The following is a 57,671-nucleotide window of genomic DNA, read 5'->3' as shown; positions in this document are numbered from 1 at the left end:
GGGACTGCCTTCGGCGATCTCCTGGAAGCGGTCGAGAGCGTGGCGCTGCCGAAGGCGGAGCTGCGCACTTCCTGGCTTTACCAGATGACGCAGACGATCAACACCATGCCCTCGCTCTACCTCGAAGCCGGCGCGATCCACGGCTGCGTACTGTGCAAGGAGGGCGCCCCGCTTTGCTACACCGAGGATGTCGGCCGTCACAACGCCGTCGACAAGATCGCGGGCTGGATGTACCGCCACGGCGTCGATGCATCCGACAAGATCCTTTATACGACGGGACGGCTCACCTCCGAGATGGTGATCAAGACCGTGCGCATGGGAATTCCGATCCTCGTGTCGCGCTCCGGCTTCACCGCCTGGGGCGTCGATCTCGCGCGGCAAGTCGGGCTGACATTGATCGGCCGTACCCGCGGAAAACGCTTCATTGCATTGTCGGGCGAAGAGCGCATCGTCTACGACCAGAACCTCGCTTACGTCGAGGAGGAGTCGGCCAAGCACAAGCGCAAGGGTGAAGGCGGTGACGACTAGGATTCCACCCACGCAGGGCGTGCTGCTTGCCGGTGGCCTGGCGCGGCGCATGGGCGGCGGCGACAAGCCGTTGCGCACGATCGGCGGCCGCACCATATTGGAGCGCGTGATCGCGCGCCTTTCACCACAATGCGATGGGCTGATCCTCAACGCCAATGGCGATCCGGCACGCTTCGTCGGGTTCGGTTTGCAGGTCGTCGCCGACGACGTGCCCGGCTTTCCCGGCCCGCTCGCCGGCATCCTCGCCGCGCTCGACTGGACCGCTGAAAACCGGCCGGGGATCGAATGGGTGCTGAGCGCCGCCGGCGATTGCCCGTTCCTGCCGCGTGACCTCGTCGCGCGCCTGCATGAGGGACGCGAACGGGACAACGCGCAGCTCGCGGTCGCCGCGTCAGGCGGGCAGTCGCATCCGGTGATCGGGCTGTGGCGCGTGGACTTGCGCGAGGAGCTGCGGCATGCGCTCGTCGTCGAAGACCTCCGCAAGATCGACCGCTGGACCACGCGCTATCCGCTCGCAACCGTGACATGGCCGACAGACCCGCTCGATCCGTTCTTCAACGCCAACACGGTCGAGCACATCGCGGAGGCCGAACGGCTGGCGGCGCTGGACGAGCGCTCGGCTCAGTAGAGCAGTCATCCCACGATCAGGCCGCCAGCGGCACGGTCCAGGCGTCGTAGCCGTAGACCCAACTCGTATCAGTCCGCTCCCTCAGCCAGATATTGGCGCGCGAGGTCTCCTGCACGCGTGTCGTCCGCTCCTTGCGCGTCGCCTCGAAGCGGCGGAACGCATCCGCGACGCCGTCGCGGTCGACGCCGTTGAGGCAGCGCGACAGCACGGCGGCATCCTCGATCGCCATCGCCGCACCTTGCGCCATGTAGGGCGTCATCGGATGGCAGGCATCGCCGAGCAGGGTCACCTTGCCGTCCGCCCAGCGATCCAGTGCGTCGCGATCCATGATCGCCCATTTGTGTACGTCGGGGCACGCATCGAGCACCCGCCCGACCTGCGGATGAAAACCCTCGAACGAAGCGCGCAGGTCGCGCACGTTGCCCTTCGCCGACCAGGATTCGATGCGGAAATCCGGCTCGGGCTGGCTGGTGACGAGATAGACCTCGCCGCGGTCCGGCTTGACGTAGTAGATGACGATGTGACGGTCCTCGCCCCACCATTTGGTGCAGTCGTCAATCCTCTCGCCGCCGAGCAGCGCGGCTGGATAGGTGGTGCGATAGGCAATCCGGCCGGTGAACCGCACCGGCGCAGTGTCGAACAGGATGTCGCGCACCACCGAATGCACGCCGTCCGAACCGACCACGGCATCGGCAACGGTGGTGGTACCGTCAGCGAAGGTCAGCCGGACACCCTCGCCGGTCTCGTCGAGTCCAACGAGCTTGTGGTTGAGCCTCACGCATTCATCCGGCACCGCGCTTGCCAGAGCCGCATGCAGATCGCCGCGATGGGCAAGCAGATAGGGCGCGCCGAATCTCTGCTCCGCGCTCTCGCCGAAGATCATATCGAACTTGATGTCGCCGCTGCGCCAGTCGCGATTGTTCCAGGAGCGCGGGTAGAAGGATTGGCTGCGCATCCGCTGCTCGAGGCCCAACTCGCGCAAGACCTTCATCGCGTTGCAGCCAACCTGAATGCCGGCGCCGATGCGAGCGAATTGAGGAGCCTGCTCGTAAACCCTGACATCGATGCCGACACGCAGAAGCGCTGCGGCCGTCGCAAGACCGCCCATGCCCGCACCGATGATCGCAACCGAAAGCGGCCTCGCCATCGCGTCCCCCCTGTCTGTCGCGCAGCTTGAACCGCCGCGTCGTCCGTTCAAGCCGGCCGGAAGCCAGCCCGCTCCAGCGCGGCGCGGGCCTCAATCGAGCCGAGCGCATCGAGAAAGGCCTGCACCGCCGGGCGCTGTTTGCGCGCTGTGACCAGCGCGAAATCATAATGCTCTTCCGCGAGCGGAATGAAACCGAGGCCGGCAGCATGGGCGACCGGCGCAATGGTCATGCCCCAGTCCGCGCGGTGCTGCGCGACGGCGGCGGCAACGGCATTGTGCGAGCGCGGCTGGTTCCAATAGCCTTCCGGACGTACACCGCCGAGCAGGCGGTCGATCAGGATCCGCGTGCCGGCACCCTGGTTGCGATTGACCATGATGCAGGCGGGATCATTCAGCGCTTTGGCGACGGCGTCCGTTACGCCGAGGCCCTCGAAGCGCGCATCGCCCTTGCGGAACACGATGCCCTGCATCCGCCGCCAGCCCGGCACGAGCTCGAGACCATCGACGAGATAGGGCGCGTTGTAGGTCTCGCTCTTATCGTCGAACAGATGGATCGGCGCGAGATCGCATTCGCCGCGTCGCGCCGCCGCGAGCCCGCCGAGGCTGCCGACCGCGATCGAACGCACCGCCAGCCCAGCGCGCGCCAGCGGCGCGGTGACGAGATCAAGGCCGGTGCAATGGCTGCCGATGATGACGAGATCGGGCACGCGGACATGCGGTGTGAACAACGTCACCTCGGCCTCGGTCCCGGCCGGCATCTGGTCGGCGAGCGCATCGATCCGCAGGAATCCGTCGGCCTGCGCGAACGAGGTGATCGCGCCGGAGCCCTTGCCCGAAGGATAAGCGATGAGCCCGTCCTTCCCCTCAACCAGGGAGACCATGACGAACTCGGTGCGGCCCAGTTCAGAGGCAATGCGCACCGGAACGGTCGCGCTCACCCTGGCGTCGGAGCGCGGCGGCAGACCGGCCATTCTGCGCAGCACCGGCACGATCATGTCGTGGAAGGTGAACATCGCCGAGGTCGGGAAGCCAGGCAGGATCACCACCGGCTTGCCGTCGCATACCGCAAGGCATAGCGGCTTGCCCGGTTTCAGCGCCACGCCGTGCGCGATGATCCCGGGCTTGCCGAGCCGGCCAATGATGCGGTGGGACAAGTCGCCCGCGCCTTTCGACGTGCCGCCTGACAGCACGAGCATGTCGGCATCAGCCAGCGCCTGACGCATTGCGGCTTCGAGTTTCGCCTCGTCATCGGGAACGGCGCCGAGGAAGGCCGCTTCGCCGCCATTCTCGTCGATCGCGGCTGCGACTATGGCGCCATTGGTGTCGTAGATCGCGGCCGGCGCGAGCGGCTGACCCGGCTGCACCAACTCGTCGCCGGTGGAGATGACGGCGACGCGCGGCTTGCGCGCGACGGTCACCTCGGCGATGCCGCAGGCCGCCAGCATGCCGGTCTCGCGCGAGCCGATGATGGTGCCGGCACGCAAGAGCGCCTCGCCGCGTGCAATGTCGGAACCGGCATAGGACACGAACTGCCCCGGCGAGGCGGCGCGGCGAACAAAGATACCGCCCGATCCGGCCGGCTCCGTATGCTCGACCATGACGACGGCATCGGCGCCGCGCGGCAGCGGGCCGCCGGTGGCGATCGGCGTGGCGGTTCCCGCCGTCACTTGCAATGTCGGCGCCGTGCCGCAGGCGATCGTCTCGCCGTTCAGCACGAGCCGCACGGCTGCGCCCTCGCTCGCCGCCTCAAGATCCGCCGAGCGCACGGCAAAGCCGTCGACATTGGAACGGTCGAAAGGCGGCACGTCGATCGGCGCCACGACGTCCTCGGCCAGGGCCGCACCGAGCGCGTCGGCAAGCTTGCGCGTCTGGCGCGGGATCGCGCGCGGGAACAGCGCGGCATCAAAACGCGCCAGCGCATCCTCGCGCGAGAGAATCTTGAGGAACTGCTCCTGCTCGAGCGCACTGCGATCTTGCGGCTGCGAAATTCCGGTCATGTCGGAACCCATATCATTCACGCATCAGATAGGCATCGACCGGAGTGCCCGCCGCGAATCCCTCGCTGCTGCCGGGAATGAGCAGCCATGCATCCGCGTCGGCGATTGCGCGCAGCGACCATTCACCGATCGCGAGCGGCATCCATGCGCCCTGCTCTTCCGCCAGCAGCGCAAGCTCGGCGACGCCGACACCGGATGCGATCTTGCGGGCGAGCGGCAGGGTCACCGACCGGCGCGGGCCCCGCGCCGACAATCGGTCGATGACCGGAAGCACCAGCGCGAGCCAGGCCGCCAGCGCCTGATCGGGCGCACCGGGCAAGGCGATGACCGGAACTTTTCCAAGCCGTCCGATCGCAACAGTGTGTCCGGGCTGGAGCGCAACACCGTGGGCGATCACGTCACCGCGCCGGGCCAGCGCCGTAACGGCCGCGTCAACGCGACCGACGCCGCTGCCGCCGATCGTCACGATGAGATCGCTGGCTGTGGCCTCGAGCGCATCGGCGATCGATACAGCATCACGCGCCCGGGCCTCGTGGCTGCTGACCTGCAGTCCCGCCGCACGCGCGATGTCGACAATCATGAGCATCGTCGCCGTCGCACCGGGCACATTGACGATGTGCAGCCGCGGCCGCCGCACACCCAGCCTGTCGACGCCTGCGACGCGCGCGAGCAAAAGATCGGCCGCATCGATCGGAGCGCCCTCAGCGGCGGCAAACGTGCGATCGGCGATATCGCGTCCGGCGCGCCTTACGCCTTGGCCCGGCAGCCCCTCCGCCAACACCTGGACGAGCGGCCCCGATACGTCGACGGCGTCGGCATCCAGCACGCAGTCGCATCCCGCCGGCATCGTATCGCCGGCCTCCACCCATTGTGGTGCTGTCGTCAGAGGCAGCGGCGAATAGGAGGACGCGCCGACGAGGTCGTTCGCGGACAGCGCCCAGCCGTCGGCGGCGGCAACGTCACGAGGCGGATAGGCCGTCAGCAACGGCATCCCCGCCGCGATGCAGCCGGCCGCCTCGGCAAGCGGCAATTCGACCGGCGCGAGCGGCGCGAGCCGATCCAGCAGCGCGGCGAGCGCAGCGTCGAGCGACGTGAGCGATGGCGGCAGGCGCTGGATCATGTGCCATGGTGGACCATGCATCGAGCGGTTTGGCAACCGCTCCCGTCGCCGAGGTCAGCCATTCTTGGTCGCGTTGGGAAAGAACAATTGCTGTCCGTCGATCTTGTAGCCGGCGATTGCGGCCTGGCCCTCCGGCGAGATCAGCCAGTCGACGAAAGTCTGCCCCAGTTCCTTCTTCACGCCCGGATGCTTCTCCGGATTCACCAACATCACGCCGTACTGGTTGAACAGACGCTTGTCGCCCTCGACGACGATGTCGAGGTCACCGCGGTTCTTGAACGAAATCCAGGTGCCGCGGTCGGACAGCACATAGGCGTTCATCGCGCTCGCGGTATTGAGCGCCGCGCCCATGCCCTGGCCGATCTCGCGATACCAGGGGCCCTTGGCGCTCGGGATGTCGATACCGGCGACAATCCAGAGCGCGAGCTCCGCCGCATGGGTGCCGGAGCGGTCGCCGCGCGAGACGAACGGGGCGCCCTTGGCCTCGATTGCCTTCAGCGCAGCGACGATGTCCTTGCCCTTCACGCCCGCGGGATCGCTCTTCGGCCCGATCAGCACGAAATCATTGTACATTACGTCGAACCGCTTCACGCCAAATCCGTCGGCGACGAACCGTTCCTCCTGCGGCTTGGCATGCACGAACACGACATCGGCATCGCCACGGCGCGCGGTGTCGAGCGCCTGTCCGGTGCCCTGCGCGATCACCTTCACGTCGATGCCGGTCTTGGCCTTGAAGATCGGCAGGAGATAGCCGAACAGGCCGGAATCCTGCGTCGACGTCGTCGAGGCCACGACGATGGAGCGGTCCTCGGCGGACGCCGCCGCAATGCCTGCGGCAAGGCTGCCGAGAAGTGCGAGTGCAATGGACAGGCGGCGAAAGGCCATGAGTGTGCTCCGAGTTCAAACCATGAGATCGCCGCGCAGGAAGGCGCGTGCCTCCGGCGTCGACGGATGATCGAGGAAGTCGTTGGTCGCGGCCCGTTCGCACAGCGTCCCGCGCGCGAGGAAGATCACCTCGCCCGAAAGCCGCCGCACCTGGCCGAGATCGTGCGACGCCATCACGATCTTGATGCCCGATTGCGCCGCGCTCATGACGATCTCTTCTACCGCACGCGTCGCTGCGGGGTCGAGATTGGCGGTCGGCTCGTCCAGTAGCAGGATTTCGGGATCGCGCGCGAGCGCCCGTGCCAGCGCCAGCCGCTGCTGCTCCCCGCCGGAGAGAAGCCGTGCCGGGCGGTGCGCGAGATCGGCAAGTCCGACGCGTTGCAGCAAATCCTGTGCACGCGAGGCGCGCTGCGACCGCGGCGTGCCGGCCTGCGCGAGCGCGTAGGTCACGTTGCCCGAAGCCGCGCGGCGCAACATCACAGGCCGCTGAAACACGAAAGCGCGGCGCGTCGGTGCCCGATCGGTGCGGCCGCCCCAGGTGATGCGGCCGCTCGTCGGCGCGCTCAGTCCCATGCAGAGCCGAAGCAGACTGGACTTGCCGGACCCGTTGGGACCGACGATCAGGCACGGCGCGCCCGGCGCGATGGTGAGGCTGATGTCGTAGACACGTGTGGTCGCACCGGCCTGCAGCGAGACGCCGTCGAGAACCAGGGGAAGATCGCTGACCGACGCGCGCATGTTCATCCCATCAACCGTTGCGACCAGACCCGCGTGCCCCAGGCGGCAGCGTTGATGGCAAGCACCAGCACGATCAGAACCGCGCCCAATCCCATCGCGAGCGGCAGGTTGCCCTTGGATGTTTCAAGCGCCACCGCGGTCGTCATCGTGCGGGTGAAGCCATCGATATTGCCGCCCACGATCATCACCGCGCCGACCTCCGCCGCGGCACGGCCGAAACCGGCGAGCAGCGCGGTGATCAGGCTGAAGCGCGCGTCCCACAGCAGCGTCGTCATGCGGCCGAGCGGTCCGACATTCATGGCGTTGAGCTCGTCGCGATATTCGGCCCAGAGATCCTCGACCGTCTGCCGCGCCAGCGCGGCGATGATGGGCAGGATCAGCACCGTCTGCGCCACCACCATCGCCGTCGGGGTGAACAGGATGCCGAAGGCGCCGAGTGGTCCCGAGCGCGACAGCAAAAGGTACAGCGCGAGCCCGACCACGACCGGCGGCAGGCCCATCATTGCATTGAGCAGCACCACCAGGACCTGTCGCCCCGAAAACCGCGTGAGCGCCAGCAAGGCGCCCAGGGGCAGACCGATGGCGGCCGCCAGCGCCACCGCCGCAAGGCTCACGCCGAGTGAGAGCCGTACGATCGCGAACAGGGCCGGATCCCCGGCCAGGATGAGTTGCAAAGCACTGAGATGATCGGGCATGGTTCCACCGGACCCTATTGATCTGCAGAATTTACAGCTTGCGTCAAATGCCAAAAAAGAATCAAGAATTTGCCTAGGAATGCAGAATGGACTTCCTGACCACCAGCGAAGCCGCAGACTACCTCCGGCTTGGGGAGCGCAAGCTCTACGAACTCGTCACCACCGGTGCGATCCCCTGCAGCAAGGTGACCGGAAAGTGGTTGTTTCCCCGGCATGAACTCGACCTCTGGGTCCTCTCGGGGCTAGCGCGCCCGACCGGCATGCTGGCCGCCGAACCGCCAGCGATCATGGGCGGCAGCCAGGACGATCTGTTGGAATGGGCGCTGCGCGAATCCGGCTCCGGGCTCGCCTCCCTGAACGAAGGGACCGCCCGCGGGCTCGAACGTTTGCAACGCAACGAGGTGATCGCCGCGGCGGTGCATTTCCACAGCCTCGATGGCTCCGACAATCTCGCGGCCGATGCCAATGTCGCGGCGCTGCGGACGGCGGCGGATTTGCATGATGCGGTGCTGGTCGGGCTCGTGCGCCGTGAGCAGGGCCTCGTGCTGCCGGCGGGCAACCCCAAACGGCTGCACAACCTGTCGGAGGTGCTGGCGCTCGGCGCCAGGATGGCCGTGCGGCAAGAGGGCGCAGGCGCGCAGATGCTGCTCGATGTGCTGCTGAAGCGCGCCGGCGCCTCGCCCAAGGAGCTGCGCCGGCTGGAGACGCCCTGCCTCACCGGACCGGACCTTGCCGCCGCGATCCGCGCCGGCCATGCCGATTGCGGCGTGGCGACGCGCGCCGCGGCGCGCTCCGCCGGCCTCGATTTCGTGCCGCTGGCCTGGGAAAGTTTCGATCTCGCGATGCGGCAACGCAGCTATTTCCGCCCCGCGATGCAGGCCTTGATCCGCTTTCTCGGTGAAAGCCGGCTGCGGCAGCGCGCCGAAGAGCTGACCGGCTACGACCCCTCTCCCGCGGGACAGATCCGCTTCGCGGCCTGACGTTGACGCCCGCCCCCGAATAGTTGCAAAAGAAACCAATTCAGCCGGGCATACCCGGCGCAAAGGCAACAGCGGCCAACGAGCCGGATGAGGGAGGACAAGCGTGAATCCAACCAGATTTGGACTGCCGGTCGCGGTCGCCTTCGCGGCGGCGCTGATACCGGGCGCGGCATCGGCGCAGGTATCGGACGACGTCGTCAAGATCGGCGTGCTCACCGACATGAACGGCCCGGCCTCGGCGCCGACCGGCCAGGGCTCGGTGACGGCGGCGCAGATGGCGATCGACGATTTCGGCGGCAAGGTGCTCGGGAAGCCGATCAGCGTCGTCGTCGGCGATCACCAGCTCAAGGCCGACATCGGCGCCGCGCTCGCACGGCGCTGGTACGACGTCGACCAGGTCGACCTGATCGTCGACGTGCCGGTCTCGGCGGTCGGGCTCGCGGTGCAGAACATCGCCAACGAGAAGAAGCGGCTGTTCATCACCCACTCCACCGGCACCGCCGACTTCCACGGCAAGTTCTGCTCGCCTTACGCGATCCAGTGGGTGTTCGATACCCGCGCGCTCGCCGTCGGCACGGCGGATGCGGTGGTCAAGCGCGGCGGCGATAGCTGGTTCTTCATCACCGACGACTACGCCTTCGGCCATTCGCTGGAGCGCGACGCCTCCAACGTCGTGACCGCCAATGGTGGCAAGGTGCTCGGCTCGGTGCGGCCGCCGCTGGCAACCCCCGACCTTTCCTCCTTCGTGCTGCAGGCGCAGGCCTCCAAGGCCAAGATCATCGGCATCGCGGCCGGCCCGCCCAACAACATGAACGAGATCAAGACCGGCGCCGAGTTCGGCGTCTTCAAGGGCGGCCAGCAGATGGCGGCGCTGCTCGCGCTGATCACCGACATCCACGGCATCGGCCTGCAGGCGGCGCAAGGTCTGCTGCTGACCACGTCCTTCTACTGGGACATGGACGACAAGACGCGGGAATGGTCGAAGCGCTACTTCGCCAAGATGAAGCAGATGCCGACGATGTGGCAGGCCGGCGTCTATTCTAGCGTGATGCACTACCTCAACGCCATCAAGGAGACCGGCACCGACGATCCGCTGAAGGTCGCGGCCAAGATGCGCGAGAAGCCGATCGAGGATTTCTTCGCGCGCAACGGCAAGCTGCGCGAGGACAATCTGATGGTGCACGATCTCTGGCTGGTGCAGGTGAAGTCGCCGCAGGAGAGCAAATATCCGTGGGACTATTACAAGATCCTCACGACCATTTCGGGCGACAAGGCGTTCGGCCCACCGGACCCGGCGTGCGCGCTGGTGAAGAAGTGAGGGCGTAGCGAGTGGCGAATAGGGAGTGGCGAATGGGGGACAACCTCCATTCGCCATTCGTTACTCGCAATTCGCTACTTCGCCACCCCGATCTCGCGAAAGTACTTCATCACACCCGGATGAATCAGCTCCGGCCGCGGCGCCGCGGCGAGCGTGTTTGCTGCCGTGGTCTCGCAGGCCTGCGCGAGCGTCTTGCAGAACGTCGCCTCCGCGCCATGCAGCGTCTTCGCCAGACGATAGGCGACATCGTCGGGTAGATCCGCGCGCGTCAGCACGAAACTCCAGGAGCCGAGCGAGGCGATCGGTTCTGTCTGCTTCGCATAGCTGCCGGCCGGCACGGTCAGCGGCTTGAGGAAGGAATGTTTGGCGCGGATGCGCGCGATCTCTTCAGCGTTCGGGGCGATGAAGCGCGCGCCGGACGCGCTCGATGCGACCGCCGCAAATCCGGGCCAGCCGATGCCGGCGCCCCAGAGCGCGGCGGCCCGGCCGTCCTCGACCATCGCGGGGCCATCGCCGGCGCGATCGAGATAGATCGCCTTGAAATCTTCATCCTGCTTCAGGCCGAGCCCGTCGAGAACGTAGCGCGCCAGGATCGGCAGGCCAGAGCCCTTGGCGCCGAACGCGACCGGCTGACCGACGAGGTCGCGGATGGTCCTGTAGGGACTGTCCGCGCGCACCACGAACATGCCGGGGTTGGAATAGATCGCGGTGAGGATTTTCAGCCTGACCTTCGCCCGGCCGATGCCGGCGAAGGCCTCATAGGCCGGCTCGCCCGCGACCAGCGCGAGATCGAGCTCGCCCTTCTCCAAAAGCGGAATGTTCTCGTTGCTGCCCTTGGTGTTGCGCGGGGCGATGGACACTTGCGGATCGGCCGCGTTCATCACTTCCGCAAAGGCGTTGCCGTAGAGCGGGAAGCCGCCGCCCGGCGTCGCGGTGCCGAGACTGATCGTCGTGGTCGGAATGGCCTTGTCTCCGGATTGGGCTGCAACGGGGCTGGCGAGCAGCACCGCGCCGAGAAGGATGGATGAACCGAATTTCATGGTCGTTCCGGCTCCGCCCGCGTCAACATGAACTTGAGACGATGTAGGCAGGGAGCGGATTTTATGAAAGCATGCACGCAACGACAATAAAGCAATGGGAGGCGTCATGCTGCGAATCTTGCGTAACGGTGTTTTCGGTCTCGTATTCCTTTCAAGCCTTCTCAGCACAGCCCCTCCCGCCACCGCCGCCGACTATCCCAACCGCCCCGTGCACTGGCTGATCGGATTCGCCGCCGGCGGCCCGGTCGACATCGTGGCGCGGATCATGGCGCAATGGCTGTCGGACCATCTCGGCCAGCAATTCATCGTCGAAAACCGCACCGGCTCCGGCGGCAACATTGCGGCCGCCGCCGCGATCAACGCGCCGGCGGACGGCTACACACTGCTGTTCGTCGCGCCCAACAACGCGATTTCGACCTCGCTCTACAAGAAGCTGCCGTTCGATTTCGTGCGCGATACCGTGCCGGTCGCGAGCATCATGCAGCTCACCAACATGCTGGTCGTCTCCAACGCGTTTCCCGCCAAGACGGTTCAGGAGTTCGTCGACTACTGCAAGGCCAATCCCGGCAAGATCTCCTTTGCCTCCTCGGGCAACGGCACCTCGGTGCACATGTCGGCGGAGCTGTTCAAGGTGATGACCAAGTGCGACATGGTGCACGTGCCCTATCGCGGCTCGGCGATCGCCTTCCCCGACATCATCTCCAACAAGGTGCAGCTCATCTTCGACAATTTGCCGTCCGCGCTGGAGCAGGCGCGCGGCGGCAACGTCCGCGCGTTAGGGGTGACCTCGCCGCAGCGCTGGCCGAGCGTGCCCGACGTGCCCGCGATCGCGGAAACCGTGCCGGGCTTCGAATCGGTCGGCTTCTACGGCATCTCCGCGCCGAAGGGCACGCCGCCCGAGGTCGTCGAGATCCTCAACAGGGCCGTCGGCGAGGCCCTGAAGGACCCGAAGCTGGTAGCGCGCCTCGCCGAGACCGGCGGCATCCCCAAGCAGATGACGCCGGCCGAGTTCGGCAAGCTGGTCTCGGACGAGACCGAGAAGTGGCGCAAGGTGGTGGAGTTCGCCGGTGTCTCGGTGGACTAGAGCTGGCCAGCCGCGGAGCTTTGGCTCGCGGGCAAGACGGAGGGGAGACCGGCCGGTCTCCCTCCAAACAAAAAACTCGAAAACAACCCCATGCAAAGTAGAAATGGCGGCTTGCCGCAAGGATGCGAGCGGCGTTGGGACATTTGACACGTCGGGCAAAACACCGGCACAATTGCAGCATCGCCCACTTCGGCCAATCGGCAGGACGGTCACCCGCTTTAGGGCCTAGGGCCGACGCTTCGGCCGACCAAGGCTCGGCATTGCACCCCCGGCTCAGGCCCTGTAAACGGACGGCGCACCGTTGCCGGCCACCTCTGTTGCGGCCGTCTCGCGGCGGGGCCTGTAGCTCAATGGTTAGAGCCGGCCGCTCATAACGGTCTGGTTGCAGGTTCGAGTCCTGCCGGGCCCACCAGTGATTCAATCACACTCTGCGGCGGCTGAGGGCGTGGACTCATGAACGCGCAGAAGTCGACTGTTGGTGTCTGAGCAAAAATCCTCTGCTCAGTCCGATCCTGCCCTCCGGGGCGGACATCGCGGAACTGTCATCCAGCCGCCCCAGGTCACGGCTATGGCGTCCCGATTTCTCCAGAAAGTACGGGGCCGAACAGTTCACCGTGTTCACCGTTGAACCTTGACATCTGCATCTGCTCGACTGGGAAATAATCCTTTGGGCTTGTATTTATCTTGATGCCCGGCAACAACAGCCCAAGTTCAAGATCCTTCAGATTCGCGGCCTGTCTCATGACGTTCTCGCGAGTGAGCTCGTCGCCGCATTGCTTGAGCACCTGAACAATGGTTTGCGCGGTGACGTAGCCATAGACACTAAACGAGCTTGTCTTGTCTCCCTCGGGGAAATACCTGTCCATGAAAGACGCCCACTCCTTGATAGAGGGATCGTCCTTCCAAGTCGGATCCGTAGGATCCTTCAGGTAGTTGCTCGAAAGAATACCTTTGGAGTTCTCAAGTCCGGCAGGTCTGAGCACGGAGCCCACCGAGTTCGAAATGCTCGCGAGAAGCTGGACCGGCCTCCACCCTATCTCAGCCGCCTTTCTAATCGCTTGTGCTGCGAATTTCGGTGAGCTCTCGTTGAAAAAGATATCTGCCCCCGCTGTCTTGAGAGTGACGATTTGAGAATCGACAGTTGGCTGCGACGGATCGTAGGGAGCTTCTGCCACGATCATGCGCTTTGCGGCTTCGGCACCAAGGCCATCCTTGAGCCCCTTGACGTAATCGCGACCTGAATCGTCGTTCTGATAGAGAATGCCGATTTTGCCTTGCGGGAAATTCTGCAGGATATAGTGCGCATAGATTCGCCCCTCGGTCTGGAAGGTCGGCTGCCAGCCCATCGTCCACGGAAAGCCCTTCCAATCGCCGAAGTAGGCCGCGCCGGTAGCGACGAAAAGCTGCGGCACCTTCTTGAGATTCATATATTGCCGAATGGCATTGTTGGTCGGTGCACCGAGGCTCTGAAAGATGAGCAGCACTTCATCGCTCTCAACCAGTTGGCGTGCTCGCTCCACGGTCTTGGGCGGGCTGAAGGCATCATCATAGCTAATGAAGCTGATCTTTCTTCCGTTGATGCCGCCCTCGGCGTTGATCTTGTTGAAAAAAGCAGCCTCCGTCCGGCCGATCAGCGCGTAGGCGGATAACGGCCCGCTGTAAGGCATAATGTTGCCGATTTTTATTTCGGTGTCGCTGGCGCCGGGATCGTATTTCTTCTCCGCCGCTACAGCGTATGTGCCAACGCAAAAGACGAGCAGAAATGCCATTAGAATGCCCCGCGTATCCGACATGTCGGCCTCCTGGGACGTCGGCTGCTTGCCGATCATGGACAGTCTAAGGTTGCGGAACGGAAGTTGTCTAGCTGCAGCTACCGCTACGTATCTCTGCCTCCGCCTTGTCAAACCAGTACGTCATGCCCATGTCGCGGTACATCATAGTCGCCGTTGCAACGTGCTTCTGCGCCTGCTCTTGCTTGCCGGTGCGCCGATAGAGCTTGCTAAGGCCGAGGTGGCAGTGGGCCACGAGCGGCCGCATGCGGCGCGGTTGCGCGAATGCAAGCGCCCTGCGGTAGTGAGCCTCGCCACTCTCCGCGTCGAACTGGTTGGGATGAGTGGCGACCTCGCCAAGCAGGTGGATCGCGTGAGCCGCGAACCCGGGTTGGCGCGCAGAGGACTTCAACGCGCAGTCGGCCAGGCGCCGCGCGTCATCGTGCCGGCCAAGCGCCAGCGCGGCTCGACCAAGCAGCAGATAGCTCCATCCGCGATCGCCGATATATCCACCCGCGGCCTGGCGTTCGAGAAATTGCTCGCCTTCTCGCAACCGGCTCAGCGCCTCGCTCGCCTCGCCGAGCTGTGCGAGGCCCCATGAGGAGAAGTAGGCGGATGCGGAAAACAGAGTGGCGACATTCCCCGCGCGAATCACCTCCGTCGCATGCTCGAAGAGTGGGCGCGCCTGGGCCCAGTCGCCCCTCACAAGGCGGACCCAGCTTGCGGCGAGGTGAGCCCAGCCGATACTGAATGCATTCCGCGTCAGCGTCGCGAGCCGAACTGCCTCGGCTTCAGGTTCGGCCGCTTCGTCGAATCGACCCAGCTCGGCCAGGCTCAGGATCAGATAGCAACGATCGGTGATCCACGGCGGGATGACGAGTCCGAAATCTTCCGGGACCTCCGGGGAAAGCCCCACGAGATTGTCAGTCGTCAGGGCCACCACCCGTTCGTGCTCACCTCGGAAGTAATGTGCCTGCGCGAGATACGTCATGGCCGGAACACGTAGTCGTTGGTCTCTGAGGCGGTCGGCGAACTCCAGCGCACGGGTTCCGGACGCAAGCGCCTCGTCCATATCTCCGAGCCTTGATTGGATGTGTGTCATGAAGACGCAGACTTGGCCGCGACGGTGGTCGTCGTTCAAGCGCTCCGCGAGCTGCTCGGCCTCGCGCACGCGCTCCAGCACCGCCCGGGCCTCACCCATGCGGTTCAGGACCGTCCGCAGCTCCATCTGGATCTCGAAGCCTTGCTCCAGCGTGGCCCGGCTCTCCGGCAGCGCCGCGAGGAAATGCAGCGCCTGCTCAAAAGAGTTGAGGGCTTCGCGGTGAGCCCATCGCGCGGACGCAAGCCGACCCGCCCTAGCCCAATAGCCAATCGCCTCGCTGGCAAGCCCGGCCTCCGTTAAATGGTGGGCGACCACCTCGGGTTGGCTTTCGGCCACCGCCGGGAACCGCTCGACCAGCGCTTTGCCGATGCTCGCGTGCAATTGCCGACGTCGACTCTTGAGCATCGTGGCGTAGGCGGCATCCTGCACCAGCGCGTGCTTGAACGCGTAGGTCGCGTCTGACGACATTCCGCGTCTGGAGACGAGGCCGGAGGCTGTCAGCCGCTCCAGTGCCGCGTCGAGGTCCATGGCGGCCAGATCCGACACCGCGGCAATTAACTCGCGGGGGAACTCCCGTCCGATTGCCGCGCCGATCATCGCCACATCCTTGGCCGCGCCAATCCGGTCGAGACGCGCCACCAGCGAGCCCTGTAGCGTCGTCGGTATGGCAAGCTGCGGCAGTGGTCCGTCGAGCAGGTAACCGCCGGCAGTCTCGTGGAGGACACCGCTTTCAATCAGCGCGCTGGTCAGTTCCTCGATGAACAGGGGCACGCCATCTGTGTGGGCTAGGATCTGCTCGACGACTGTCTCGGGCAGCTCCTTGTTCCTGGTGACACCCCCGATGATGCCGACGCTATCGCGTCGGCCAAGGCGGCTCAACGGCAGCATCGTCACATGCGGCTGCCCGACCCAGGCTGGCTGGAGCTCTGGCCGCATTGTGACAACCAACAGCATTGGCAGGTAGGCCGCGCGAGAAACCAATCGATCGAGCAGGTCGAGCGATGTCGGATCAATCCAGTGGATGTCCTCGAACACGATCAGGGCAGGGTTACTCGCCGCTAAACCGTCGAGCTGATCGAGAAGCGCCGTGAGAATCAGCTCTCGCTTCTGCTCCGGGCTGATCGCCAATGCCGGGTAGCGGTCCTCGACTGGCACTGCCAACAGCTCAGCGACGAGCGTCACGTCGCGTAGTACATTTTTCGACGTCTGCTTGAGCAAAGCCTCGAGTCTGTCGAGCTTTGCCCTGGCGTCGCTGCCGGGCTCGAAGCCGACAGCCCCCTCGAGCTGGGTAATGAACGGGTACAGCGGGCTGTTCGTATGGTGGGGAGAGCAGAAATAGCGAAGGCGCGCATGCGGCTCACCCTCGCGCGCGTCCAGCAGGCTTTCGGCGATGCGCGACTTGCCGATGCCTGGCTCCCCAGAGAGCAGCACCACACGGCCCTCGCCGAGCTTGGCCTGCTTCCAGCGGCGCAGCAGCAGCTCGATCTCCTCCTGGCGACCAACAAGCGGCGGCAGCGCACCGATGCGTCGCGCCTCGAATCGATTGACGCCGGCAGTCTCGCCGCGCACCCGCCACGCCTCCACCGGCTGCGGCAATCGCGTCACCTCATCGGCACCGAGCGGACGACAGTCGAACAATCGCCCCGTCAGCCGCCGTGTGCTGGCCGCGATGACGACCTCGCCGGGCGAAGCCACGGCCTGCATCTGAGCCGCGAGGTCTGGCGTCTCACCGATCGCGACGAATTGCAGGACATCGGTGCCCGCCATCTGCTCGCCGACGACAACCACGCCGGTGGCAATGCCAGCGCGCGCCTGAAGGGGAACGCCGGAAGAGACCTTCAGCGAGCCAACAGCAGCGACGATCGCAAGACCGGCGCGCACGGCCTGCTCAGCATCGTACTCGTGAGCTTCTGGGTAACCGAAATAGACGAGCGCGCCATCGCTCTGGTACTGGGCGACAAATCCGTCAAATCGCGCCACCGCGTCGGCGACCACCTTGTGGAATGCGGCGATCACATCACGCATGTCCTCGGGGTCGAGGCGTGCCGAAAGCGGCGTTGAGCCGACCTTTTTGCAAACCAGGATCGTCAACTGTCGCCGCTCGAGGCCACCCGAGAGAACCGCAGACGATGGCGCAGCGCTCGGCGCGCCGGGCCTCTCGGCGTTCACCTCCGGGTCGGGGCCTCCGCTCGCACTGGTCGAAGGCGGCACTGCAGCCGACGGCCGGTCGCGATGTAACGGCGCGGGCTTGGCCACCTCGCTGACGGCGGGCGATCCGCTCGGCGGCCGCAGGCCGCGCAGCTTGGCGGCGAGCGATCTGGTCGCTGCGTCGGGCTCCGTATTCAGCTCCCGCTTGAGCAGGGCAACGAGGTCCTGGTAGTGGGCGAGCGCTTCGGCCTTGCGTCCGGTGGCCGCCAGCGCCCGTACGACCAGCCGATGGGCGTCCTCCCGCATGTTGTTGAGGGCGATGGCGCGGTGGCCGGCCTTCAGGGCGTGCTCGGCGCGGCCTGCGGCCAGCTCCTGCTCGCCGAGCCCTACCATGGCGCCAAGGGCGAGCTCGAGTAACCTGTCGCGTTCACCGGTGAGCCATTCGTTCCAGCCCTCTTCACCGATAGTAACGTCATCGATCAACCGGCCCCGGTAGAGATCGGTTGCCGCACTCAGGGCATCTCGGCTGCCCTCACGGACCAGGGCCTCGAAGCGGCTGACATCGCATAGAACGCTCGCCGCGTTAAGCGATACGACTTCGCCGTCGCTCTCCAGAGCGTGACCGAGCACTTTGCGCAGGCGGAAGAGAGCCTGGCGTAGGTTCTGCTTGGCCTGCGCTTCGAAATGCGAGCCCCACAGAAGGGTCGACAGCTTCGCACGCGACTGCGGCCGGGGGGCGTTGCAGGCCAGATAAGCCAGCAAACCCGCAAGTTTCTTGCTAGGCAGCTCGACAACGCCATCCGGTCCGGTCAGCTCGAAGCCTCCCAACAACGAGAGACTGAACTCCGGGGACCGCGATCCGTCCATTGGCGCGCGCAGGATTCGCACGGTGATGCCCCCTGACAGGCTCACTCTACACGTTTTCAGGGCCCTTCGAGCGGAAATAACGCCGCTGTAACGCGCCACTGACGCCGGCGACGATAGTGGCGGGCTTCAATTGGTCTCGCTCGACGATTTGCTGGGACATCCCCGGCCGCAAAATCGGAGGACCATCATGCGCTCCCATCCCGTTATCGCAATTGCGACTGTCATCCTGGTCGGATTCGGCGTGAAGCTGGCTTTCTTCTCCGCTCCGAAAGCCGCAGCGGTGCTGGGCTCCACCGGGAGCGTGAGCGTGGATGTCTCCGAGGCGCCTACCAAAAACCTTCCGGTGCAGAGGATCCACGACATGACATTCGTCTTTTCCGACGGTGATTGATCCGACGGTCTCACCCGACCACGAACGGCATCTCCATTTCCATGTTCCTCCTACATCACATCCCTATTGTAACGCCCAGGCCAGGCTACGCACCATGTTCTTGAGACAAGGAGTATCGATAATGAGATACGCGCCATCAATTGCGACGAAGATCTCTCTTCGTGAGTCATCGCCAAGTCTACTACGAACAACAAAAACCATTCTTGTGACGATTGTCGATGCTCTGCATCATTCGCGCCGACTCCAGGCGGAACGTGTGCTCCTTAGGTACCGTGATCTCATTGATCAGGCCAAACACAGCATTGTTAGCGAGCTGAATGCATCTTCCGGAGCGCACCAGCATGTTGACGGAAAATGAGCCGGACCGATCTACTAGGCTATGCGGCGTCAGCGACGGTCCTGGCAACGTTCTGCACGACCAGCATGCTTCGTCTGCGCCTCCTGGCCATGGGAAGCAACATCCTGTTCATCTTGTTTGGAGCAATGGCGCACATCTATCCGGTGTTATTGCTTCACCTCGTCCTTCTCCCTATCAACCTTGCCCGTCTGATGCAGATCAGACGGCGGATTGGCGCGTACCGCGTGCCGCGCCGCAGGCGTTCAGGACCACCGTTATGCCTTGGCCTTCGCGGTGCCGGCCTGTCTTCCAACGGCGCGGTCCTCCCGCACCCAGACCTCGAATGGTGCGGCGCGGGCCGCCTCGACGCCGGCGATCGAGCTGCCGCCGCCCGATCCATGAGCTACGTGCCGTCAAAATCCTGAGGTCACAATGGCTGTCATCGCAAGAGCTTTTTCCCGGGCGTTTCCCTCAAAATCGGTTCAGGCCGAGTGTCTCAAGGCGCTTGTCATTCTAGGCACGGCCGGCCTGTTCGTGTCGCTCCTCTTGGCAAGCTACGGAGTTGATTTGAGTCCCGGTTTTTGACCGGCGTTCCGGCAAGAAGACGAATTCAGCTCAAATCGGCAACCGCACAGGTTGGGCCAAATTCGACGAGCCGGGTGTGGGCGGAATTTTAGTCGGCAGAGTTCAGCCATGATCGTCGCGTCCGATCCGGAAGCGGACGTCTCAAACACAGAGCCCTCGGGTAATCAGCCGCAGGCGCACCGCACCAATTTCGCACCAGAAACGGCGTGAACGAAACGCGACGAACGCGATCGACCCCGAACAAAAACGCAAGAAAAATCAACGAACGCGCTCTTTATCTTCCCGCTCATAACGGTCTGGTTGCAGGCTCTAGTCGCGCCCACAGCCTTCGCTCGCTTCGCGAGCTTCGGCTCGGCAAGCGAGCTCAGACGGCTGTAGCGCGAGGCGTACGAATCCTGCCAAGCCGAAGTGCGAAGGCGGGCTGTGCGGTCCGCGAGCCAGGCCGCCATTGCGACGCCCCCCTTGAAAGTCTGCGACTTCGGCTCGATACTTGATCGAGATCCTTGGCGACCAGCAATCCGAGGAGGACGATCATGGCAATCCAGATCGTGATGGACCGCAGCGGCGACAGCCGACATCATTTCAATGCGGACGACGCGCAAGAACTGGCAAGAGCGGAGCAGCGGTTTCAGGAACTCACCGATGCCGGCTTCACCGCGGCGGTCCGGGTGGGTCCAGGTCAGGTCTCGCAAATCCGATCGTTCGATCCGACTGCAAAGGAGACCGTATTCTTTCCCAGATTGGTTGGCGGCTAGCCGGGACGGTCATGTTCGGCTTTCGACCCTCGCCGGGCGGCCGCTCCCGAATGAAAGCGGCGAGAGCGCTCTTTATCCTGCATGGCGCCGAGGGCACGCCAGAGGGCCGGTCGCTGCGGCTCTTGCAGCAATGGCTGTCGCCGGCCCAGCGTGAACAGTTCGCCAGGAAAGGCTACTTCGAGGTGATCGGGAGGGACAGCGGCATTCGATACAGGATCCACGCCGGAGCCTCGGTCAACATATGCGAAATCGACGAGCGAGGTCGCCTACGGGTCGGGTTGTGTTTCATGCCGATCGGCGCTCTGCCGATCGGAGACGTCATGCTCGCCCAGAAGATCGCGCTGGAAACATGCGAGGATGAGGTGCGCACTGTAGCCCGGAGGTTCGCTCCCAATCGTTTCCATTTCAGGCAAGCACGGCCTCTCGGATAGCTAACCTCGCTCCGATTGAGGCGGAACCGCTCTGGGCTATTTTCCGCTGCGGCTTGGCCGCTCGCTTCTTGCCGCCGCTTGGCCACGACCTGAGTCGCCATGCGGCTCCAGCGCGGTGGACCCATTCTGGTCCGGCCCTGCGAGCAACGGGAACATCGCCAGGTCAATGCGCATTGAGGGACCATCAGAAATCCATCGATGGAGGCCGCGCATGATCAGAGCATCGCTGAAGGGAACACGGCTGAGCAACCTCGCCGCCGCATGCGCCGCCCTGGCGCTCGCCGTTGCCGCGGCTCCGGCAACGGCGCAGGAAGCCGGGCGAGCCAGGGTCGGCACGCTCACGTGCAACATAGCGCCCGGAGTCGGCATGATCGTCGGAGGACAGCGGCAGTTGAGCTGCATCTATGCATCGGCGCGAGGCAGGGCGCGCGAGGCATACGAAGGCACGGTCAGCACGCTTGGCCTCGACATAGGGGCCACGTCCGGCGGTCAGCTCACTTGGGCCGTTTTCGCACCAACCACGCTACGCCGAGCGGCGTTGACCGGGACCTATGCGGGCGCGACCGCCGGCGGCACGGTCGGCGCCGGAGTTGGTGCCAACCTCCTGGTCGGAGGTTCGGATCGCACGGTCGCTTTGCAGCCAGTATCCGTCCAGGCGCAGACAGGCGTGAACATTGCAGCCGGCGTATCCAGAATGGAATTACGGCCGGCCGCTGCGCCTGTGCGTAGAGCGCGGTGACGACGCCATCGTCGACGAAGTGAAGCAGCACACTGGCAGCATCCGCCGCGCGTGCTGCTTCCGTTCAACTTGTGGCTCCTGGTGCGCGTCTGACAAGAGCTCTGTGTGGCCCGTTCTGAGCCGCCAAGTGGCGGGACTTGGCACGTCCAGCACTGAGGATTGCGATCTCGTGCGTGCTCGAATGGCTGCCATGTAACTGGAGGCGCGACTGGCGTAGCTACAACACCAGCAACAGTCCCGAAACCAGCAGGATGCCGAGAATAATTCGCCGGAACAGCGCGTCATTGACGCAGCGAAAAGCAAGAATCCCGAGCGCCATTCCTGCGAGGAGTGCCGGGATGCTGAAGGAGAATCGCGCCGCACGCCGGCTCCGCGACTACGTCGCAACGGCTCCGGATCTCAATCACCTCGCCCAGGCCCACGGACTGCTCGCGCGTACTGCGCTTGCCTTGGGCGATTCGGCGGAGGCTCAGTTGCACCTGTCCCGCGCGCTGGAGATCGTCGACAGGGCGGCGACTTATCGCTTGCGATTTGTCGAGACCGTCCGAAGGCTCGCGCAAAATTTCGAACCCGAGGATCGGCTGCACAAGAGCTTGCTCGCTGGACTGGCAACGCGAACAGCGCAACTGGAAGCGATGACCTCGCTGCCTTCGCGGCCCGCTTAGCCGACGGGATTTGCCGAACGCGTTTGAGAATGATGTCCTCGACACCGGGCAGCGGGCTAGGCAAAACCGGTGGCCGCACCGGCAAGGACACTTCAATCTTCGACCCGGTACGGGCGCCATCGCTCCGGCACGCCTTTGAGCTGGTGGACGCCGTGATCCCTGAAGCGGATTTGGGACTGCGACATCAGGTCCTTGACCGCGCTCGAGACCAGGACTTCGCCGGCACGCGCTTTCGCGGCGACGCGCGCGCCGATGTGAAACGCGAGACCGACAACCTCGGCCCCGCTCACCTTGTACTCGCCCGCATGCAGCCCCACCCTGATCTCGAGCCCCAGCGTGCGCACGGCCTTTTGGATCGCGGTCGCGCAACCGATACCGGCAGCCGGCGCCTTGAACGTCGCCAGCAGTCCGTCTCCCGTCGTCACGACTTCCTTTCCGCGCGAAGTCTTCAGCTCTTTGCGGACGGCGGCGTAATAGTGACTCATCACCTTTGTCCAACGCGCATCGCCCAGCTTCGCGGCTTTTTCGGTGGAGCGGACGATATCGACGATCAGGATCGTGGCGAGCGCTGGTTTGAGCTCAGTGCCACGCTCGGCGGACCGGCGCCGGATCGCGATCGGTCCCGTCAGCGGCTCATAGCGATGGTTGCGTCGCCGCGCGATCGCGGCTTTTGCATAGTCCATGGCACGCTGCGCCGTGCCGCAACGGATTGTTTTTTCCCGCGGTGGAATCGTCCAGTAGACCTTTCGTCCGTCTCCGGCACCATGGACCTCCACGGCGCCCCACTTCAGGAAAACCGCCGAGCCAACCCGGCGAACACACCAGGCCTTCGACGTGTATCCGGAAACGTTCGACTGATGGACCCCGATGCGAAGGAATTTCGGCATGAACGTGCGGCCAATCGAAAGACCGTTTGGGCGTACCTAGGGTAGAGCGTAGTCGTGCAATCCTGAGTTGGCAACAATACTCCCAATCGAAGGTTTGCCGGTGGCTCTCGCGTCAGCTCGCGTTCGGGCCCGCCGTTACAAAGGCTTTGGTCGCACCCGAACGGATATAGCCGCAGCTACGGCTGCCATCCGAACCACTATATCCGAACTGACGACTGGGCTTTCGACCTTCCCAGGATGACATTCTGTCCGGAATGCAGGACCCGTCCGATTGCGCTGGAGCGATTGTGATGAGGGAGGCTACGATGGACTTTTCGCGGATGTCGGATGGAATCCGGCTGCATCACGCCTCCCATCGCCACGACGGCTACGATGGCGACGATGAACCGGGTCCGGCTCCGAAAGCCCCGTTCCTGACGGAGCCGGCCGGCGCTGGCGGCCTGGTCCATGGTCCGGGCCCGTTTGCAGGCCTTGGAGCGCATTCCGCGAGCGCAAATTCCTCGCCTCATGATTCCGGTCCGGGTCAATCCGAACAGCCCATCGCATCGGGGGTCAGCACGGGCGGTCACGTCGGCAACCACACGACAGCGGGCCTGGATTCTCCGGCCACCAAGCTTGACTCTAGCGCATCCCATCCCGGGACAGGCGTTGCTGCGGCCGAGAGCGGGGCGAACACGGCCGGGAACGGCGGCGACGGCTACTTCTACGGAGGCATCGTTCACGCGTCCCTGCTGATCTATGAGCCCATCAACATCTCGGTGAGTCTTGGATACGGTTCGGTCGCGCTGGCCAGCCAGTCCAACAATTTGAATGTCGATCAATCCGCCTTTCAGATGGCCGGCATCGGCGGACATGGCGGCAATGACAACATTGCCTCAGGCGGCAGCGTCAGTACTTCCCTGGGCTCCAGCATGATCGCGAGCGGCGACAACGGTGCCGGAAACGGCGGCAGCGGCTATTTCTCGGGTGCGTTGGTGGACGCACCGGTGGTGATCTATCATCCCATCAATATTGCGGTGGCGGGATCGGGCGGCACTGCGCATGCAAGTCAATCGAACACGGTCGACATCGATCAATCGGCCACGCAGATCGCGGGCGTCGGCGGAAGTGGCGGAAATGCCAATGTCGCCGCCGGCGGCAGCATCATGACACTTGACCCGAGCTGGGGATCAAGCAACGGCGCCAGCGCCTTCGACGTTCAAACGGGCGGGAGCCAGGCCGGCAATGGCGGCGACGGCGCGTTTTACGGGAGCCTCGTTCATACCTCGTTCGTACTGTACGACCCGATCAACATCGCAGTCGCAGGCTATGGCTCCAACGTTCACTCGGTGCAGACGAATGACGCCTATGTGGATCAATCCATAGTTCAGCTCGCCGGCATTGGCGGGCACGGCGGCAACGGCAACGCCGCGGCGGGCGGCCACGCAAGCCTTCTCTCCCATGGCTTGTGGGGCGGCTCCGACACGATCGCGACCGGTTCGAATGGCGCAGGCAATGGCGGCAACGGCTATTTTGCCGGAAGCCTGATCGATGTCAGCGTCGCGGTCTACGCACCCATCAACATCGCAATCGCAGGTCCCCATTCGACGGCAGTGGCCGATCAGGTCAACAACGTGCACATCGACCAGAGTGCGGTCCAAATTGCCGGAATTGGCGGGGATGGCGGCTCCGGCAATCTCGCGCTGGGTGGCGATCTTTCCGCCCATCTTCTGTCGGATCTTCATCTGTTGGCATAGCGAAACATCGCAACCGTCCGCGCTCGCCCTTGGCTAACGGCGGACACCGTCCTGCGCATGCAATCCCGCGCAGAGGCGCCCTCCCCTGACGTTTCGCGCTCCGACGTTGCGCGACGAATGTCGTACTTTCGTACGTAGGTCGACCAGACCGGATGGTATCCAATTTGACATCTATCGGCATCGCGCATGGGCGGATCAGACTTGCCGTGCGCGTCCGCCTGATCGGGAGGGATGGTGCACGACAGCCAACACAAGAACGGAGGCTCAAATGTTGCCCAAGGCAATCAACATCTCGGATTCGATCGAATTCAAATCGATCAACACCGGTGGTCAAAGTGTCGGAAATGGCGGCGACGGTACCTTCAAGGGAGCCATCATCAGCAAACCGACGCTGAACTTCGATCCAACCAACAAGGCAGACGGCGCCGATGTGCATGTGAACACCGGCGATCACGTCAAGCAGACGGCGGATTGGGATGCCGGCGGCGCAAACGCCAAGGCCTCATGGTTTTCCAAGGCCCATGGCGGAGACGCCGAGTCGAACGGAAACCAGAAATCCTACAGCGGCCACGATACCTCCAAGGTATACGCCAACACGGATGCCACTCAGATCAACAAGCTCGTGGTGGACCAGCACCAGGAGGTCGTGGCCGGCATCGGCGGCAATGGCGGCGACGGCAACGCCGCGTTGGGCGGAGAAGTGAGCTTCCATCTCGATACATTCTGACCACCAGCTCGTTCGACAGGCAGGATCGGCGGCCAATGCCGCCGGTCCTGGAGTTCAAGCCAATGCCCGCCGATGCCGCGACCGGATTGCGTTGAACGTCGGCAAGTGCGCCGGACCTCGATTTCAGGCGGTGACGATCATGCTGATGCCGCCCATTCGGTTGCCCATCCTGCCGGAAATCCAGACGCCGCTGCACACGGCGCTCTGGTCCTGTGCCGGACCGCTTGGCCTCGTATTCGCGTATAGTTGCAGCTACAACCTGCTTCTGTTTGCGCCCTCCATCTACCTGCTTCAGATCTACGACAGGGTGTTGTCGAGCCGGAGCGGCGACACGCTGCTGCTGCTCACGCTCATTGTCGCGATCACGGTGGTGGTCGGCGGGGTGTTCGATGCATTGCGGCGCGCGGTCCTGGGACGCCTTGGCGCCTGGCTCGACGATCGGCTTCGTCCTTGCGTGCTTTCGGCCAACCTCGAATCCGCATTTCGCAGCGATCGGACGCCGGCGTCGGACGCATATCGGGATCTCACCGTGCTGCGCCAGTTCATCGATTCCGGCGCATGTCCGATGCTGTTCGACGCGCTCTGGGCGCCCCTGTTCCTCCTGGTCCTCTTTCTGATCCATCCCCTGCTTGGCGTGGTGGGCGCCTGCTGCGTGGCCTTCCTGTTCGCTCTGACGGTTGCCGGAGATCTGGCCACCGAGGACGTTCTGCTCAAATCCGGCGCCGCACTGTCCAGAAGCTACGGCCGCCTTCAGGCCGCCGCCGGCAACATCCACATGATTCGCGCCATGGGAATGTTCGATAGCGCAGCGCGCGCGATCCACCATGACGCGCAGGACGCGCGCAGAGAGCACGATGTGGCACTCCGGCGCGGCGAGATCGTCATGCTGGCCACCAAACCGGTCCGCGCGCTGTCGCAAGTCCTGATCATGGGGGCTGCTGCCTGGCTCGTCCTCGATCACGGGAAAAGTCCGGCGATCATCTTTGCGTCTACGCTGATGTTCAGCCGGGCGCTCGCGCCGGTCGAGAGTGCAATCGCGGGCTGGAAATCACTCGTGACGGCCGCAAGTGCCTGTCAGCGGCTCGGCGCACTTCTCGCAGCGTTCCCCGCCACCGAGCAGCACGATGCAGAGAACTCACCACAACAAGCGCGGAGCGGTCTCGTCGTCGACAACGTTGGCGTGAGACTAGCGGGGACCAACCATTTCCTGCTGAAAGATATCTCGTTCAGGCTCGCGCCCGGAGAGTGCCTTGGCATTATCGGTCCGTCCGGGTCCGGCAAGTCCCTGCTTGGCCAGGTGATCGCCGGGCTGTCGATGCCAACGCATGGCGGTGTCCTCCTCGACAATTCCGACGTCGCGCTGCTTCGCGAGCAGCGAAGCGGCCATCGTCTCGGATATCTCCCCCAGGACATCAACCTGCTCGGCGACACCATAAACGACATCATCGCACGACTTGAAGATGCCGATCGGCGGAAGGTCGTCGACGCAGCCAAGCTCGTCGGCATCCATGAGGCGATCATGCGCCTGCCGCTTGGGTACGACACGGTTGTTCATAGTGAAAAGGCGTTCTCGCGTGGATATCGGCAGCGCCTCGGCTTGGCCCGGGCCTTCTTCGGCACTCCACGTCTCGTCGTTCTCGACGAGCCGAACGCCAGCCTCGATTACGGAGGCGAACGAATGCTGCTGGATGCCATCGAGCGCATGAAGCTCGCAAATGTCATTCTGGTCGTCGTCACTCACCGGATGGGTCTCCTCGCGGCCACGGACAAGATTGCCATCATGGAAGACGGCGCGGTCGTCGCGTTCGGCGACAGCGAGGAAATCTTTGAACAGCACCTGAGCCGCCCGCAGGTTACATCGCAGATTGCACCATGATCTGGAATTTTCCAACGAACTGGAAGCTTGCCGCGGCGTCACGACTTCCCATGATCTGGGACCAGATCACGCGAACACCCGCAAGCCTCCCGCGCGCCGGGCGACTTGGCGGCGTCGTGACCGCAATCGACGATTACGAGCCTCTCGAGTTTCCATGGTGCTCGACCCCCACGCCGATCTCTCCGCGCGCCAGGCTTCGCGGTGTCACCCTCGCGGGCAATCTGCTGGTGCTCGGCTTCATGCTCGGACTTGGCACCTGGGCGTGCCTCGCGCCTCTCGAGAGTGCCGCGATCGCGTCCGGCGTCGTGGAATCGGAATCGAGCCGCAAGACAATTCAGCATCTGGAGGGCGGGATCGTCAGGAGAATCCTGGTTTCGGACGGCAATGTCGTGCGAAGCGGACAAACGCTGATCGTGCTGGACGATACCCGCGCCGATTCGGAGGTGCAAAGCCTTCAGGGGCAGTTATGGGATGCGATTGCGCGTGCCGCGCGGCTTCAGGCCGAGCAGCAGAGATTTGAGACGATCGCAATCCCGAGCACGCTGGAGCAGGACAGCAAGCAGAGCGAGGTGGCGGCCGCTGCGGTGTCGGCGCAGCAGTTCATTTTCCAGGCGCGCCGCCAGGTTCACGAATCGCAGCTTGCGGTCATTGGCGAGCGGAGGCATCAGGTCGAAAAGGAGATCGAAGGCCTCAAGGCTCAGGAGAGCGCCACCGGACGGCGAAGCGACATCGTCCGGGAAGAACTCGATATGGTCACGACCCTCGTCAACAAGGGATTGGAACGGCGGCCGCGGCTTCTGAACCTGCAACGTGAACTGGCCGACGTTGAGGGTCGCCGCGGCGAGATCACTGCACAGATTTCTCGCGCCGGGCAGGTCATCAGCGAGCAGCAGGCCACGCTGTTCAAGCTCGAGAGCGACCGGCAGAACGAGATCGCGCAGTCGCTTCGCGAAGCACAGAACCAGATATTCCAGCTCCGCGAGCGGTTGCTTGCGGCCAGGGATCAACTATCACGAACGGAGGTGAAGGCGCCCGAGGATGGCGTGATAACCGACCTGCGGATTCACACAACCGGCGGCGTCATCGGGGCTGGCGCTCCGCTCATGGACCTCGTGCCCCGGCAAGACCGCCTCATCGTGACCGCCCGCCTCAGGCCCGAGGACATTGACGTGGTTCATCCCGGCCTCAATGCCGAGGTGCATCTCGTACCCTACAATCAGCGTCGCGTGCCGCGCCTGAAAGGGACGGTCGTGCACGTATCCGCAGACCGGCTTCTCGACAAGCGTACCGACCAGCCATACTACGCGACCAAGATCCGGATCGACGATGCGCAGATCGCCGCAAACGACATCCAGATCGTCCCCGGCATGCCGGTTCAGGTGTTCATCACGACAGGGCGCGGCACGGTCGCACTTTACGCGCTGAGGCCCCTGCTCGACAGCTTCCGCGGTGCATTCCGAGAGGATTGATCCTGATCAGGGCGACTGGATCTCCGGCATTGAAGCTGGGCCCGGCTCGTGATCGCGACTCGGTGCGGGCAACCGGCCGCGCCAGCGGAGGACCGCTTCCGTGCGATTGTGAGCGGCACATTTCCTCATGATGTGCTGAATGTGCATTTTGACGGTACTTTCCGACAGATTCAATTTGGCGGCGATCAGCTTGTTGGGCAGGCCAAGCTCCAGCTCTGCGAGAACCTGCTGCTCTCGAGGCGTGAGATCGGTCATGCTCCTCTCGATGGCCACTCTGGTCGCCTCGTTCATCAGATAAGCGGATGCAAGCCCGCGCGCATCCGGCGGCTCGAAGCCCGGCATCCTGTTCAATCCGGCGACCGGCAACGGCCTGTAGACCCCGCCGACCAGAACGAGGCGCAGGCCGGCTATGACGACCTCGATTGGTAGCGAGGTGGGAAGAAAGCCGCGCACGCCCCGCTGCATCGCAGCTTGCGCGGTCGTCTCGTCATCATGGTTTGACAGGATCGCGACGGCAGCGCCGGGACAGCACTCGCCAACGAAGGCGAGATCGTCCTCAACCGAGGCATCGCCGATGCGCTTGTCCGCGATACTCAGCACCACCAGGCGAACATCGCGGGCTGCCGTGCAGTCCAAGCCTTGGACCGTCGCCATGTCGAGGATCTCGAAGTCGGCCAATTCCCGCCTGAGGACGTTCAGAATACATGTCCGAGGCAACAGGAGCGGCTCGATGATCACCAGAACCGGCAAGTGAAGCGATCCATCAAGCCGTTTTGAGGAGTTGGTTAGGTCGTCCATGATTTCCTCGGAAATGAAAAGAATTTCTGCGACAGTCCCATCGATCCGTGTTGCGTGTTCCCCGCGGCGGCATTCATCCTGAATGCACCATCACGCGCAGCGCCAGCCGTCGTATCCACTGTGGATTGGCCTGGCACCTGGGTGGAAATTCTTTCCGCTCAAAACATTTCGCGCGTGCCGCGCCGTGGCGCGGTCGCGCATTCCCTAATTGCAGATATTTCGGTACGCGGTTGACGCCGCCGACCCCGACTTGCCGTCGACGACGTATGCTTCGTCCTCCTTCACGAGATACAGAAATGGCCTCTCTCCAATCGCGCCTGACGCGGTTATTGTTTTCAAACGCCCGCAAATCGTATCCACAGGGCGTCCAAACGTGTTCTTCCGCATCGCGCGCTTCATATCGCTGAATTCAACCGATCCCGGATCCTCCAACTTCGCTGCGATCGCGACCTTTGCCTTGTCCAGAACAGGATCTGATTTTTCCGCGGGGCGTTCGGATGCCGGGACGCTGATCCTCGTGCGCGGGGACGCCGCTTTTGCGAGGTCGGCCGATCTCCGCTTCTTCGGAGATGATGTCTTGCCGGACCTTGCCGGAGCTGCAGAATTCGATTTGACGATCGCCGGATCTGACGCCGATACCTTCGGCGTGGGGTCCGCGGGTCGAGCGACTGCAACGCTGTCGAAACAGGGTCGTGATGCGCACCCCAGGAAATATCCTCGGGAAGGCGCAAACCAGCCAAAGCCGATCAGGACTCCAGCGATCACTCCAACGAAAAGCAGTCCCATCCGATTCCCCTCCCCGGGAGCTCGGCTCGCACTCGTAACTAGGACTTCCGCGCTGGTGATCTCTATCTGTTGCGCAAAAGCGTTAAACGCTCATTAAGCGCGGGTGGCGGCCCGCGCACTTGCCTGGACGAGACGGTACGATCGTGCTCCGGACTCGCGCCGGGATTGCCGCGCGCTTGAGTTCGCAACTCAAGTTGCTCGGAGATTTGTTCATTCCCGCAATTTGGAGATCAAGGCGCAAGTTGGAGCGATGTCCGCTGCTCCGCGAAGCTATGTTTGCTGGACAAGCGAATGTAGCGCCTGAACCGCAACCTCCCGGCTCTCCACAGGGACAAACAGGCTGACCGAATGCGGCGACAACACGTATTTGTCGGGAACGATCCCGTGCTGCCCGAGAACCTGCAACGCCCTGAACGGCAATTCCGACGAAACGCCGCCGAAGCAGGTGAGGCTCACCGAGCTTGACGCCTCGCGCTGCTTGCGCAGGTCCTTGGCGACCTCCAGCGTGCGCAGCAGCGCGTCGAGCCACTCCGTATCGCAGGCCACGGTCATGCTGGTTTTTCCTGTCGCGAAGTGTGATGCAAGGAGCTGCGGCCAGGACAGACTGTTTTGCTTGAGATGCTGCGCGAACTTCTCGAAGCCGTGGTTGAGATCCCTGGAATCAATCTCCACATGCTCAATGCGAGCCATCGAGTTGACGGCCAGAACCTTCCCGCTTTCCATCCCTGCAACCTCCTTCATCACTTGCGTGCCGCGCTCACCGCCACCCCACTGCTTGAGCACCAGAGGCACGTGCTGACTTTGCGCCAGCTCTACGCTGCGAAAATGCAGGATCTTTGCGCCCCAGAAGCACATTTCGGACAGGGATGCGAAATCCACTCGCCGCAGCGGCCTTGCATCCGGCACGACGCGCGGATCGGCCGAGCAAATGCCGTCGACCTCCTTGATGATCTCACAGCGCTCGGCTTTCAGCGCCGCGGCCATGGCGACGGCCGTGGTGTCGCTGCCGCCCCGGCCAAGCGTGGTGATTTCTCTGGTCGCCGGGTTCACGCCTTGAAATCCTGCCAGCACCACGACGCGCCCACGATCAAGTTCCTCACGCACTCTAACGGGCCGTACATCCAAAATGCGTGCCGAGGAATGGGAGCCGTCGGTCATCACGCCGGCCTGGCTGCCGGTGAAGCTGATCGCGGGCACGCCGAGATCGGCAAGCGCCATGCTCATCAGCGACATGCTGATGCGCTCACCGGTCGTCAGCAGCATGTCGAGTTCACGGCGATTGGGAGCAGGGCTTACCTGATAAGCCATCTGGATCAACTGGTCGGTGGTCGTGCCCATGGCGGAGACGACCGCTACGACACGATGACCGCGGACATGCAGATCGGCGAGACTGCGCGCAACCGCACGAATTTTCGCCGGTGTTTCAAGGCAGACCCCGCCATATTTTTGCACGATGATGGGATTGTTGCGCATCTAACCCCGGTGAAAAGTCTCGCTCGCTTCGCCCGTCGAACCGAGACCGCCTATCCATGTGCCGACGACTTCGAAGTTCGGATTGAAGGCGACAAGATCCGCGCGGTATCCGGGCACGATCCGTCCAAGCTCGGACTCTAGGCCCAGAAATGCCGCGGGCGTCCGAGACGCCATGATGAGAGCATCGACAAGGGAGATTCCGATCAGCGCAACAGCGTTGCGCACCGCCTCGATCATGGTGAGGTGAGCGCCCGCGAGTGTGCCGTCCGGGCCGGTCAGGCGATTGTCGTGCAAGGTGATCTGCCTTCCCTGCAGCATGAAGTGCCGCTCACTCGTGCCCGCCAATGGCATGGCATCGGTGACCAGCATCAATCGATCGCGCCCCTTGCAGCGGAAGGCAACGCGCAAGCTGGCAGGGTCGACATGGATGCCATCGCAGATGATCCCTGCGAACAGCCGGTCATCCCCGAGCGCGGCGCCCACCAAGCCCGGCTCGCGGGCGGATAGCTGCGACATGGCATTGAACAGATGGGTCACCCCCGAAACACCGCGATCGACCGCCCGCCCGATTTCGGCTGCGGTGGCATCGCTGTGGCCGGCCGCGATACGCAATCCGGCGCCGATCAATTCGTCGATCATGGACGCGGGCACGCATTCCGGCGCCAAGGTCACGATGGAGCGGCCGCAGTCCCCAAAGCTCTTGATTGCGGCGAGATCGTAGCCGTTGGGCACGCGTATCTCGGCTTCCGGATGAATGCCCTTGCGAGACCTGTTGAGGGCCGGCCCCTCCAGATGAAAGCCGAGTACGCCGGGAATCGTCGGACAAGCGCGGGCGGCTACAGCCAACCGCTCGATGACGTCGCTGCGATCGCTGATGAGGGTCGGGAGGCAGCCCGTGGTTCCGTGCTTGCGGTGCGCCGCAACGATGCGCTGAACACCAACCTCCGTCGGCTGGTCGTTGAGAAGAACGCCCCCGCCTCCGTTCACCTGGATATCGATGAATCCGGGTGCAAGGATCGTATCCCGGGGAAGGCGGATTGAGGCGTGCGCCTCCGGCTCGCCGAATATGATGCTTTCAATCCGCCCCTGCGAGATCCTGACCGAGCCCGGCCCACGCATGTCGACCCCATCAAAGATGTGCTGCGCGGCAATCGAGAGCGAGACGGAAGAGCTGGCGTGGCCCATCAGTATTGATCCGAGAATGGCGGTCACGGACTCGTGAGGCGTGTCCCGTCCAAGACTTCATATCTACAGCAAGGGCTTTGGGGAGGACCCGGAGCGAAACCCTCGCGTTAACTTCCATGGCGATGAAAGATACCACGTATCTCGGCATTGATGGCGGCGGAACCCGCTGCCGCGCCCGGATCGAGGACGGAAACGGCAGGGTACTCGGCGAAGCGAGTTCAGGGCCCGCCACGACGCGTATTGGCATCGAGAAGGCCTGGCGGTCCATCATGGAGGCCACTGAAGCAGCAGCCGCACAGGCCGGACTGATGCGCGAGGACTTCGTGCGGATGCACGTCGGAATTGGCCTTGCCGGTCTCGGTCGCCGAGGCGCGGCAGCGGCGCTCAACGCGATCGCGCATCCCTTTGCGTCCGTCATCTTCATCAGCGACGGCCTGGCGGCCTGTCTCGGCGCCCATAGTGGGGCGGACGGGGCCATCGTGGTCGCCGGCACCGGCTCGGTGGGTGTCGGCCTGATCGACGGCCGCGAAATCCGTCTTGCCGGTTACGGCTTTCCCGTATCGGACGAAGGCAGCGGCGCCGACATCGGCCTGCAGGTCGTCCGACTGGCGCTGCGCGCCGCGGATCGCCGCGGCGAGCTGACCCCATTGCTTTCGGAGGTGCTGGGCGCATTCGATCATGATCCTTATCAGGCCGTGGCCTGGTCTGAAGAAGCCAAGGCCACGGACTACGCCGCGTTCGCGCCGATCGTGATGCGGCACGCCAACCAGGGCGATCCAGTCGGCCGTCGCATTGTCGAACGCGCCGCCGATGCCATTGGCGATCTGCTCGACTTGTTCCTGGCGAGAGGAATTGACCGGCTCTCGCTCGTGGGCGGACTCGCGGATGCCATTACGCCGTGGCTGACGCCCGATCTGCGCGTCCGCTTGAGGCGTCCTGACGCCGATGCGACGGCCGGTGCCTTACTTGTGGCGCGAGGCCGGCTTGAACTGCCCAAGAGAGACACTGAGCGAGAAACCGACCATGAACAGGTTTCAAAGTTCCCCGGTTGAGGGCGCATGGATCAACTATATGGCCACCGAAGAAGTCGATCCCCGCTTTGCCGATCTTGATGCATGGTCGCTCAACTCAGCGATGGAAGCCATGTGGGAGGGCCAGCTTGCGGCAGTCGCCGCGATCGGCCATGCCCTTCCCGCGATCACGGCGGCGACCGAAGCGGCCAAGGCGGCGCTGGGCGACCGCGGACGCATTGTGTATGTCGGCGCCGGCACCTCGGGCCGCGTGGCGGTCCAGGACGGCGCCGAGCTGACGCCGACCTTCGCCTGGCCCAAGGAGCGCGTCCGCTTCATCGTCGCCGGCGGCGACAGCGCGTTCGTCAGCAGCATCGAAGGCGCGGAGGACGATGTCGATGATGCGGTCACGCAGATCAACGCCGCGCGGCTCACACAGCACGACGTGGTGATTGCGGTAGCCGCCAGCGGGACAACGCCATTCACGGTCGCGGCGCTGCAGCGCGCAGGCGCCTTCGGTGCAGTGACGATCGGTGTCGCCAACAATCCCGGCACCGCACTGCTGGCATCGGCAAAGTTTCCGATCCTGATCGAGACCGGTCGCGAGCTGATCGCCGGCTCCACCCGGATGAAGGCGGGCACCGCACAGAAGGTCGTGCTCAACCTGATCTCCTCAGGGATCATGCTGCGCTTTGGCCGGGTGTATCGCGGCATGATGGTGAACATGCAGCCGACCAATGCCAAGCTGAAGCGGCGCGCCGAGGCCATGGTCGCGCAAATCGCGCACTGTGACCCGTCGCATGCCGCGAGCTCGCTTGAGCAGGCCGAGGGAGACATCAAGACGGCAGTCCTTCTGGCGTTGGGTGTCGACGGGGTTGATGCCAAGGCGGTGCTGAAAAGCTGTGACGGCAACCTTCGGCGCGTGTTTGCCGAGCTCGCCAGGACTCGTGACCTGCATCGTGACCGGCATCCAAAGGGAGCGGCGCGCAATCGAGGGGGAGCGGTCGAGCCGTGACGACATCTGCGATGGCGAGCGAAATCGGCGAAAGCGCGGATGTTGTCGCCAACATTGTTCGCAGCCGCCCCGCCACGCGTGACATCGCTCAGCGAATTGGGATTGGCTCCGCTCCCTTGTGCGTCGTGTGCGGCCGGGGAAGCTCCGGGCATGCCGGGGTTTTCTTGAGATACCTTGTCGAGACGCGGCTGCGCCTCCCCGTGTCGGCGAGCGCTCCTTCAGTGATCACGGCGTTTCGCACGCCCCTGATGCTGCGCCATGCGCTGTTCATCGTGATCTCGCAATCCGGGCGCAGCCCGGATCTCGTCGCGGCGACCCGGTCTGCGCGCGCCGCGGGCGCCCGCACCATCGCCATCGTCAACGCAACCTCGTCGCCGGTGGCTGATGAAGCGGAGTTCGTCGTTCCGATCGAAGCCGGCCAAGAGCACTCGGTCGCGGCGACCAAGACCGTGATCGGCTCGATGGCCGCCGGTGCAGGACTTGTTGCCGAGCTGGCGGAAGATCATGCGCTGCGATCGGCCCTCGACAGGCTCCCCGAGCGTCTGCAGCGCGCGCTGGCGCTCGACTGGTCCGAGATTGCCGGTGATCTCGCCAAGGCGTCGGCCGTATTTGTGGCGGCGCGGGGCCTGGGTCTGGGCTCGGCGCGGGAAATCGCACTCAAGCTTTCGGAAATCCTGCGCCTGCCTTCCATTGGCCTGAGCGCTGCCGAGCTACAGCATGGGCCGCGCGCCGCGCTATCGTCGCGCACGCCGGTTGTCATGATGCGCCTCATGGATGAGACGGCGTCTACGGTGGACGCGCTGGCAGAAGAATTGCGCGAGCAAAAGATCGCGCTGCATCTCTGCGGCGGGCCACATGGCTCGCTGCCCTGGCTCACCGAGGATGACCCCTCCACCGACCCGATCACGATGCTCGTTCCTGCCTATCGGATGATCGAGCAGACGGCACGCGCCTGCGGATTTGACCCGGATCGTCCGCCACGCCTGAGCAAGATTACCGAGACGTTTTGACAGCCGACGAAACGCTGGCTGACGGCCGAAAGTGGTACAAAACCGACCTCGCCAGAACGCAGCAAACCGTTAGCGGATCAGCGCCTCGCCCTCGAACCACTCCTCATTTTCGGATCATTCCTCGTGGCGCCCGGGTTCGCCGACCTCGGGCTGCTCGATGCGCCCTGGCCGCTTGCCGCGGCCGGAGAATTTCCGCCGCCTCCAGACCCAGCCCCCCCACCATCGCCCGCGCCTTGCGCCGACGCTGCAGCGATTGATCCGAAAATGAATGCGGCGGCTAAGGCGATTTTTGCAACCTTCATATCGATAACTCCTGGCTGATACGGGTGCCAATCCACCACCACAACGTTCGTTCCTACGCACCACCTTCTTGAATTCGTTGTCCTGCCGCGGCGAATGTGCACTTCCGGACACTATTCGGAAAAATGAATCCGGGAGAAAATGGCAATGGACTGCAATTGCCGATCCGGGCGTCCCACTTTTTTGAATCCCGAGTGGCCTAATCTGATCTCAGTCAGGATTTTGTCGTGACAATCGTTCAGACAAGATCGCGCAATCATGCGCAGAGTGTCATCTTGGGACGGGGTCGCAGGAGGGACTATTTGCGGCCTCGTGCTTGGGGTGGAGGCCCTGCCAACGCCAGCCCCGGTGGGGCCTTCCCTCAACCAATGGAATTGGGACCGATCTGCATTCGGCGTGCTCGAAATCTTGTCACAAGCCTGTGGCATGACCACTGCACAATCGAAACCAACTGGGATTTCAGCGCCCAGTTAGAGAACAGAACGCTGCCGGGACGCGTATTTCGAGCCCGGCAGCGCTTCTTTTTCGAATTCGAAGTCCCGAACGCGAGCGCCTCGAACAGGCAAGGCCCGACCGGCATTCATAAGGCTCACAAGCAACAACAAAAGTTAACTTCGGAATGGAAGAAGCCCGCAACTGAGTTCCGTGTTGATCTTGCGCAATATCGCAATCTAAGATCCCTATGGGCTGCTGGGGATCGATGGGGACAATTGATGCTCGCTGATCTGCTTCAGGACGCCATTGCGTTCAATTTTTCCGATTGGACCAAATTCGTGCTGGCCGGGCTCGGGCTCGTCGCCTTCACCGGGATCTATTATCTCGGCGATTATCTCTATGGCGACAGGGATCCGGACGGAGAAGCAGCGCGGGAGAGCAGCGACGCCATCTAAGCGCGTCGCTGCGACCAAATCCCGGAACCGCTATCGCTCGACGAAAGCCCGATTGAATTGCTCGGTGATGGGCTTGAGCAGATAGCTCATCATCGTGCGGCTGCCGGTCTGCATGAAGACTTCGGCAGGCATGCCCGGGACGAGTTGCAGGCCGCCGAGTCGGCGACGCTCGTCATCGGGCAGCACGACCCGGACCGAGTAATAGGACGCATTGGTCTGAGAGTCGTGGCTGATGTCGGCCGATATCAGCGACACCGTGCCGGCGAGCTGCGGCGTGGTCCGCTGGTTGAAGGCTGAAAAGCGGACGAACGCCTGCTGCCCTGGGCGGACCTGGTCGATGTCATGCGGTTGCAGCTTCGCTTCGACAAGCAGATCGTCCGCGTCGGGGACGAGCTGCATGATGACGTCGCCGGGACGGATCACGCCGCCGATCGTATGGACGGAAAGCTGGTGGATCGTGCCCGACGTCGGCGCGCGCAGCTCGATGCGGTCGAGTTGATCCTGGGCGGAGACGCCGCGCTGGATGAGTTCGGCTTCCTTGCCCTGCGTCTCGCCAAGCTCTTTGACCACGTCGGTGCGGAAGTCCTGATCGAGCCTGGCGATCTGGAGCTGATTCTCATCGACCTTCGACTTTGTCTCAGCGATCGAGGATATCAATTGCCCGCGCTCGCCTTCGATCCGGGCAGTCTCGCGCTGCAACGTCGTCAGGCGCGCCAGCGGCACCAGGCGCTTGTCGTAGAGATCCTGCACGCCCGTGAGCTCGCCGGCGATCAGATCGAGCTGCTTTACCTTGGAAGCGACCTGGGCCTCCAGCCCCGAGGCTTCCTGGCTGAGCTGGGCGATCTTGCTCTGCAAGAGATTCTTCTGGCTCGCGCGCCCCTCCGACCGGGCCTTGAACAAGGAGGTCTCCGAGTTCAGCAGGCCGCGGACATCAGCGTCACCCGCGCGCGCCGTCAATACGGCGGGAAATTCAACCTGAGCGAGGCCATCGCGCTCGGCGATCAGCCGCGCAATCCGCGCGCGGGCCTCGTCGAGCTGCTTGTTGACGATCTGAAGGCTGGCCTGCACCTGGGTGGCGTCAAGCCGCAGCAAGAGATCGCCTGCTGCGACCCGCGCGCCGTCTGCGACCTTGATTTCCGCAACCACGCCGCCGGTCGGATGCTGAATCGATTTGACGTTGGATTGCACGACGAGATTGCCGGGCACCACGACGGCGCCGGCGAGCGGAGCCAGCGCAAGCCAGCCGCCGCCGAGGATGGCGACGATGAGCAGAACCCGAAGGCCGGTCCGCAGCTCGTTCTCATACGACCGGCCGGCACGCACCACCAGGCTGGCATCGGCGGCATCAATCGCGCCGTCATGACGATTGCGGCCGAGCAGGAATGACGCTCCCGCGACTAGGCTCGTGCCACCAACGCGCAGCAGGCGCTCGACGGTCTTCGCCGGAGTGAGCGAAGGTGAAAGCTTCAGTTGCGGAATCCCGATCGCGGGCGCGGGTTTCGTCAGATCCATCGCCAACGCATGATGAGAGACCAGGCTGTGGCCTGCTTGATGCGGCGCAATCGGAATCTCATCCCGCGCGATGCCTTCCTCGGCGGCCGGGGACTTCAATCCGAACTGGACCAGACAGAAGTCGATGACGCGCCCCAACCTGCTCCTTCTCCTGCGTTTCCTCTTGCCCGGCTGGGGATCGGAGGATCGCACTGATGCATCGGACGGCGGCCGCGGTCCGTGCGAACCAGCGCGATGCTGGCGGATCTTGTCGTCAAAGGCACGGCTCAGACGCTGCAGCTCGAGAACCAGGGCGGCGCCCTGCGGTCCGTGTGAATCCGGATTTGGCGCGCGGGTCTCACGCGGGGCGGTTTCTTCGGATTGTCCTGTTGTGACTGTCGGCGGCATGATCAGGCGTTCTCGGTAATCGCGGCGCGACGCATCGCGCGGACGGTCCGTGCTGCAGCCGGATGGATCGCGGCACCTGGCTTGCCCGCTCCCGCCTCGATCCGTGCAAAGATCTCCTCGCACGTCCCGAACGCGATCGTCTTCCCTTCAAACAGCACCATCGCCATGTCCAGCACGGCAAGGGCGCTTGGACGATGCGATATGACGATCACGATGCTGCCGTTGCGACGCAGTGTGTGAATGGCACCACCCAGCGAATTCTCGCCGTCGGTGTCGAGGTTCGCATTGGGCTCATCGAGCACGATCAGGAACGGGTCGCCGTAGACCGCGCGCGCAAGGCCGATCCGCTGGCGCTGGCCTGCGGACAGCGACATGCCGCCCTGACCGATGCGCGTCGCGTATCCCTGCGGCAGGCGCAGGATCATGTCGTGCACGCCGGCAATCCGCGCGGCCTTCAGGATCGCCTCCGACGTCGCCTTCTCGTCGAACCGGCAGATGTTCTCGGCCACCGTGCCATCGAGCAGCGACACGTCCTGCGGCAGGTAGCCGATGTGGCGGCCGAGCTCCGCGCTGCCCCATTGGTCGATCGCCGCTCCGTCGAGCCGCACGACGCCCTGCGCAGCCGGCCAGATTCCGACCAGCGCTTTCGACAGCGAGGTCTTGCCGGACGCACTGGCGCCGAGCAGCGCCAGCCCCATCCCGGCCTTCAGCGAGAACGAGATATTGGAGACGATGGGCTTGTTCATGCCCGGCGCCGCGACGGAGAGATTCTCCACCACGAGCTCGCGACGGGGACGCGGCAGCGCGACCGGCGGAGCCGGCGGCCTTGCCGTCACCTTGCAGATGTCACGCAGCCGGACGATGCTCTGGCGCGCGCCAAGCAGTTGCTTCCAGGTGCCGAGCGCAAGCTCGACCGGCGCCAGCGCGCGTCCCATCATGATCGACGAGGCGATCATGATGCCGCCGGAGGCTTTGTCCATCACCACGAGATAGGCGCCGATCCCCAGCATGCCTGATTGCAGCACGTAGCGCAGGAGCTTCGCGCCCGATCCGAGATTGGCATAGATGTCGGTGGCCCGGATGTTCTCGCGCAGATACCGCTCGTTGGTCTGCGACCAGCGCGCCGTGAATCGATCGGTCATGCCGAGCGCCTGGATGACCTCCGCATTGCGTTGCGTGGCGTCGGCCAGCACCTGCCGGCGAGCGCTCAGGTCCATTGCGATCTTGGTCGCACCGCGCGAGAGCCGTTCCGTCAGAAGGGTCATCGCGATGATCGCGATCATTCCCACCACCGCCGTCAAGCCGATCGCGGGATGGAACAGGAACAGTCCGATCAGGAAGATCGGAATCCAAGGCATGTCCAGAAACGCTGTCGGTCCCATTCCCGACATGAATCCGCGGACCTGATCGAGATCACGCAAAGGCTGCTGCAGCAGCATCGGGCTTGCGCCGCGGAGCGGCAGCGTGGCGAGCGCTGTGTGAATGGACTCCTGCAGGCCGACGTCGAACAGCGTCGCCACCCGGCACAGCATGCGCGAGCGCAAAGCCTCGAAATAACCCTGGACCAGATAAGCGAACAATACCATCAGCGACAGGCCGAGCAGGGTCGCGAGGTTGCGGCTCGGAATCACCCGGTCGTAGACCTGCAGCATGTACAGCGAGCCCGACAGCATCAGGACGTTGACGACGCCGCTGAAGCCGGCGATGCCCACCATTCGTCGCGCGCTCGCGCGGAGGCTCGCGCCGACGGGATCATCCGCAGCCGGCGTCGACAGCGCCTCCTTCAAATTGAAGGACGGCATCATGCCCATCTGAACGAAGCAACTCTCATTGGTTGCAGTCCCCCCGTACGATCATTCCAAGGTTCCCTGATGGTCAATGCGGACCAATTCCTGGCAGCATTGAGGCTTTCACGTGTCTGCGAACAGCGACCGTCTACCCCCAAAGGGGTAGACGGCCGTCGCTCCCCCCTCTGCCTCGATGAGGCAGAGGCTCCATAGAAGTCCGGAACTTCAGCCCTTCGGGCCGTGCCGTCCAAGTGACGGCCCAGGATTGGCCTCACCACGAGTGCGAGAAATGGTGATGCAGGTCCTGAGTCTGATCCGCAATCCAGTCTGTCGCGACTTGTGTCGTCGTCCCGGCAGTACTGTTCGCGGCGGCAGCCTTGTCGAACTTGTGCCACCAATCGCCTTGAGGTGCCGATTGAGTCTCGGTCACGCCACCGGTCTTCGTGCTGCCGTCCGTGGCAGCGTTGCTGGACGTGGTCGGCTGCGCGACGGCCGCCGCCGTGGCCTGTGTCGTCGGCGCGGTGGTCGTCGTACTGGTCGCCATCTTCAGGCTCGTCGACGCAGAACTGGTCGTTGTTCCGAGCGAATGCACGGTCTGACCGGGCAGAACGCCGTCGTAGTCGATCCCGTCGAGATCGAGATGCGCGACATAAGACCCGATGCCGTCATGGCTGGCTTTGGTATGAACGTCCGCGATCTTGCTCGCCCCGCTCACATATTCGATGGCCACGACCGGCTTGCCGGCATCGACCGCCTTCTGGAGATTTTCAAGTGTGTACTGCGTCTCTGCCAGAGGCTGCTTCTTGCCGCTGTCAGTATAGTACACCTCCTCCTTGAACATGCCGTCGATGGCGTTCAGGTAGTTGGTGTGATCGAGCAGCTCTTCGGCGCCGTTGACCCACACCTTGAAGTCCGGATCCTTCGACACCGCGTACTGCTTGAGCGACACGACGAGATCGACCATGTCCTGTTCGGCATGCGGATCGTGTTTCTTTGCCCATGACGAATAGAACTCGTCGACCACATCGAAGTAGATGCCGTCGTAGCCGGCAGAGATCATCTGATCGATGGCCTTCTGCGCGACCGCCTTCCACTCAGGCGTCCAGTAGGCGACATGGAAGTTGCCCGGCCAGTTCCGATCCTCAGGGCCGACGATCGACTTCGACAGCGTGCTGAAGTAGTCCCGGTAGTTCTCGGCCTCGCCAAGATTGAAATAGCCGAGCACCTGGCTGCCGCCGCTCTTCATCAGCGACACCTGGGACGCGGTAAACGGCACACCTGAATCATTCTCCGTTTCGACCACTTGAACATCAAACGGTGCCTTCGCGACCTTCGCGGGATCCACGCCCTGCAGAACGTAATTCGCCGTGATCGGCCCCTGCGAGTGGCCCGAGTTCGAGCCATCGCTCGTGCCTCCGGTGCCTCCAGTCGAACCGCCGGTACCGCCGGTCGCGCCACCCGTCGATCCGCCCGTGCCACCGGTGCTGCCCCCGGTCGAACCGCCGGCGCCACCGGTCGTACCACCCGTCGATCCGCCGATCGGATGAACCGTCTGACCGGGAAGAACGCCGTCGTAATCGATCCCGTTGAGATCGAGATGTCCGATATAGGATCCGAGGCCATCATGCGCGGCCAGCGCATGGACGTCCGCGATCTTGGTCGCTCCGCTCACATACTCGATGACCACGACCGGCTTGCCGGCATCGACCGCCTTCTGAAGATTCTCGACGGTGTGCTTCGCCTCCGAAACAGATTGCTTCTTACCGCTGTCCGTGTAGTACACCTCCTCCTTGAACATGCCGTCGATGGCACTCACGTAGTTGGCGTGATCGAGGAGCTCTTCGGCGCCATTGACCCACACCTTGAAGTTTGGATCCTTCGACACCGCGTATTGCTTGAGCGATACGACGAGGTTGACCATGTCCTGTTCGGCATTCGGATCGTGGCTCTTCGCCCAGGACGAATAGAACTCGTCAACCACGTCGAAATAGATGCCGTTGTAGCCGGCGGAGATCATCTGATCGATGGCCTTCTGCGCAACCGACTTCCACTCCGGCGTCCAGTAGGCGACATTGAAATTGCCCGGCCAGTCCGGGTCCTCGGGACCGACGATCGACTTCGACAGCGCGCTGAAATAGTCGCGGTAATTCTCGGCCTCTCCAAGATTGAAATAGCCGAGCACCTGACTGCCGCCGCTCTTCATCAGCGAGACCTGCGCCTTCGTAAACGGCACACCGGAATCATTCTCGGTTTCGACCACCTGGACATCGAACGGCGCAGCCGCGATCTTCGCCGGATCCACCCCTTGCAGCACATAATCTGCAGTAACTGTCATTTCCAATCCCCCCTCACAATGTTCTTCCCGAGGTCTTGCTTATGAACGCTTGATCCCGACAGACCGTCAAACGACGGCTCTGTCGGGATGCAGCCCTTAGATACTTAGTGGTGATGCCAGAAGTTCGAGAACGACTGATGCCAATCGTGAGTCTGATGGGAGGTATCCGGCGCGCTCGTCGTCGAGTCGTTGGACGCGTAGTGCCAGTGATTGTGATTCCCCGTGTGCCAGCCGTCCGTGCCGCCGGTGGTACCTCCGGTCGTGCCGCTGGTATCACCGGTCGTACCGCCAGTGGTGCCGCCGGTCGTGCCACCCGTGGTGTCTCCGGTCGTGCCGCCAGAGGTACCGCCAGCCGTACCGCCCGTGGTGCCACCGGTCGTGCTGCCAGTGTTGCCGCCGGTCGTGCCACCGGCGTCGCCGGTCGTGCTGCCAGCGGTGCCAGTGGTGCCTCCAGTCGTGCCGCCGGTGTCGCCGGTCGTACCGCCAGTGGTGCTGCCAGTCGTGCCACCGGTGGTGCCGCCGGTCGATCCGTCGATCGGATGCACTGTCTGGCCCGCAAGAACGCCGTCGTAATCAATCCCGTTGAGATCGAGATGTCCGATATAGGATCCGAGACCGTCATGCTCGGCCTGCGCGTGAACATCCGCGATCTTGGTCGCCCCGCTCACATATTCGATGTCCACGACCGGCTTGCCGGCAGCGACGGCCTTTTGCAGGTTTTCGACCGTGTACTGCGTCTCCGAGACAGGCTGCTTCTGGCCGCTGTCGGTGTAGTACACCTCCTCCTTGAACATGCCGTCGATGGCATTCACGTAGTTGCTGTGACTGAGCAGCTCTTCGGCGCCGTTGACCCACACCTTGAAGCCTGGATCCTTCGATTCCGCGTACTGCTTGAGCGAGACGACGAGGTCGACCATGTCCTGTTCGGCATTCGGATCGTGGCTCTTCGCCCACGAGGTATAGAATTCGTCGACCACGTCGAAATAGATGCCGTTGTAGCCGGCAGAGACCATCTGATCGATGGCCTTCTCCGCAACCGCCTTCCATTCCGGCGTCCAGTAGGCGACCTGGTAATCGCCCGGCCAGTCCGGATCCTGAGGACCGATGACCGATTTCGGGAGCGTGCTGAAATAGTCGCGGTAACTCTCGGCCTCTCCAAGACTGAAATAGCCGAGCACCTGGCTGCCGCCGCTCTTCATCTGCGAAACCTGGGACGCCGTGAACGGCTCACCGGAATCATTCGTGGTTTCGACCACCTGAACATCGAACGGTGCTGCTGCGATCTTCGCGGGATCCACCCCTTGCAGCACGTAGTCTGCGGTAACTGTCATTTCCATATCCCCTATACATTGCTCATTCCCGAGCGTCTTGCTCGAAAACAAACGAGGCCGAATGAAGGTCGCTTCGGGAAAAGTTGGGGGCCAGCTTGGAGCGGCTTTGGAGCGCTTTATTGATACTATTTGAGTATCAACCTCAGCGAGCATTACATTCGTGCGGTTGTCTTTGTAGCCGTCAGCAGCACGATACCGTCAACGCCGTTTCGTTGGCGCGCAACAGCGCCGACGGAATAGGATGATCTTCTTATCTTGCTGTCGCTCACGCGCTCTGAAGGACTGTATTCCACTACAGCGTACGAGGCGATCTCGTTGCGGCTTCGCCCTTGCTTAATCGACGCGCTTCGACGTCCGCGCGACAGCGCAGTCGCTTCGATGCTGAAGAACCGAAGCGTTGCGCGCGCTCCCATCCGAAGCACTGACCAAGATATTCTTGTTCGTGTGCGCCGCGTTGATCATGCCGATCGTGAGCCGAGGATCGCGCGGTCGAGCTTGGCAAGACGAGCAAGCTTCGAAGCCGCAGACATTGACCGACGGGACATGCCGCGGAGCAACGTGCGGAGCGGCTTCAAGAGGAGCCTCTCCGCCGCCGCGGACTGAAGTGGGCGGGCGCCCCGGCGCACCGCGATGGTGGGATTTTGCCTTTCCGAATGAGGTTGCGATTTTTAACTTGCGTTAAGTCACGGCGCGGACAATTGTGACGGCCACCTAAAGCATACTGCAAACTCCACCTGTTCTACCTCGCCCCGTAGTTTTGCGGATTTTTGATGCGGACGTTTCTTATAATCCTGGGCATCTGGCTGTTGCTGAATGCCCTGTTCGTCGTGGTCATGATGCCGGCGCGCAAGCCGTCGTCGCGCGGCCCGGGCGGCCTGTTGCCCGTAGCGATCAATCGGCGCGCCGGTCCGCCTGAGGAAGACGATAAGCTCTCCTTCCGTCACGCCATCATTTCGGCCGCGCTGACCATCGTCGAGTCCGTGACTCCGCCTCTGCTCGAAGCCCTCAACGCGGCCAAAGGACTCGTCAGCAAGCGACACTCAAAGCCGCGGAGCTCGAAGGCTCCTGACGGCAACGCGAAGCGGACGAGACCTGAGCTTGAGACCTGATTCTTCGGAAACCAGCAGCATCCCATGACGAGCTGAACGCGCTCGACTAGGCTCCCGTCGTATCCCGCCTTGGCCTTGCGCTTGCGGCATTGCAGGAGAAGCGTGGCCAGACACTTCGAAGCATGGCAGCCGAGATCGGCACGACCGCATCGATCTGCAACGAATCATGAAGCGCGGCCAGCTTCCGGATGCACTCGGCATGACCAAGATCCTGATGCGGCTCACCGAGCCGTTTCCGAAAGCCGACAGTAAGGCACGCAAGAGGGCGCGCTCTGGCGCGTAGCAGTGTTCCTCGTAAGGAACGCCAGGCGTTTGTGCGGAGATCGTGCGCAATCAAAGGTCCTGCCCGCCCTTGCGCACACGCTGTCATTCCCTGCTTGAACGTCTCGCGCGGGCACCGGAGTTCCGCGATAGCGTTCCATCACAAAATACTCCCGGCGAACCTTCCCTGACGGAACAGATGCGCCTCCGGCTCTTTGAGTCGATGGGCACACTCTTCAGGAGGAGTTGAACGCCATGAAAACATTTATCCTGACAGTTACCACGTTGCTGATGCTCGCGGCCGGAACAATGACGGCGGCCAATGCCGTTGAGTTCGGCGTCGGACCGGGCGGTGTCTACGTCGGTCCTGACCGGTATCACTACTACGACCGTGATTACGGATCCGACTGTCGGACCATCATCAGCCATCGTACCAATCGCTTCGGCGAGGACGTCGTGGTCCGCAGGCGGGTCTGCGACTGACCCCTTTACTGAATGAGGGTACGTTTCGAGCCTGCGCGGAGCCCACTCCGCGCAGCGCTACTTCAGCCGTTGTATGCGAATAGCTCGATCGGCTCGCTGAAGCCGCGCACTTCATATTCGCCGACGTGCTCCAGCGCGAAGTCGCGTTCGACGAGGTCGGCGAACGCGCGCGACAGCAGCACCGTCTTTCCCAATTGCTTGGTCAGGGCTTCCAGGCGCGAGGCCATGTTGACGGCCGGACCTATGACGGTGAAGTCGAGCCGTGTGCGCGAGCCGATATTGCCGTACATGACGTCGCCGACGTGGACGCCGATGCCGTAATTCATCGGCGCGCGGCCGATGCCGCGGTTCCTCTCGTTCAGGGCCGCCATGGCTTGCCGCGCCTCGGTCACGGCATGCAGCAGGTTTGCGCAAGCTTGGGGTTCACTGAGCGGAAAAATCGCGAGCATGCCGTCGCCGATGAATTTCAGGATCTCGCCGCCATGCCGCGCAATCGGCTCCGACATCGCGTCGAAATAATCGTTCAGGAGATCAATGACGTCGTCGCGTGGCCAGCTATCCGAGATCCGCGTGAAATCGCGCAAGTCGCAGATCATGATCGCGGCGCGCACCGTCGTCCCGCTGCCGCGCCTGGTGGCGCCGGCCAGGATGAGCTCGCCGGCATGAGGCCCGACATAGGTCTCCAACAGGGTACGCGCCAACCGGTTTTTGACGCGGATTTCGCTGACCAGCGCCAGGACCGGCAACAGCCTCTTCAGGCCGGCAATATGCGCATCGTCAAAGCCGCCGGCACGGTCGGTCGCAAAGGTCACGATGTGGCGCTTGCCGAGCGTATGGTAGAGCGGCCAGGCCACGTAATCAGTCAGGCCTTTTGCCCGCATCTCGTCGTAGAGCGCGTGCTGGCGGCCGAGTGACGGATCCAGTTCGAGGTTCTCGCGCACCTCGACCGCACCATCGAGAATCTCGTTGGCGGAGCTGCCGATGTATTCGGATCGCTCCCGAACGTCGTAATCAACCCTCGCGATCTCCGCCTCGCGCATCCCGTCGGACCACATCATCCGGGCGCCAAGCCATTGCGGATGGTGGATCAGGATGTGAAGCGTTGCCCGCTTGACGGGAATCCCCGAGCGCTGGAGCCGGATACACATCTCGGCAAAGATGTTATCGAGGAAGCGCTCGTCGCGCGTTTCGTTGGTCAGCCACTGCACGACGTCGCTGTCGTAATGCGTGGAGAGGGTTTCGATGTCTGGCGGCGCTTTCATACTCTGCCTCTGGGCGGCGAACTGCATCCGACGAGATATATCGTGTTCCCGCCCGACGGCGTCAACCTAGCCTGCCGGACGATTGCCGCTTAGCCGACGATGTGGATCGACCCGAGCACCGCCACCGCGCCCGACGAGATCTAAAGCGTGATTGCGCGCGGGCCCTTCATTCCCCCTTACCGCCCTTCAGCTTCGGCAGCGTCTCGACGATCTTCTGCTTGCCGTCGACGATCTCGGCCAAAAAACTGGCGCGGTCGATGTCGCCGTTCTGGTCCCAGCTTGCCTCCATCAACATGCCAGGTGCCTTGTCGGGCGTCAGCGTCAGGCCTTTCATCGCCGCGCCAAACGCCTTGCTGTCGAACTTACCGATCTTCTCGGTGACGTATTTGACGAGATAGACGGCGGTGTAACCCTTGATGCCGTTGTGGTCGGGCCAGTATTTGTAGCGTGCGCTGAACTTCTTGGCGAATTCCTGGATCGCCGGCACCGGCGCATCGGCGCTGAGGCCGACATGGCCGCGCACGCCATTGGCGGCGGGGCCGGCGAGCTCGACGACCTTCTGGCTCAGAAGCGTGGTCTCGCCAAACAGCGGCGTCGACAGGCCTTGCCGTTTCGCCTCGATCAGGAAGCGCGCGCTTTCCTCCTCGTTGGTGTAGACGAAAACCGCGTCGGCCTTGGCGTTCTTCAGCTTGATGACATCGGAGCCGAAATCGACCTGGCCCTGCTCGGTGGAGATGTCGGCTGCGATCTCGATGCTGCGCGCCTTCATCTCTTTCACGAAGTTGTCGCGGCCGCCCTTGCCGAAATCATTGTTGACCCAGACCACCGCGACCGATTTCACCTTGAGCTGGTCGTGGAGGTAGTTGGCGATCTTCGGCATGGAGAACTGCTGGCCGAAGGCGGTGCGGAACACCCAGGGGTTGCCCTGCGTGGTGATGTCCGCCGCTTCCGCGCCGACGATCTGCGGGATCTCCGCCGCTTGCGTCAGCGCCATGTTGACCTTGACTGAGCCGGAGTAGATCGGCCCGAGCACGACATAGGGATCCTTGTCCAAAACCTTCTGCACCTGCGCACGCGAGATGCCGGGATTGCTCTGGGTGTCGAGATGTTCGGTCTGGATCTTGCGGCCCAAAATGCCGCCGGCATTGTTGATCTCGTCGACCGCGAGCGCGACGCCGTCGCGCCAATTGGTGCCCGACACCGCGCCGGGGCCGGATAGCTCGACCACGTCGGGAATGTAAACCGTGGTCTGGGCACAGGCCGCGCCCGCCCAGATGGATGCCGCGATCGCGATGCCGACCGGCTTTGCGAGATGCCTCATGAACTCCCTCCGCTTTGTTGTCTCTTATCCTGGTTGATCCGCTGCGCCTTCGACGCCGAGCAGTCTCGCTGGCGTTCGCCACAAGAGGCGGTGCAGGTCGTCGGCATCTGGAAACAGCGTTGTCAGCACAGCGAGCAGCGGCCCATAGTCGAGCCGCTCGGGCGCACGCAGGAACGGATAGTCGGAGCCCCAGACACAGCGGTCGAGCGTGAAGGCCTCGACGAGGGCGGCAACGAACGGCCAGGCGTCCTCATAAGGGTGCGGCTGCTCTGAAAACTTGTAGTAACCGGACAATTTGATGTGCGCGTCGCGCCCGCGGCCGATCGCCAGCAGCGCCTGGAAGGCCCTGCCCGTCAGCCCCTGCGCAATCGAGGGACGCCCGCAATGATCGATGACAAGACGCACGTCCGATTTTTCGATCAGCGGCAGCAGGTCGAGCAACTGGTCCTGCTCGACCTGGATCTGCAGGAACAGGTCGAGCAGGACCAGCTTCTCAAGGAGCGGTGCCGTACTGCGATAGTAGTCGGCGCCGTGGAACGGCACGTTGAAGGCAACGCCGATCACGCCGGCCGCCTTCAGCCGCGCGAGTTCGTCGATGTCGACGTCGTTGTCGACGACCGCGACGCCCCTGAAGCGGCCGCCGCCCTGCTTCAGTGTATCCAGCAGAATGCTGCTGTCGCTGCCGTAGCCGGTGTTAGTTGCCACGATAAGTGCGTGGCGGACATCAAAGACGTCGAACACGCGGATGAGCTGCGCCGCCGGTGCGATCTCCTGCCCGCTCGGCCGGTATGGCGTATCAGCCTCGTAGGGAAAGCGCAGGGGATCGATGGCGTGGATGTGGCAGTCGATCTTGGGGCACGCCGGCAGGGTCATGGCGCAAAACTCCCCTCGCGTAATCAGAAGGTCGCCTCGATGGCCTTGATCAGCTCGGGCGTCACGTCAGGCATGACGCCGAACCAGGCCTTGAAGGCGAGACGCGCCTGGTTGAGCAGAAGGCCGAGCCCGTTCACGGTCACACAGCCGCGCGCACGGGCCTCAGCCAGGAACGGCGTTTCGAGCGGCGTGTAGATGAGATCAGCGACGAGCGTCGCGGGATTCAGCCGCGACAGGTCGATCTCGAGCGCGTCCTTGCCGATCATGCCACGATCGGTGCAGTTGACGAGCAGCGCGACATCGGCAAGCGCGGCGCCGCGGTCGTCCCAACCAACGGCGCTGACGGCGGGGCCGAACTCCTGTGCGATCGCCTGCGCCTTCTCCGCCGTGCGATTGGCAATGCGGATCTCGCGCGCGCCGTTCTCCAGCAACGCGACGACGACCGCCCGACTCGCGCCGCCCGCCCCTAGCAGCAGGATCGGCCCCGCATCGCCGCGCCACCCGGCGCGCGCATCGCGCAGGCTTTGCACAAAGCCATTGCCGTCATTGTTGAAGCCGGAGAGCGTGCCGTCGTCCTCGACGACGATGGTATTGACGGCGCCGATGCGCCGCGCGGTCTCGTTGACACGGTCGAGCAGCGGCATCGCCGTCTGCTTGTGCGGCATGGTGACGTTGCAGCCGCGGAAACCGAGCGCGATCAGCCCGTCCAGCGCATCCTCGAGCCGCTCCGGCTTGACCGCGAGCGGCAGATAGGTGCCGCGGATATCGTGCGCCTTCAGCCAGAAATTATGAATTACCGGCGAGCGCGAATGCGCGACCGGCATTCCGATCACACCCGCCAGTCCAAATCCATCCGCCTGCGGCATGCTGCGCTTCCATCCTCGAAACCCGGCACACCGAATTCGCGGCGCGGCGGCTTTCCTCCACGACGGCACCTTTCGGTACCCGACCATCTTATTTGGTCATTTGTCCAATTCTATTAGGCGGAATGGCCATCGGACGCAATCTGAATCTCGGGGGACCGGCGCGGAGGGGAACGGGATTCGGAAACGAGGGCTAAGCGCTTTGACCCCGAGTCTGGCAAACGCCGAGTTGGCACGAAGCAGTCCTTCCGAAGTGACGTTGCGATATTCAGTTCCTGCTGTACATACGGGCACCAAGCTCACCTTCTCTCACTCAATTTGCGCGTCCATGACCTACGAGCTGTTTTCGCTGCGGGAGCAACCGCAATATCTGGCCACCGTCGCCGATTGGATCCATCGTCAATGGTGGGCGGGGACGAGCACGCCGGTCGAAGACATCGAGTCCTGGCTGAACACTCATCTCGGTGCGGAGGGATTTCCGACGACCTTTGTCCTCATCGCGGAGGGAGAGCTCGCCGGGTCGGTTGCGCTGCATGAGACCGAAGCGGAAGACCGGCCGTCATACCGGCCGTATCTTGGTGCGCTGTTCGTCAAGCCGGCCTATAGGGGCCGTGGGTTTGGCGTGGCGCTCGTCCGCGCCGTTGAAGCTCATGCGAGCAAGCTTGGTCACTCCGCCATCTATCTGAACGCGGCCGACCCGGTCACTCATTTCTATGAAGCGCTCGGGTGGCGAGTCATCGAACGCGGCTACGGCCGCAAACGGCTCAACATCCTGCAGCGGACTTGCAGGCTCGATGTTGGGTCGGGCCAAATGTCGGATCGATGAGACTACTGAGCGGCACGACCGCAGCTACACGCCCAGCGCCTTCCGATTGAAAGTGCGCAAGACGCGCAGCGAGAGCGTCCGCACATTGGCGACGTTGAGGAGCCATGCCGTCGCGGCATAAGCTAAGCCACCCGCGAGGCTCACGATGATGAGCGACAGGAGACCAGTGCCCGCGACCTGCGATCGCGCAAGCAGGATCGCGGCGGCCATCGCCGCCGCTGAAGCCGCGACGCCGGCGAGCCGGTTGAGATCGAAAGGCACGGGATAGGCGCGGCGCATCAGGACGACCGCGACGAGGAAGCCGATGGCCTCGGTCGCGAACGTCGCGAGCGCCGCACCGTAAATGCCGTAGCCCGCGACCAACGCGAACATCAAGAGCACGCTCACGACCAGCGTGAGGAAGGATTGCGCCGCCAGCATGAAGGGCCGCTCGGCAAGCTGGAAGCTGATCTGGACGTAGAACTGATTGGCGATGCCGAAGAACCGGGCGAGCACCAGCATCGGCAGCAGCGCCGACACGCCGGCGCGGAAATCGACGCCGACGAGCGTGCCGGCGACCTGGTCCGCCGTCAGCGCGAGCCAGACCGCGACGGGCGCGACCACGACGAGCAGGAGTTCGAGGCTCTCGGTTAGCCGCTCCCGGGTTGCCGCATCGCTCTTCTCGGATAGCGACCGGAACACCAGCGGCACGGTCGCCGCGGCGACGCTGGAGGCGATCATGACCATGAACTGGCGCGGCAGATCGGCGGCGACACCGAAGATGCCGGCGGCGTCCTTGCCGAGCAGATAGGCGACGATGAGCCGGTCGCAGGTCGAGTAGAGCGCGACCGAGAGGCCGGCGAGCGTCAGCGGCAGGCCATAGCGCGCCAATTGCATGAACTGAGAGCGCTGAAAGCGCGCGATCCTGGTCCGATCGCCCGCCAGATTCAGAATGATCCCGGTCAGCGAGCCCAAACCGAACGCCGCGAGCAGACCCATGCCGCCCCAGCCGAGCCAGATTCCCAAGAGGCCAAAGCCGACGCTCGAGATACTGCGTACGATCGCGATGGCAGCGAACCGATAGGGCCGCAATTTGGCGCGTTCGAACTCCTGGCCGACGTCGACCGCATTCGCCATGATCGCGACGAACATGCTGGCAAGCAGCAATTCGACACTGACGTCGCTGCGGAACAGGAGGACGAGCGGCGCCGTGGCGCAGAGCACGGCAACCGTCAGCGCAAAGCCGACCATCGCCGTGCCGCGAAAATCCACCTCCGCCGACATGGCCTGATAGCGGGACACCGACAATTTGATCCAGGCAAAGAAGATCGCGCCGAGAATGCTGGCGATGCTGATGCCGACGACGTAGACGCCGTACTCGGCCGGGCTCAGAAGCCGCGTGTATGCGGTGATTGCGAAGAAGCCGACCGCGGCGGGCAGCACATAGGCCGCAAGGTAGATCGAGAAATGGCGGTTCAGCATGCGAGCACGGGACCGTTGGCGGCCTGATTAATGGATCGTTAAGCAGTTGGACCTTGGTGTGGCGAACGGATTGCGCCGCAGCATCGGCAAAGATAGTCACATAAGTCTGCAAATCGGATCGCGAATGGCGCAGCGAAGCGGATTTTGCGCGTTAGTGTTAAATTTGCCCTGTCCGGACCGCCGCGATCACCGAAAGAAATCCATGATTTCGAAACGTCGCCCGGCTTGCTCCAATGCGTCGGCGTGACTGACGGGCGAACCCGGCCTCCCTGCCGAATGGCGGCGCTTACGCTTCCCTGGTGCCGGCGGGTCCCAGGAGAAGAGACGAGCGGACATCTCGTCCGGCGAAAGTTAACTCACCCGCTGGAAACCTCAGCGTCGCAACGCCTTGCTTGGTACGATGACGTGTTAGTTCCAAAAGGAACGTCGCCACGTGATCAAGCTCGACAGACGCGCATTCCTTCTCGGCAGCGCCGCAACACTCGCGGCGGGCGCATCTGCGTCCGCCGCACCGGCATCCAAGCTCACCCAGCGCCGCCCGGGCTATGGCGCCGCGGCCACGCTGTGGGATTTGCAAGCCGATCCGCGGCTCGGCGAGGCGATCAGCACCTATTGCACGCAGGTTGTGCCGGTGCTCGAACTGAAATGGCCGATGCTGCGGCCGAATGCGCACACCTTCGCCTTCGAACGCGCCGATGCGATCCTGGATTTTGCGAGGCAGAACGATCTGACGATGCGCGGCCACGCGCTCGCCTGGTATCACGACATTCCGGACTGGACCAAGCAGATCAAGGATGCGAAGGGCGTCGAGCGCGCCTACGTCGATCACATCGCGACCGTCGTCTCCTATTACAAGGACAAGCTGACGTCGTGGGACGTCGTCAACGAACCGATCCCCGACAATCCGAAGAAGGTCACTGACAGGCGTGACTCGTTCTGGTCGCAGAATCTCGGCGACCGCTGGATCCCGCTGGCTTTCCGCACGGCGGCGGCGGCCGATCCCTATGTGAAGCTCGCGATCAACGAATACGACATCGAGTCCGCCAAGGACAGCTTCATCGCCAAGCGCGCCGCCTTCCGCCATCTCATCATGGATCTGCTCGATCAGGGCGTGCCGCTGCACGCCGTCGGCCTTCAGTCGCATCTGCATGCCGAGCTCGAGATCGACACGCATGGCCTTGCCGAGTTCGTCACCGAGCTGCGGTCGTGGGGTCTCCAAGTCCTCGTCACCGAGCTCGACGTCGATGACCAGAAGCTGACGGGCGATCCGGCCGCGCGCGATGGCATCGTCGCCAAGCGTGTCGATGATCTCCTCAGCGCGATCTCGACCAGCGGTCCGGTGCGCTCGATCCTGACCTGGGGGATCTCGGACCGCTATAGCTGGATCAACGGCACGTTCGCCCGCAAGGACAAGCAGCCGAACCGCCCGTTGCCGCTCGACGGCGAATTCAAGCCGAAGCCGTTCATGGACGTCATCACGAAATTCACGAACGCCGCCTGAGCCGGTTCGCTTCTAGCGCGCCTTCGGCTTCTCGAATTCGGCCATGTCCTCCATGTGATCGGGAGACAGGCTCGGGCTGCGCCGGTCGCGCGAGTGCAGCCGGAACACCTCGCGGATCTCGTCGACTGGGGTCGACGAATAGGACTGGATGCAGAGCGCGGCCTGCTCGGGGGATGCAGCGCGCATCATCGCTTCGATCGCCGCGCGATCGAGGCGGGTGTCGTCCCAGTGCGGCACGACGATGCTGTCCTCGGTGGCCCGATGCGTCGCCAGATGCTCCGGCGAACTCGCGACGAAATGGCCATAGAGCAGATATTCGGAGAACTTCTTCTTCCGGCACAGCGCCAGAATCCAGTTCTTCCCCGTCGCCGACTTGATGGCGGCGGTCATCGCGCGAACGGTGTCCCTGTCCCAGACCAGCGCGTTTCCGACATAGTCGTCCGCCGGAAAGGGCCGCTCCTTCACGCCGAGGAGCTGGTCGTTGGTGCGCAACCACAGACCGTGCAGCGGTGCGTCGGCGCTGATCGCCCTCGGGGTCACGAAGAGCGGCGTCTTCTCAGCCCCGGCATATTGGCCGATGTCGAATTCGCGGAAGAACAGATTGTCCGAGTCCAGAATGCAGACGCGCTGCTCGGGCGCGTGAAGGACGCCGGCGATCTTGAGGATCTGCTGGATGTGCCAGCCATGCACCGGCGAAGAGAGCAGCGAAACCCAGACCCGCCGATTGCCGAACTGAAGAGCCGGCGGCAGCGCCCAGAGCCATTTCGGCAAGTAGTGCGAGGCCGGAACGATGACGCGCTTGTCGGAACCGAACCGCTCGAACAGCGGAACGTCCTCATCGTTAACGAGAACATAATGCCGCGTGTACCCCGTCAACCAGGTATCGATGCTCTCGCTGAGCAGCGAGAAGCGTTCGATATCCTTGGCATAGCTGGCGGTCAGCAGTGCAACAGAATGCATGGAGCGCGCTCGGATGGCCATCAAGCCGCACCCATACCCGCCCGGGGAAGCGATGGAAACTCACATCCCGAATCAAGGTAAAGCGAAACAAAGGACTATTCCGACGGCAGCCCCTGCGCGAGGCCGCGAAAGCGCAGCGGCGCCAGTGATGAAGCCCGCTCCCACCAGTCGGCAACGCGATCATCGAGCGTGGTCGTGCCGCGGCCGTGGCCGGGAAAGATCCGGATCTGCTGGACCGCCTCGGCCTCGAAACCCCTCGCCTTCCGCGTGATCCTGATGACGGCCCCTTCGCGGTCCCTTTGGGTCAACGGCACAAGAAGCCGGCCGCGCGGACGGAGCGACTGCAGCCATATCGGCTGTGGATGCGAGAAGCCCGCATGCACGATGATCACATCCGCCGGGCCGCCAATATCGGCACATCCGTCGCCATGGAAAACATCGACATTGCGATACGGCGCGAGACGGCCAGCGGCGCGCCGCGCCAACCGCTCGTCGCATTCGATCGCACGCACCTCGCCTTTCGGGCCCACCATCCTCGACAGCACGGCAGAATAATAGCCGAGCCCGCAACCAACCTGCACCACGCGCTGCTTGGGCCTGACATCGAGCACGTCGATGAAATGTGCCCACAGGCTCGGCAGGCCGGTATCGAGTTTGCGGCGCGCATCGATCGCCACCAGCACGTCGTCATAGAGATGGACGGGGTCGGTGTCCGGCGTCAGCCGATAGCTGCGCGCCGCCGCGCTTTTGATGCGCCATGGCCCCCGCGGCAGAAAGTCCTCCCGCGGCACGGTCGTGAGCGCCTCGAGCAGGCGCGGCGATGAAATCCGCTCGCGCCGCGCAATCAGCTCGACGTAACGCGCACGCGCCGCCGCGAGGTCGCTCATCTCACCAGGTCAGCGTGGTGACGGCCGGCGGACGCGTCCGCGCCGAGCTCGTTCACGAGCTGCATCGCCTGCTTCAGGTCCGGCGTGAGGAAACCCTCGCTGAACTTGCCGACGATCGGGGTGAGCAGGAGGGACGCATGTTCGCGTCTGCCGGCGTCCAGCGACAGGCGCGCGAGGCTCACGGCGGTCCGAAGCTCCCAGGACAACGCGCCCTGCTTGCGCGCGGTCTCGAGCGCCAGGCCGAACAGATCTTCCGCCTCCTGGAGCGAGGCCGTGCTGCCATCCGACAGGGTGATCTCGCCCTGCAGGCGATAGACCTCGGCGAGATAAGAATGATCGCCGGTTCGTCTTGCGGTCGCGAGTGCGCCATCCAGGGCGCGCAAGGCGGCATCACGCAGGCCGACCTTGGCATAGGCTTCCGCGAGCAGGCAGCGGAACCAGCAGCCCGCGAGCCAGGAGTCCATCGCCTCATATTCGTCGAGACCGAAGCGCATCTGGCTCAGCCCCTCGTCGGCCTCGCCGAGCTGGGTCAGCGCCCAGCCGCGCAGGATCGCCGCCTGCTGCTTCCAGTGCAGGAAATTGTGCTCGGTCGCGATGATCATGGCGCGGTTGGCGTGGTCGCGCGTGCCCTCGACGTCGCGCAAGTGCTGGCAGAGATAGGCGCCGAACACGAGGGCGAAGGCCAACGTGAAGGGATGGCGAATCTTCTCCGCATTCGCGATCGCCTGCTCGCTGTGCTGGCGCGCCGCATCGGGGCGACCGAGGAACCACAAGAGGTAACCGAGATAGGACAGCGAGACGACACCGGGATCGGTGCCATGCCGCTCCATCAGGTCGGAGTGCAGGTCGGGGCTGTAGAGGTTGATGCAGCGGTGCAGGTGATGCTGCGAGGCGGCAAAGCGCCCGCGATACAGCATGGTCATCGCGATCGCGCGATGCGCCTCGATGAGATAGCCGGTCTGCTGCGCCGGCTTCGCCCGCTCGTTCAGCCGCTCGCGTTTGGCGAATTTCAACAGCTCGACGCTGAGATCATGCGCGCGGGTGAGGTCGGCGCGGATGAAATGGCAGACCCAGAGCCCGCGGGTGGCGGCAAAGGTGTTCTCCTCGTCGTCGAGCTGCTGGCCGAGCTCGAGCGCGCGGATGTAGTTCTCCTCGACCTCCTGCACGGCATAGCCCTTGGCCGCGATCAGCGCGTTGCCGAGCGCGATGCGCAGCTCGAGCTCCATCTCGTCGGCGCCCTGCATGCGTGGATTGGCCTGGATGACGCCGAGGCCGCGGCGCAGATGGCCGATCGCCTCCAGATTGGCGCCGCTCTTGGCCGCCCGCTTGCCGGCCTTGAGCCAGAAGCTCGCCGCGCCCTCGCTCTGCCCGGACTCGGTCAGATGGTGGGCGAGAAGCTCA

Annotated in this window: 49 protein-coding genes and 1 tRNA gene (2 of these 50 running past the window's edge); 24 read left to right on the top strand and 26 right to left on the bottom strand. The window is 63.7% G+C overall.

What is annotated here, in order from left to right:
* Both fdhD and mobA read left to right on the top strand, forming a co-directional pair.
* A protein-coding gene (gene fdhD, locus MTR72_RS18700) for a formate dehydrogenase accessory sulfurtransferase FdhD (RefSeq protein WP_280969353.1) crosses the window boundary here: on the top strand, nt 1-528 show its 3' portion. It extends 363 nt beyond the left edge of the window; only the last 528 of its 891 coding nucleotides appear in the window; its start codon lies beyond the left edge, outside the window; the stop codon is at nt 526-528.
* A complete protein-coding gene (gene mobA / locus MTR72_RS18695; protein WP_341510820.1) occupies nt 509-1,156 on the top strand; it encodes a molybdenum cofactor guanylyltransferase MobA in 648 nt (215 codons plus the stop codon). Before fdhD ends, mobA begins: the two co-directional genes overlap by 20 nt.
* Nucleotides 1,157-1,172: 16 nt before the next feature.
* On the opposite strand, the gene MTR72_RS18690 is transcribed toward mobA, so the two are convergent.
* Genes MTR72_RS18690 through MTR72_RS18665 form a run of 6 tightly spaced genes read right to left on the bottom strand, consistent with a single transcriptional unit; the run spans nt 1,173 to nt 7,738 of the window.
* On the bottom strand, nt 1,173-2,303 hold the full coding sequence (locus tag MTR72_RS18690) for an FAD-dependent monooxygenase (protein WP_280969351.1): 1,131 nt from the start codon (nt 2,301-2,303) through the stop codon (nt 1,173-1,175).
* A gap of 47 nt (nt 2,304-2,350) precedes the next feature.
* Nucleotides 2,351-4,300 carry a molybdopterin biosynthesis protein gene (locus MTR72_RS18685; RefSeq protein WP_280969350.1) on the bottom strand — a complete coding sequence of 650 codons (1,950 nt, stop codon included), beginning with the start codon at nt 4,298-4,300 and terminating at the stop codon, nt 2,351-2,353.
* Nucleotides 4,301-4,313: 13 nt separating this feature from the next.
* Entirely contained in the window at nt 4,314-5,420 is a 1,107-nt protein-coding gene (locus MTR72_RS18680; RefSeq protein ID WP_341510819.1) for a molybdopterin-binding protein, read from the bottom strand.
* Nucleotides 5,421-5,474: 54 nt separating this feature from the next.
* The gene (locus MTR72_RS18675; protein WP_280969348.1) at nt 5,475-6,305 is read right to left on the bottom strand and encodes an extracellular solute-binding protein; all 831 of its coding nucleotides are present in this window, start codon (nt 6,303-6,305) and stop codon (nt 5,475-5,477) included.
* Nucleotides 6,306-6,320: 15 nt separating this feature from the next.
* Entirely contained in the window at nt 6,321-7,043 is a 723-nt protein-coding gene (locus MTR72_RS18670; protein WP_280969347.1) for an ABC transporter ATP-binding protein, read from the bottom strand.
* A gap of 2 nt (nt 7,044-7,045) precedes the next feature.
* Nucleotides 7,046-7,738: an ABC transporter permease gene (locus MTR72_RS18665; RefSeq protein ID WP_280969346.1), complete on the bottom strand. Its 693-nt coding sequence runs from the start codon at nt 7,736-7,738 to the stop codon at nt 7,046-7,048.
* Nucleotides 7,739-7,824: 86 nt separating this feature from the next.
* Between MTR72_RS18665 and MTR72_RS18660 the strand changes: the two genes are divergently transcribed.
* Both MTR72_RS18660 and MTR72_RS18655 read left to right on the top strand, forming a co-directional pair.
* Nucleotides 7,825-8,718: a helix-turn-helix transcriptional regulator gene (locus MTR72_RS18660; RefSeq protein ID WP_280969345.1), complete on the top strand. Its 894-nt coding sequence runs from the start codon at nt 7,825-7,827 to the stop codon at nt 8,716-8,718.
* 103 nt (nt 8,719-8,821) lie between these two features.
* Nucleotides 8,822-10,036 (top strand): ABC transporter substrate-binding protein, encoded by a 1,215-nt coding sequence (locus MTR72_RS18655; RefSeq protein WP_280969344.1) that lies wholly within the window; start codon nt 8,822-8,824, stop codon nt 10,034-10,036.
* 74 nt (nt 10,037-10,110) lie between these two features.
* Here MTR72_RS18655 and MTR72_RS18650 read toward each other — a convergent pair whose 3' ends face one another.
* Entirely contained in the window at nt 10,111-11,076 is a 966-nt protein-coding gene (locus tag MTR72_RS18650) for a TAXI family TRAP transporter solute-binding subunit (RefSeq protein ID WP_280969343.1), read from the bottom strand.
* Nucleotides 11,077-11,182: 106 nt separating this feature from the next.
* Between MTR72_RS18650 and MTR72_RS18645 the strand changes: the two genes are divergently transcribed.
* Both MTR72_RS18645 and MTR72_RS18640 read left to right on the top strand, forming a co-directional pair.
* Nucleotides 11,183-12,160: a Bug family tripartite tricarboxylate transporter substrate binding protein gene (locus MTR72_RS18645; protein WP_280969342.1), complete on the top strand. Its 978-nt coding sequence runs from the start codon at nt 11,183-11,185 to the stop codon at nt 12,158-12,160.
* A 336-nt stretch (nt 12,161-12,496) separates the two neighbouring features.
* Nucleotides 12,497-12,572: transfer RNA gene (locus MTR72_RS18640), tRNA-Ile, on the top strand.
* 154 nt (nt 12,573-12,726) lie between these two features.
* On the opposite strand, the gene MTR72_RS18635 is transcribed toward MTR72_RS18640, so the two are convergent.
* Entirely contained in the window at nt 12,727-13,989 is a 1,263-nt protein-coding gene (locus tag MTR72_RS18635; RefSeq protein WP_445819607.1) for an ABC transporter substrate-binding protein, read from the bottom strand.
* A gap of 31 nt (nt 13,990-14,020) precedes the next feature.
* Nucleotides 14,021-18,067, bottom strand: a complete 4,047-nt coding sequence (locus MTR72_RS18630) for a BTAD domain-containing putative transcriptional regulator (protein ID WP_280969341.1) — start codon at nt 18,065-18,067, stop codon at nt 14,021-14,023.
* A gap of 166 nt (nt 18,068-18,233) precedes the next feature.
* Between MTR72_RS18630 and MTR72_RS18625 the strand changes: the two genes are divergently transcribed.
* The 6 genes from MTR72_RS18625 to MTR72_RS18600 all read left to right on the top strand — a co-directional run bounded on the left by MTR72_RS18625 (nt 18,234) and on the right by MTR72_RS18600 (nt 21,949).
* Nucleotides 18,234-18,437, top strand: a complete 204-nt coding sequence (locus MTR72_RS18625) for a hypothetical protein (protein ID WP_280969340.1) — start codon at nt 18,234-18,236, stop codon at nt 18,435-18,437.
* A gap of 354 nt (nt 18,438-18,791) precedes the next feature.
* A complete protein-coding gene (locus tag MTR72_RS18620) occupies nt 18,792-19,199 on the top strand; it encodes a hypothetical protein (RefSeq protein ID WP_280969339.1) in 408 nt (135 codons plus the stop codon).
* A 693-nt stretch (nt 19,200-19,892) separates the two neighbouring features.
* The gene (locus MTR72_RS18615) at nt 19,893-20,114 is read left to right on the top strand and encodes a hypothetical protein (protein ID WP_341510818.1); all 222 of its coding nucleotides are present in this window, start codon (nt 19,893-19,895) and stop codon (nt 20,112-20,114) included.
* 11 nt (nt 20,115-20,125) lie between these two features.
* Entirely contained in the window at nt 20,126-20,545 is a 420-nt protein-coding gene (locus MTR72_RS18610) for a hypothetical protein (RefSeq protein WP_280969337.1), read from the top strand.
* A gap of 211 nt (nt 20,546-20,756) precedes the next feature.
* Nucleotides 20,757-21,284, top strand: coding sequence for a DUF992 domain-containing protein (locus tag MTR72_RS18605; protein ID WP_280969336.1), 528 nt, complete (start codon nt 20,757-20,759; stop codon nt 21,282-21,284).
* Between the two features lie 338 nt (nt 21,285-21,622).
* Nucleotides 21,623-21,949, top strand: a complete 327-nt coding sequence (locus tag MTR72_RS18600; RefSeq protein WP_280969335.1) for a hypothetical protein — start codon at nt 21,623-21,625, stop codon at nt 21,947-21,949.
* A 92-nt stretch (nt 21,950-22,041) separates the two neighbouring features.
* Here MTR72_RS18600 and MTR72_RS18595 read toward each other — a convergent pair whose 3' ends face one another.
* The gene (locus tag MTR72_RS18595) at nt 22,042-22,836 is read right to left on the bottom strand and encodes an adenylate/guanylate cyclase domain-containing protein (RefSeq protein WP_341510817.1); all 795 of its coding nucleotides are present in this window, start codon (nt 22,834-22,836) and stop codon (nt 22,042-22,044) included.
* A gap of 305 nt (nt 22,837-23,141) precedes the next feature.
* Between MTR72_RS18595 and MTR72_RS18590 the strand changes: the two genes are divergently transcribed.
* The 4 genes from MTR72_RS18590 to MTR72_RS18575 all read left to right on the top strand — a co-directional run bounded on the left by MTR72_RS18590 (nt 23,142) and on the right by MTR72_RS18575 (nt 28,644).
* Nucleotides 23,142-24,572 carry a hypothetical protein gene (locus tag MTR72_RS18590; protein ID WP_280969333.1) on the top strand — a complete coding sequence of 477 codons (1,431 nt, stop codon included), beginning with the start codon at nt 23,142-23,144 and terminating at the stop codon, nt 24,570-24,572.
* Between the two features lie 268 nt (nt 24,573-24,840).
* A complete protein-coding gene (locus tag MTR72_RS18585; protein ID WP_341510816.1) occupies nt 24,841-25,299 on the top strand; it encodes a hypothetical protein in 459 nt (152 codons plus the stop codon).
* Between the two features lie 139 nt (nt 25,300-25,438).
* The gene (locus MTR72_RS18580; RefSeq protein WP_280969331.1) at nt 25,439-27,175 is read left to right on the top strand and encodes a type I secretion system permease/ATPase; all 1,737 of its coding nucleotides are present in this window, start codon (nt 25,439-25,441) and stop codon (nt 27,173-27,175) included.
* Nucleotides 27,172-28,644 carry an HlyD family type I secretion periplasmic adaptor subunit gene (locus MTR72_RS18575; RefSeq protein WP_280969330.1) on the top strand — a complete coding sequence of 491 codons (1,473 nt, stop codon included), beginning with the start codon at nt 27,172-27,174 and terminating at the stop codon, nt 28,642-28,644. Before MTR72_RS18580 ends, MTR72_RS18575 begins: the two co-directional genes overlap by 4 nt.
* A 6-nt stretch (nt 28,645-28,650) precedes the next feature.
* Here MTR72_RS18575 and MTR72_RS18570 read toward each other — a convergent pair whose 3' ends face one another.
* The 4 genes from MTR72_RS18570 to nagA all read right to left on the bottom strand — a co-directional run bounded on the left by MTR72_RS18570 (nt 28,651) and on the right by nagA (nt 32,886).
* Nucleotides 28,651-29,442, bottom strand: a complete 792-nt coding sequence (locus MTR72_RS18570; RefSeq protein ID WP_280969329.1) for a response regulator transcription factor — start codon at nt 29,440-29,442, stop codon at nt 28,651-28,653.
* Between the two features lie 204 nt (nt 29,443-29,646).
* Nucleotides 29,647-30,228 (bottom strand): hypothetical protein, encoded by a 582-nt coding sequence (locus MTR72_RS18565; RefSeq protein WP_280969328.1) that lies wholly within the window; start codon nt 30,226-30,228, stop codon nt 29,647-29,649.
* Nucleotides 30,229-30,498: 270 nt separating this feature from the next.
* Nucleotides 30,499-31,701, bottom strand: coding sequence for an aspartate kinase (locus MTR72_RS18560; RefSeq protein WP_280969327.1), 1,203 nt, complete (start codon nt 31,699-31,701; stop codon nt 30,499-30,501).
* On the bottom strand, nt 31,702-32,886 hold the full coding sequence (gene nagA / locus MTR72_RS18555) for an N-acetylglucosamine-6-phosphate deacetylase (RefSeq protein ID WP_280969326.1): 1,185 nt from the start codon (nt 32,884-32,886) through the stop codon (nt 31,702-31,704).
* 116 nt (nt 32,887-33,002) lie between these two features.
* Here nagA and MTR72_RS18550 point away from each other — a divergent pair, with 116 nt between their 5' ends.
* From MTR72_RS18550 to MTR72_RS18535, 4 genes are all read left to right on the top strand, one after another.
* Nucleotides 33,003-33,938 (top strand): BadF/BadG/BcrA/BcrD ATPase family protein, encoded by a 936-nt coding sequence (locus MTR72_RS18550; RefSeq protein WP_280970907.1) that lies wholly within the window; start codon nt 33,003-33,005, stop codon nt 33,936-33,938.
* A gap of 19 nt (nt 33,939-33,957) precedes the next feature.
* Nucleotides 33,958-34,911, top strand: coding sequence for an N-acetylmuramic acid 6-phosphate etherase (locus MTR72_RS18545; RefSeq protein ID WP_280969325.1), 954 nt, complete (start codon nt 33,958-33,960; stop codon nt 34,909-34,911).
* 11 nt (nt 34,912-34,922) lie between these two features.
* Complete coding sequence (locus MTR72_RS18540) at nt 34,923-35,921, top strand: SIS domain-containing protein (RefSeq protein WP_280969324.1); 999 nt, start codon at nt 34,923-34,925, stop codon at nt 35,919-35,921.
* 668 nt (nt 35,922-36,589) lie between these two features.
* Nucleotides 36,590-37,111 (top strand): hypothetical protein, encoded by a 522-nt coding sequence (locus tag MTR72_RS18535; protein WP_280969323.1) that lies wholly within the window; start codon nt 36,590-36,592, stop codon nt 37,109-37,111.
* A 30-nt stretch (nt 37,112-37,141) separates the two neighbouring features.
* Here the strand turns inward: MTR72_RS18535 and MTR72_RS18530 are convergent, their stop codons facing one another.
* From MTR72_RS18530 to MTR72_RS18515, 4 genes are all read right to left on the bottom strand, one after another.
* A complete protein-coding gene (locus tag MTR72_RS18530; RefSeq protein WP_280969322.1) occupies nt 37,142-38,761 on the bottom strand; it encodes an HlyD family type I secretion periplasmic adaptor subunit in 1,620 nt (539 codons plus the stop codon).
* 251 nt (nt 38,762-39,012) lie between these two features.
* Complete coding sequence (locus tag MTR72_RS18525) at nt 39,013-40,725, bottom strand: type I secretion system permease/ATPase (protein WP_280970906.1); 1,713 nt, start codon at nt 40,723-40,725, stop codon at nt 39,013-39,015.
* Between the two features lie 343 nt (nt 40,726-41,068).
* Nucleotides 41,069-43,132: an endo alpha-1,4 polygalactosaminidase gene (locus tag MTR72_RS18520; protein WP_280969321.1), complete on the bottom strand. Its 2,064-nt coding sequence runs from the start codon at nt 43,130-43,132 to the stop codon at nt 41,069-41,071.
* Between the two features lie 104 nt (nt 43,133-43,236).
* Nucleotides 43,237-44,463 carry an endo alpha-1,4 polygalactosaminidase gene (locus MTR72_RS18515; protein ID WP_280969320.1) on the bottom strand — a complete coding sequence of 409 codons (1,227 nt, stop codon included), beginning with the start codon at nt 44,461-44,463 and terminating at the stop codon, nt 43,237-43,239.
* 770 nt (nt 44,464-45,233) lie between these two features.
* Between MTR72_RS18515 and MTR72_RS18510 the strand changes: the two genes are divergently transcribed.
* Nucleotides 45,234-45,572, top strand: coding sequence for a hypothetical protein (locus tag MTR72_RS18510; RefSeq protein ID WP_280969319.1), 339 nt, complete (start codon nt 45,234-45,236; stop codon nt 45,570-45,572).
* Between the two features lie 516 nt (nt 45,573-46,088).
* Nucleotides 46,089-46,316, top strand: coding sequence for a hypothetical protein (locus tag MTR72_RS18505; RefSeq protein ID WP_280969318.1), 228 nt, complete (start codon nt 46,089-46,091; stop codon nt 46,314-46,316).
* A gap of 62 nt (nt 46,317-46,378) precedes the next feature.
* Here the strand turns inward: MTR72_RS18505 and MTR72_RS18500 are convergent, their stop codons facing one another.
* The 4 genes from MTR72_RS18500 to MTR72_RS18485 form a co-directional block, all read right to left on the bottom strand.
* Nucleotides 46,379-47,578 (bottom strand): adenylate/guanylate cyclase domain-containing protein, encoded by a 1,200-nt coding sequence (locus MTR72_RS18500; protein ID WP_280969317.1) that lies wholly within the window; start codon nt 47,576-47,578, stop codon nt 46,379-46,381.
* A 166-nt stretch (nt 47,579-47,744) separates the two neighbouring features.
* The gene (locus MTR72_RS18495) at nt 47,745-48,899 is read right to left on the bottom strand and encodes an ABC transporter substrate-binding protein (RefSeq protein WP_280969316.1); all 1,155 of its coding nucleotides are present in this window, start codon (nt 48,897-48,899) and stop codon (nt 47,745-47,747) included.
* A gap of 24 nt (nt 48,900-48,923) precedes the next feature.
* Entirely contained in the window at nt 48,924-49,772 is an 849-nt protein-coding gene (locus MTR72_RS18490) for an amidohydrolase family protein (RefSeq protein WP_280969315.1), read from the bottom strand.
* A gap of 23 nt (nt 49,773-49,795) precedes the next feature.
* Nucleotides 49,796-50,638, bottom strand: a complete 843-nt coding sequence (locus MTR72_RS18485; protein WP_280969314.1) for a shikimate dehydrogenase — start codon at nt 50,636-50,638, stop codon at nt 49,796-49,798.
* 325 nt (nt 50,639-50,963) lie between these two features.
* Here MTR72_RS18485 and MTR72_RS18480 point away from each other — a divergent pair, with 325 nt between their 5' ends.
* A complete protein-coding gene (locus MTR72_RS18480) occupies nt 50,964-51,461 on the top strand; it encodes a GNAT family N-acetyltransferase (protein ID WP_280969313.1) in 498 nt (165 codons plus the stop codon).
* 24 nt (nt 51,462-51,485) lie between these two features.
* Here MTR72_RS18480 and MTR72_RS18475 read toward each other — a convergent pair whose 3' ends face one another.
* A complete protein-coding gene (locus tag MTR72_RS18475) occupies nt 51,486-52,922 on the bottom strand; it encodes an oligosaccharide flippase family protein (protein ID WP_280969312.1) in 1,437 nt (478 codons plus the stop codon).
* Between the two features lie 433 nt (nt 52,923-53,355).
* Here MTR72_RS18475 and MTR72_RS18470 point away from each other — a divergent pair, with 433 nt between their 5' ends.
* Nucleotides 53,356-54,423 carry an endo-1,4-beta-xylanase gene (locus tag MTR72_RS18470; RefSeq protein ID WP_280969311.1) on the top strand — a complete coding sequence of 356 codons (1,068 nt, stop codon included), beginning with the start codon at nt 53,356-53,358 and terminating at the stop codon, nt 54,421-54,423.
* A gap of 12 nt (nt 54,424-54,435) precedes the next feature.
* Here MTR72_RS18470 and MTR72_RS18465 read toward each other — a convergent pair whose 3' ends face one another.
* The 3 genes from MTR72_RS18465 to MTR72_RS18455 all read right to left on the bottom strand — a co-directional run.
* Nucleotides 54,436-55,383: a DUF6492 family protein gene (locus tag MTR72_RS18465; RefSeq protein ID WP_280969310.1), complete on the bottom strand. Its 948-nt coding sequence runs from the start codon at nt 55,381-55,383 to the stop codon at nt 54,436-54,438.
* A 95-nt stretch (nt 55,384-55,478) separates the two neighbouring features.
* Nucleotides 55,479-56,270 (bottom strand): protein-L-isoaspartate O-methyltransferase family protein, encoded by a 792-nt coding sequence (locus MTR72_RS18460; RefSeq protein ID WP_280969309.1) that lies wholly within the window; start codon nt 56,268-56,270, stop codon nt 55,479-55,481.
* On the bottom strand, nt 56,267-57,671 hold the 3' portion of the coding sequence (locus MTR72_RS18455) for an ATP-binding protein (RefSeq protein WP_280969308.1). It continues 2,069 nt past the right edge of the window; the window shows 1,405 of its 3,474 coding nt (coding positions 2,070-3,474); its start codon lies off the right edge, out of view — the gene reads right to left on this strand; it ends in the stop codon at nt 56,267-56,269. The genes MTR72_RS18460 and MTR72_RS18455 overlap by 4 nt, the downstream gene beginning before the upstream one ends.

The sequence above is a fragment of the Bradyrhizobium sp. ISRA442 genome, from assembly GCF_038085055.1.
GTDB lineage: Bacteria > Pseudomonadota > Alphaproteobacteria > Rhizobiales > Xanthobacteraceae > Bradyrhizobium.
Note: the sequence above shows the minus strand (reverse complement) of the source record. Positions and strands in the feature narration are given on the sequence as shown.

Coding starts and splice junctions, on each gene's coding strand:
- MTR72_RS18690 (WP_280969351.1), bottom strand. CDS start 2,303: ATGGCGAGGCCGCTTTCGGTTGCGATCATCGGTGCGGGCATGGGCGGT.
- MTR72_RS18685 (WP_280969350.1), bottom strand. CDS start 4,300: ATGACCGGAATTTCGCAGCCGCAAGATCGCAGTGCGCTCGAGCAGGAG.
- MTR72_RS18680 (WP_341510819.1), bottom strand. CDS start 5,420: ATGATCCAGCGCCTGCCGCCATCGCTCACGTCGCTCGACGCTGCGCTC.
- MTR72_RS18675 (WP_280969348.1), bottom strand. CDS start 6,305: ATGGCCTTTCGCCGCCTGTCCATTGCACTCGCACTTCTCGGCAGCCTT.
- MTR72_RS18670 (WP_280969347.1), bottom strand. CDS start 7,043: ATGCGCGCGTCGGTCAGCGATCTTCCCCTGGTTCTCGACGGCGTCTCG.
- MTR72_RS18665 (WP_280969346.1), bottom strand. CDS start 7,738: ATGCCCGATCATCTCAGTGCTTTGCAACTCATCCTGGCCGGGGATCCG.
- MTR72_RS18660 (WP_280969345.1), top strand. CDS start 7,825: ATGGACTTCCTGACCACCAGCGAAGCCGCAGACTACCTCCGGCTTGGG.
- MTR72_RS18650 (WP_280969343.1), bottom strand. CDS start 11,076: ATGAAATTCGGTTCATCCATCCTTCTCGGCGCGGTGCTGCTCGCCAGC.
- MTR72_RS18645 (WP_280969342.1), top strand. CDS start 11,183: ATGCTGCGAATCTTGCGTAACGGTGTTTTCGGTCTCGTATTCCTTTCA.
- MTR72_RS18635 (WP_445819607.1), bottom strand. CDS start 13,989: ATGATCGGCAAGCAGCCGACGTCCCAGGAGGCCGACATGTCGGATACG.
- MTR72_RS18625 (WP_280969340.1), top strand. CDS start 18,234: ATGCGCTCCCATCCCGTTATCGCAATTGCGACTGTCATCCTGGTCGGA.
- MTR72_RS18620 (WP_280969339.1), top strand. CDS start 18,792: ATGAGCCGGACCGATCTACTAGGCTATGCGGCGTCAGCGACGGTCCTG.
- MTR72_RS18615 (WP_341510818.1), top strand. CDS start 19,893: ATGGCAATCCAGATCGTGATGGACCGCAGCGGCGACAGCCGACATCAT.
- MTR72_RS18610 (WP_280969337.1), top strand. CDS start 20,126: ATGTTCGGCTTTCGACCCTCGCCGGGCGGCCGCTCCCGAATGAAAGCG.
- MTR72_RS18605 (WP_280969336.1), top strand. CDS start 20,757: ATGATCAGAGCATCGCTGAAGGGAACACGGCTGAGCAACCTCGCCGCC.
- MTR72_RS18600 (WP_280969335.1), top strand. CDS start 21,623: ATGCTGAAGGAGAATCGCGCCGCACGCCGGCTCCGCGACTACGTCGCA.
- MTR72_RS18595 (WP_341510817.1), bottom strand. CDS start 22,836: ATGCCGAAATTCCTTCGCATCGGGGTCCATCAGTCGAACGTTTCCGGA.
- MTR72_RS18590 (WP_280969333.1), top strand. CDS start 23,142: ATGGACTTTTCGCGGATGTCGGATGGAATCCGGCTGCATCACGCCTCC.
- MTR72_RS18585 (WP_341510816.1), top strand. CDS start 24,841: ATGTTGCCCAAGGCAATCAACATCTCGGATTCGATCGAATTCAAATCG.
- MTR72_RS18580 (WP_280969331.1), top strand. CDS start 25,439: ATGCTGATGCCGCCCATTCGGTTGCCCATCCTGCCGGAAATCCAGACG.
- MTR72_RS18575 (WP_280969330.1), top strand. CDS start 27,172: ATGATCTGGAATTTTCCAACGAACTGGAAGCTTGCCGCGGCGTCACGA.
- MTR72_RS18570 (WP_280969329.1), bottom strand. CDS start 29,442: ATGGACGACCTAACCAACTCCTCAAAACGGCTTGATGGATCGCTTCAC.
- MTR72_RS18565 (WP_280969328.1), bottom strand. CDS start 30,228: ATGGGACTGCTTTTCGTTGGAGTGATCGCTGGAGTCCTGATCGGCTTT.
- MTR72_RS18560 (WP_280969327.1), bottom strand. CDS start 31,701: ATGCGCAACAATCCCATCATCGTGCAAAAATATGGCGGGGTCTGCCTT.
- nagA (WP_280969326.1), bottom strand. CDS start 32,886: ATGGGCCACGCCAGCTCTTCCGTCTCGCTCTCGATTGCCGCGCAGCAC.
- MTR72_RS18550 (WP_280970907.1), top strand. CDS start 33,003: ATGGCGATGAAAGATACCACGTATCTCGGCATTGATGGCGGCGGAACC.
- MTR72_RS18545 (WP_280969325.1), top strand. CDS start 33,958: ATGGCCACCGAAGAAGTCGATCCCCGCTTTGCCGATCTTGATGCATGG.
- MTR72_RS18540 (WP_280969324.1), top strand. CDS start 34,923: ATGGCGAGCGAAATCGGCGAAAGCGCGGATGTTGTCGCCAACATTGTT.
- MTR72_RS18535 (WP_280969323.1), top strand. CDS start 36,590: ATGGAATTGGGACCGATCTGCATTCGGCGTGCTCGAAATCTTGTCACA.
- MTR72_RS18525 (WP_280970906.1), bottom strand. CDS start 40,725: ATGGTGGGCATCGCCGGCTTCAGCGGCGTCGTCAACGTCCTGATGCTG.
- MTR72_RS18520 (WP_280969321.1), bottom strand. CDS start 43,132: ATGACAGTTACTGCAGATTATGTGCTGCAAGGGGTGGATCCGGCGAAG.
- MTR72_RS18515 (WP_280969320.1), bottom strand. CDS start 44,463: ATGACAGTTACCGCAGACTACGTGCTGCAAGGGGTGGATCCCGCGAAG.
- MTR72_RS18510 (WP_280969319.1), top strand. CDS start 45,234: ATGCGGACGTTTCTTATAATCCTGGGCATCTGGCTGTTGCTGAATGCC.
- MTR72_RS18505 (WP_280969318.1), top strand. CDS start 46,089: ATGAAAACATTTATCCTGACAGTTACCACGTTGCTGATGCTCGCGGCC.
- MTR72_RS18500 (WP_280969317.1), bottom strand. CDS start 47,578: ATGAAAGCGCCGCCAGACATCGAAACCCTCTCCACGCATTACGACAGC.
- MTR72_RS18495 (WP_280969316.1), bottom strand. CDS start 48,899: ATGAGGCATCTCGCAAAGCCGGTCGGCATCGCGATCGCGGCATCCATC.
- MTR72_RS18490 (WP_280969315.1), bottom strand. CDS start 49,772: ATGACCCTGCCGGCGTGCCCCAAGATCGACTGCCACATCCACGCCATC.
- MTR72_RS18485 (WP_280969314.1), bottom strand. CDS start 50,638: ATGCCGCAGGCGGATGGATTTGGACTGGCGGGTGTGATCGGAATGCCG.
- MTR72_RS18480 (WP_280969313.1), top strand. CDS start 50,964: ATGACCTACGAGCTGTTTTCGCTGCGGGAGCAACCGCAATATCTGGCC.
- MTR72_RS18475 (WP_280969312.1), bottom strand. CDS start 52,922: ATGCTGAACCGCCATTTCTCGATCTACCTTGCGGCCTATGTGCTGCCC.
- MTR72_RS18465 (WP_280969310.1), bottom strand. CDS start 55,383: ATGCATTCTGTTGCACTGCTGACCGCCAGCTATGCCAAGGATATCGAA.
- MTR72_RS18460 (WP_280969309.1), bottom strand. CDS start 56,270: ATGAGCGACCTCGCGGCGGCGCGTGCGCGTTACGTCGAGCTGATTGCG.